General features: G+C 40.8%; 41 protein-coding genes and 2 pseudogenes (1 of these 43 running past the window's edge). 26 read left to right on the top strand and 17 right to left on the bottom strand.

Annotation, left to right across the window (positions count from 1 at the left end):
- Positions 1-62, bottom strand: the beginning of a protein-coding gene (locus tag VB775_RS13175) for an ABC transporter permease (RefSeq protein ID WP_281007384.1). It extends 1,672 nt beyond the left edge of the window; the window shows 62 of its 1,734 coding nt (coding positions 1-62); its start codon is at positions 60-62; its stop codon lies off the left edge, out of view.
- A 235-nt stretch (positions 63-297) separates the two neighbouring features.
- The gene (locus VB775_RS13170) at positions 298-1,644 is read right to left on the bottom strand and encodes a nitrate/sulfonate/bicarbonate ABC transporter ATP-binding protein (RefSeq protein WP_281007385.1); all 1,347 of its coding nucleotides are present in this window, start codon (positions 1,642-1,644) and stop codon (positions 298-300) included.
- Between the two features lie 277 nt (positions 1,645-1,921).
- Here VB775_RS13170 and VB775_RS13165 point away from each other — a divergent pair, with 277 nt between their 5' ends.
- From VB775_RS13165 to VB775_RS13070, 21 genes and pseudogenes are all read left to right on the top strand, one after another.
- Complete coding sequence (locus VB775_RS13165) at positions 1,922-3,190, top strand: glycosyltransferase (RefSeq protein WP_281007386.1); 1,269 nt, start codon at positions 1,922-1,924, stop codon at positions 3,188-3,190.
- Between the two features lie 33 nt (positions 3,191-3,223).
- Positions 3,224-4,816 (top strand): glycosyltransferase family 39 protein, encoded by a 1,593-nt coding sequence (locus VB775_RS13160; protein WP_281007387.1) that lies wholly within the window; start codon positions 3,224-3,226, stop codon positions 4,814-4,816.
- Between the two features lie 60 nt (positions 4,817-4,876).
- Positions 4,877-5,428: a CDP-diacylglycerol--glycerol-3-phosphate 3-phosphatidyltransferase gene (gene pgsA, locus VB775_RS13155; protein WP_281007388.1), complete on the top strand. Its 552-nt coding sequence runs from the start codon at positions 4,877-4,879 to the stop codon at positions 5,426-5,428.
- 84 nt (positions 5,429-5,512) lie between these two features.
- Entirely contained in the window at positions 5,513-7,471 is a 1,959-nt protein-coding gene (locus VB775_RS13150; RefSeq protein WP_281007389.1) for a WD40 repeat domain-containing serine/threonine-protein kinase, read from the top strand.
- Between the two features lie 300 nt (positions 7,472-7,771).
- Entirely contained in the window at positions 7,772-8,548 is a 777-nt protein-coding gene (locus VB775_RS13145) for an alpha/beta fold hydrolase (protein ID WP_281007390.1), read from the top strand.
- Between the two features lie 280 nt (positions 8,549-8,828).
- Positions 8,829-10,040: a tetratricopeptide repeat protein gene (locus VB775_RS13140; protein WP_281007391.1), complete on the top strand. Its 1,212-nt coding sequence runs from the start codon at positions 8,829-8,831 to the stop codon at positions 10,038-10,040.
- 78 nt (positions 10,041-10,118) lie between these two features.
- Positions 10,119-10,775: pseudogene (locus tag VB775_RS13135) on the top strand (DNA methyltransferase); the annotation flags it as partial.
- A gap of 123 nt (positions 10,776-10,898) precedes the next feature.
- Positions 10,899-12,044 carry a DUF262 domain-containing protein gene (locus VB775_RS13130; RefSeq protein WP_281007393.1) on the top strand — a complete coding sequence of 382 codons (1,146 nt, stop codon included), beginning with the start codon at positions 10,899-10,901 and terminating at the stop codon, positions 12,042-12,044.
- A gap of 7 nt (positions 12,045-12,051) precedes the next feature.
- Positions 12,052-12,723, top strand: a complete 672-nt coding sequence (locus tag VB775_RS13125) for an MAE_28990/MAE_18760 family HEPN-like nuclease (RefSeq protein ID WP_281007394.1) — start codon at positions 12,052-12,054, stop codon at positions 12,721-12,723.
- A 19-nt stretch (positions 12,724-12,742) separates the two neighbouring features.
- Positions 12,743-12,979, top strand: a pseudogene (locus VB775_RS26475) (type ISP restriction/modification enzyme); the annotation flags it as partial.
- Positions 12,980-13,069: 90 nt separating this feature from the next.
- Positions 13,070-13,285, top strand: coding sequence for a hypothetical protein (locus VB775_RS13120; RefSeq protein WP_281007395.1), 216 nt, complete (start codon positions 13,070-13,072; stop codon positions 13,283-13,285).
- A 14-nt stretch (positions 13,286-13,299) separates the two neighbouring features.
- Positions 13,300-13,569: a type II toxin-antitoxin system RelE family toxin gene (locus tag VB775_RS13115; protein ID WP_281007396.1), complete on the top strand. Its 270-nt coding sequence runs from the start codon at positions 13,300-13,302 to the stop codon at positions 13,567-13,569.
- 3 nt (positions 13,570-13,572) lie between these two features.
- Entirely contained in the window at positions 13,573-13,902 is a 330-nt protein-coding gene (locus tag VB775_RS13110) for a nucleotidyltransferase domain-containing protein (RefSeq protein ID WP_281007397.1), read from the top strand.
- A complete protein-coding gene (locus VB775_RS13105) occupies positions 13,899-14,273 on the top strand; it encodes a HEPN domain-containing protein (RefSeq protein ID WP_281007398.1) in 375 nt (124 codons plus the stop codon). Before VB775_RS13110 ends, VB775_RS13105 begins: the two co-directional genes overlap by 4 nt.
- Positions 14,274-14,518: 245 nt before the next feature.
- Entirely contained in the window at positions 14,519-15,118 is a 600-nt protein-coding gene (locus VB775_RS13100; RefSeq protein WP_281007399.1) for a Uma2 family endonuclease, read from the top strand.
- A gap of 8 nt (positions 15,119-15,126) precedes the next feature.
- Complete coding sequence (locus VB775_RS13095; RefSeq protein WP_281007400.1) at positions 15,127-15,693, top strand: Uma2 family endonuclease; 567 nt, start codon at positions 15,127-15,129, stop codon at positions 15,691-15,693.
- A gap of 77 nt (positions 15,694-15,770) precedes the next feature.
- Entirely contained in the window at positions 15,771-16,460 is a 690-nt protein-coding gene (locus tag VB775_RS13090; protein WP_281007401.1) for a response regulator, read from the top strand.
- Positions 16,461-16,675: 215 nt separating this feature from the next.
- Entirely contained in the window at positions 16,676-18,553 is a 1,878-nt protein-coding gene (locus VB775_RS13085) for a lipoxygenase family protein (protein WP_281007402.1), read from the top strand.
- A 244-nt stretch (positions 18,554-18,797) separates the two neighbouring features.
- Positions 18,798-18,932 (top strand): hypothetical protein, encoded by a 135-nt coding sequence (locus tag VB775_RS13080; protein WP_281007403.1) that lies wholly within the window; start codon positions 18,798-18,800, stop codon positions 18,930-18,932.
- Complete coding sequence (locus VB775_RS13075; protein WP_281007404.1) at positions 18,922-20,622, top strand: TPM domain-containing protein; 1,701 nt, start codon at positions 18,922-18,924, stop codon at positions 20,620-20,622. The genes VB775_RS13080 and VB775_RS13075 overlap by 11 nt, the downstream gene beginning before the upstream one ends.
- Positions 20,546-20,752, top strand: a complete 207-nt coding sequence (locus VB775_RS13070) for a hypothetical protein (RefSeq protein ID WP_323216822.1) — start codon at positions 20,546-20,548, stop codon at positions 20,750-20,752. The genes VB775_RS13075 and VB775_RS13070 overlap by 77 nt, the downstream gene beginning before the upstream one ends.
- Before the next feature lie 20 nt (positions 20,753-20,772).
- On the opposite strand, the gene VB775_RS13065 is transcribed toward VB775_RS13070, so the two are convergent.
- Positions 20,773-24,993: a DEAD/DEAH box helicase gene (locus tag VB775_RS13065; RefSeq protein ID WP_281007405.1), complete on the bottom strand. Its 4,221-nt coding sequence runs from the start codon at positions 24,991-24,993 to the stop codon at positions 20,773-20,775.
- Between the two features lie 719 nt (positions 24,994-25,712).
- Between VB775_RS13065 and gcvP the strand changes: the two genes are divergently transcribed.
- Positions 25,713-28,691, top strand: coding sequence for an aminomethyl-transferring glycine dehydrogenase (gene gcvP / locus VB775_RS13055; RefSeq protein WP_281007406.1), 2,979 nt, complete (start codon positions 25,713-25,715; stop codon positions 28,689-28,691).
- Between the two features lie 103 nt (positions 28,692-28,794).
- Here gcvP and VB775_RS13050 read toward each other — a convergent pair whose 3' ends face one another.
- From VB775_RS13050 to VB775_RS12990, 13 genes are all read right to left on the bottom strand, one after another.
- Positions 28,795-30,960: a hypothetical protein gene (locus VB775_RS13050; protein WP_281007407.1), complete on the bottom strand. Its 2,166-nt coding sequence runs from the start codon at positions 30,958-30,960 to the stop codon at positions 28,795-28,797.
- Between the two features lie 48 nt (positions 30,961-31,008).
- Complete coding sequence (locus VB775_RS13045) at positions 31,009-32,397, bottom strand: cache domain-containing protein (protein ID WP_281007408.1); 1,389 nt, start codon at positions 32,395-32,397, stop codon at positions 31,009-31,011.
- Between the two features lie 49 nt (positions 32,398-32,446).
- Positions 32,447-33,883 carry a hypothetical protein gene (locus VB775_RS13040; RefSeq protein WP_281007409.1) on the bottom strand — a complete coding sequence of 479 codons (1,437 nt, stop codon included), beginning with the start codon at positions 33,881-33,883 and terminating at the stop codon, positions 32,447-32,449.
- Positions 33,884-33,965: 82 nt separating this feature from the next.
- A complete protein-coding gene (locus VB775_RS13035) occupies positions 33,966-35,039 on the bottom strand; it encodes a phage tail protein (RefSeq protein ID WP_281007410.1) in 1,074 nt (357 codons plus the stop codon).
- Positions 35,040-35,071: 32 nt separating this feature from the next.
- A complete protein-coding gene (locus VB775_RS13030; RefSeq protein ID WP_281007411.1) occupies positions 35,072-37,285 on the bottom strand; it encodes a putative baseplate assembly protein in 2,214 nt (737 codons plus the stop codon).
- Positions 37,286-37,429: 144 nt separating this feature from the next.
- Positions 37,430-37,834: a GPW/gp25 family protein gene (locus VB775_RS13025; RefSeq protein WP_281007412.1), complete on the bottom strand. Its 405-nt coding sequence runs from the start codon at positions 37,832-37,834 to the stop codon at positions 37,430-37,432.
- Positions 37,835-37,850: 16 nt separating this feature from the next.
- A complete protein-coding gene (locus VB775_RS13020; protein WP_281007413.1) occupies positions 37,851-38,243 on the bottom strand; it encodes a DUF4280 domain-containing protein in 393 nt (130 codons plus the stop codon).
- Positions 38,244-38,419: 176 nt separating this feature from the next.
- Positions 38,420-40,357, bottom strand: a complete 1,938-nt coding sequence (locus VB775_RS13015; RefSeq protein ID WP_281007414.1) for a VgrG-related protein — start codon at positions 40,355-40,357, stop codon at positions 38,420-38,422.
- Between the two features lie 63 nt (positions 40,358-40,420).
- The gene (locus VB775_RS13010) at positions 40,421-40,858 is read right to left on the bottom strand and encodes a hypothetical protein (protein WP_281007415.1); all 438 of its coding nucleotides are present in this window, start codon (positions 40,856-40,858) and stop codon (positions 40,421-40,423) included.
- 59 nt (positions 40,859-40,917) lie between these two features.
- Positions 40,918-47,682, bottom strand: coding sequence for a hypothetical protein (locus VB775_RS13005; protein ID WP_281007416.1), 6,765 nt, complete (start codon positions 47,680-47,682; stop codon positions 40,918-40,920).
- 3 nt (positions 47,683-47,685) lie between these two features.
- Positions 47,686-48,195: a phage tail protein gene (locus VB775_RS13000; RefSeq protein ID WP_281007417.1), complete on the bottom strand. Its 510-nt coding sequence runs from the start codon at positions 48,193-48,195 to the stop codon at positions 47,686-47,688.
- Positions 48,192-48,368: a hypothetical protein gene (locus VB775_RS12995; RefSeq protein ID WP_323216821.1), complete on the bottom strand. Its 177-nt coding sequence runs from the start codon at positions 48,366-48,368 to the stop codon at positions 48,192-48,194. Before VB775_RS12995 ends, VB775_RS13000 begins: the two co-directional genes overlap by 4 nt.
- 347 nt (positions 48,369-48,715) lie before the next feature.
- Positions 48,716-51,145, bottom strand: a complete 2,430-nt coding sequence (locus VB775_RS12990; protein ID WP_281007419.1) for a PstS family phosphate ABC transporter substrate-binding protein — start codon at positions 51,143-51,145, stop codon at positions 48,716-48,718.
- 124 nt (positions 51,146-51,269) lie between these two features.
- Between VB775_RS12990 and VB775_RS12985 the strand changes: the two genes are divergently transcribed.
- Positions 51,270-51,479 carry a Nif11-like leader peptide family natural product precursor gene (locus VB775_RS12985; RefSeq protein ID WP_281007420.1) on the top strand — a complete coding sequence of 70 codons (210 nt, stop codon included), beginning with the start codon at positions 51,270-51,272 and terminating at the stop codon, positions 51,477-51,479.
- 57 nt (positions 51,480-51,536) lie between these two features.
- On the opposite strand, the gene VB775_RS12980 is transcribed toward VB775_RS12985, so the two are convergent.
- Positions 51,537-53,234, bottom strand: a complete 1,698-nt coding sequence (locus VB775_RS12980; RefSeq protein WP_281007421.1) for a tetratricopeptide repeat protein — start codon at positions 53,232-53,234, stop codon at positions 51,537-51,539.
- 116 nt (positions 53,235-53,350) lie between these two features.
- Here VB775_RS12980 and VB775_RS12975 point away from each other — a divergent pair, with 116 nt between their 5' ends.
- From VB775_RS12975 to VB775_RS12965, 3 genes are all read left to right on the top strand, one after another.
- Positions 53,351-54,031: a pentapeptide repeat-containing protein gene (locus VB775_RS12975; protein ID WP_281007422.1), complete on the top strand. Its 681-nt coding sequence runs from the start codon at positions 53,351-53,353 to the stop codon at positions 54,029-54,031.
- 87 nt (positions 54,032-54,118) lie between these two features.
- The gene (locus VB775_RS12970; protein ID WP_281007423.1) at positions 54,119-56,020 is read left to right on the top strand and encodes a DUF4157 domain-containing protein; all 1,902 of its coding nucleotides are present in this window, start codon (positions 54,119-54,121) and stop codon (positions 56,018-56,020) included.
- Between the two features lie 145 nt (positions 56,021-56,165).
- On the top strand, positions 56,166-57,515 hold the full coding sequence (locus VB775_RS12965; protein WP_281007424.1) for a hypothetical protein: 1,350 nt from the start codon (positions 56,166-56,168) through the stop codon (positions 57,513-57,515).
- Positions 57,516-57,671 lie beyond the last annotated feature (156 nt).

Raw genomic sequence — 57,671 nt, 5'->3', positions numbered from 1 at the left:
ACATCACCAAGGCTCCAACGTGCGCTAAATTTTGATTTGGGATCGATCGTGGGCTGATACATAAGCAATCCAGACTAATCATGAATTAGGTGATTTACATTTAGGGTTCTGCGATTTAATAAAGAACCAATTTTTTTAGTGGCGTGGCGAAGCTGCGCCACTAAAAATCGGTTCTTTATTTTACTGCACATCCTTATTACAGAAATTAACGAACCAATAAATTGGGGAAAGTGTTGCGAAGCAACACTTTCCCCAATTTATTGGTTCAAAGCGGCCCTTTGCACAGTTTATCTTAATCTATTCAGACTCTTCAGTTTCTGGAGTACTCTCTTCAATAAAAATTTCGCCTGAAGGTTCATCATAGCTAAATAATTCAGCATAGCGTCCCCAATCCATTGCAGTTCGGAGTTGACGTTGCGCTTCTTTGGTAGTGAAATAGTTTTCTAAAATATCGAGAACTAGTTCTTCAGAAATCCGATGATTGCGCTTAGCCTGTAAAAGCTGACAAATCTGCTGGACTAAACGAATATTCTTCTGTAATAGCTCCCGAATAATTGCTTTGCGCTCATCGATATTACTGTTGATGAAATTCTCTCCGATCGCTGACAGTTGAATATCACCCTCAGTAATGGCAACTAGTTCCATTAGTTTGCTAGCATCGACAATTGGCAATATATCATCAACCTCCAAGAGAAGTTCTTGAGCTATTCGATATAGGTCTTTGTCTTGGCGACCTTCAAGCAGTTCGAGTAACCCAGCTACAGAGCCAATGCGGACATGGGGGAGAGATTGGTATTTGGGTTGAGCTTTAGGTTCTGAAGTAGAAGTCGTAGTCGTGGCGGTCTGAGTTGATAAATCTGGTAGATCAGGATTTGTCAGGATTTTGTAAACTTGATCAACTAGAGCTTGAAATTCGGGACTCTTGCGATCGCGATAATGGGGGAGTGTAATCGGCAAATCAGCACGAATCCGCCCAGGGTTACGACCTAACACAATCACGCGATCGGCTAGAGTTACAGCCTCTTCGATCCCATGGGTCACAATCAAAATTGACTTAGTGGGAATGCGTTTTTCTAACCACAGATCCAGCAACTCAAAGCGTAAGTTTTCTGCTGTTAATACATCTAACGCCGAAAATGGCTCATCCATACATAACAGTTCTGGCTCCACCGCCAAAGCTCTAGCAAAACCAACACGCTGACGCATCCCCCCTGATAGTTCCTTAGGGTAAGCATTCTCAAATCCATCTAAACCAATCACATCGATCATCCGCAGGGCTTTCTGCTCTCTGGTATCCTTTGCTTCTCCCTTCGCTTTTAGTCCAAGTTCTACATTTTCTAGAACAGTTAACCAAGGATACAGCGCAAAATTTTGAAAAACGATCGCTACTCCCGGATTTAGTCCCACGAGCGGACGATTGTAATACAACACTTTTCCAGTAGAAGGTGGGATTAAACCTGCAATCATTCGCATTAACGTTGACTTGCCAGAACCTGAAGGTCCTAACAAAGCAATAATTTCACCTACTTGCAACTGACAATTAATATTTTCAATAATCGAAATAGTCTGACCATTGGGCTGTAAGTAAGACTTACCAACACCTTCTAAGGTAACAAAGCTATTTTTTGCGGCATTTTGAACCATAATGTTATCTGTGCAGGTGTTTTGAGCTACATAGATAGGGAAGTTTTCGCTACCCAACCCCATACATTATCAGCTAAGTGCGCTCAGAAATTATTGTGCATTTGTTTTTAATGAATTTATCCCGATTGTTTTGAGTTACCTCTAAATTTCTAGTTGAAGAAAAGTGTAGAAAATTTAAGTCTTAAGTTAATCTAAAGTCTATTGTAGATCTTACAAAATATCATTTATTCTTTAGACTTAGAGCAATACAGCTAATTTCCTTTGAATTTCTAAATTAATGTCTTATACCCTTCTTTCTGTTCCTTTGGGATCATTTCAAGTAAATGAACTTCTCTTGTCTGAAGATATTTCCGAGACGAAGTTAGCTCAAGGTTCTCAACATCAGGAGAAATTAGTCAAGTTTTCTCTAATTGTACCTACTTACAATGAGAGTAAGAACTTAGCTAAGTTAGTGGAAATTCTGACTCAACTATTAAATAGTTATTTTAACGACTCTAAAGATAATTATGAATTAATTATTGTTGATGATGATAGCCCTGATCTGACTTGGCAAGTTGGATTAGATTTGACGACACATTATCCGCAATTGCGAATAATGCGTCGTCAGGGAGAAAAAGGACTCTCAACGGCTGTGATTCGGGGATGGCAAGCATCGCAGGGAGAGATTCTGGGGGTGATTGATGGAGATTTGCAACATCCGCCAGAAACGCTGTTGAATATGCTCGATGAAATGGTTAAGGGAGCAGACTTAGTAGTGGCAAGTCGCCATGTCGAGGGTGGTGGGGTAAGTGATTGGGGATTTATAAGGCGATTTTTATCACGGGGAGCGCAGATGCTGGGCTTGCTGATTTTGCCTAATGTCATTGGTCGAGTTTCTGATCCAATGAGTGGCTATTTTATGGTCAGACGTAGTGCGATCGCTAACTGTCAGATGAATCCACTGGGTTACAAAATATTAATTGAAGTACTTGGTCGGGGCAATATTGCGAAAGTTGCTGAGGTTGGCTATGTATTTCAAGAACGTCAAGAGGGTGAAAGCAAAGTAACTTGGCGGCAATATGTAGATTATATTTTGCATTTACTAAGATTGCGATCGCGTGGTCGAATTACTAAACTACGTGAAAAATTACGAGTTCCTGTCAAACGATTTCTCAAATTTGGACTTGTTGGCTTTAGTGGAGTGTTTGTCGATATGGCTATCTTCTATTTACTTAGTGATGCCTCTACTCTGGGATGGGGACTAACACGCAGTAAGATAATTGCGGCTGAAGTGGCAGTTCTCAATAATTTTCTTTGGAATGATCTTTGGACATTTCGAGATCTGGCTGATCAACAATCTGGATGGAGAAAATTAATCAAGCGATTTGTGAAGTTCAATCTAATTTGTTTAATGGGGATTGGATTGAACTTGCTCATTCTCAATCTCCTTTACAATTATTTTGGTGTCAATAAATATGTTGCTAACCTAATCGCGATCGCGATCGTCACAATTTGGAACTTCTGGTTTAATCTTAAACTTAGCTGGAGAGTCACCCAAACCAAATAAGGTAAACACAAAAAATATAGGATACAAATTTTCATGCTAAACACTAAACTTGGAAAGCTGAAGTATTCAGAAAATAATTGGCTTTATATTTTTCTGATCGTTGTCATTATTTTAGGTATTGTAATTCGATGTATTCATATTGATCATCGTGTGTACTGGGGCGATGAAATTGTTACATCTCTGCGCATGGCAGGTTCTAGTTATGTAGAAGCTATCCAAAACCTTACCAACAAATCAATACTAAGTATTTCGGATCTTTTGGTTTATCAACAACCCAGATCCACTTCGGATATGTTTGCCACTGTACAAGGATTGATATCTGAAGAACCACAGCACGTTCCTGTATATTTTGTATTAGCACGTCTTTGGATACAATTTTTTGGCAGTTTTGGAAATAGTGTTGTAGTCATTAGAAGCTTTTCTGTTTTTGTAAGTCTACTATCTTTAGTTTGTTTATACTGTTTATGTATTGAGTTATTTAGATCAAAGTATATAGGATTAATTGCATTAGCAATGGTAGCAGTTTCCCCCTTTCATTTAGTCTATGCTCAAGAAGCTAGACCTCCTGCCTTGTGGATTCTTAGTATTACTTTATCTAGTACTTTGCTTCTAAGAGCGGCGAGACTAAATACAAAACTTAGTTGGTCTGCTTATGCTATCTCTGTTGTTCTTAGCCTCTACACCTTTTTATTCTCAATATTAGTTTTTGTTAGTCATGGAATTTATATTCTTTTAATGCAAAGATTTCAACTGAATAAAGTTACAAAGTTCTACTTGGTTTCAATGCTTGTTGGTATACTGTTATTTATTCCTTGGCTATTGGTAATAATATCCAAATTAAAGGTAATTAACAATGCAACTGGATGGTCTTCAGAAAAAATTGGTTCTTTAAATTTACTTAAAGGTATTTTTAATAATTTTAGAGATGTATTTTTTGATATTGGGAAAGGCTATAGTTATTTAACCTTCTTTTTGATAATTATTACAATATTTTCTCTGTATTTTTTGTGGGTTAAAGCCCCTAAATCGATTTCTATATTTGTGTTTAGTATTATAGGTGTCACTATTGCCTCGATACTTTTGCCAGACCTTCTTAATGGTGGTGCAGCACGTTCTGGAGCCTCTCGATATTTTATAGCCCCTTACCTAGGAATTCATCTATCCCTAACATATTTATTTTACAGATGTACAAATTATTTATCTAAACGGATTAGAATATCTGGGCAAATAGTTATTACTTTATTAATATTACTTGGTCTATTATCTTGTATTTCTATTTCCCAATCTGAGCAGTCCTTCAACCAAGCAACCTATAGAAATGGAATAGCCCTAGCCAATATGATTAATAAATATGACAATCCTCTTGTTATTACGAATGCCAAATATTCAAACAATCTCATTGGAATTATTAATCTTAGTTATAGGCTAAAGCCTGATTCTCAATTTCAAATGGTTGGTGATGCTAGAGAAAGACTTTCAGAAAGTTCTAAATCAATTTTTATATATGGTGGTGATTCCGATTCGTTAATAGATACCGAAAAAACAAAGTATGAACCACAACTAATCTTCGATGATCGTGACAATGAATGCTGTTCTGAAAATCTTTGGTATTTGAAGCCAAGATAGAAAAAATTAAAATTGGTTGATTGAGAGTAATAATAGTAGGGTTTACTAAATTTATAACTAATGTTCTCATCAAACATTACATTGCCTACTTGGGTAACTCTATCGAGATTAATTGCTGTCCCGATTATTTTTGGACTATTTCTTTGGCAAGATAGCGAACTTAGCCGATTAATTGCTTTAAGTGTATTTATCATCGCCGCAATTACTGATTGGCTGGATGGGTATTTAGCAAGAAAACTTAATCAAATAACTGAACTTGGCAAATTCCTTGATCCCCTTGTGGATAAAGTCCTGACGATCGCCTTATTCTTATTATTTATCGAACTTGGTCAAGTTCCCGCTTGGGCAGTGTTTTTAATTATTACGCGAGAGCTATTGATTACGGCTTGGCGTGGTGCGCCGAGTGCATCTAGTCAGGAGACTTCTGGCGAAGTTGGTAAACCGCAAATTATTGGCGCTAATTTTTGGGGAAAGGCGAAAACTGTGATGCAAATCGTGGCGATCGCCGCTTTATTGGTCAAAATTCCCTATGCGATCGCCTTTTTCTGGATTGCAGTCGCACTTACGTTAATTTCTGGCATTCTCTATGTTGTGCCAGCATCAAAGGACTAGTTATAATCCAATGCGCGGTCTTGCTGTTGGCAAGACCGCGCATTGGATTATAATTAAATGAGTTGCGGTTGGAGTAAGGTTCTCATGGCGACATCACCAACAATGGGTAAGGCGTTTGGTAATCTGTTAGGCGGACGCTTTCGAGTTGTGCAGACGATCGCCGATGACACCTATGGGCAAACCTACTTAGTCGAAGATACCGTGGCTGAGGAAATGCCCCGATGGATCGCTAAAAGTTTTTGTCTGATTAATAAAACTAATCTGCAACTTGACTGGGCGCGATCGCTATTTCGCAATCAAGTTCCTAAATTACAGCAACTTAGCGATCGCAGTGCCGACTTCCCCAAAATCACAACCTATTTTGAACAAGAGGAGGAATTTTATATCGTAGAAGAAGCGATCGATGGAATTCGTCTCAGTGATGAAATTTCTACAGGTAAGCTCTACAGTGAGTCAGAGCTAGTTCAATTCCTCAGACAATTGTTAACCAGTCTGCATATTGCCCATAGTTCCAATATGGTGCATGGAGATATCTGTCCTCGAAATTTAATTCGGCGGAAAGATCGTCAGGGTAGTTATCAAGGAGGGAATAGTAGTGATCAACATTTTGTGCTGACTAATTTTGCCGTTCTCAAAGGCATTTATGCAACGGCTGCTCAAAATGGAGTCGTTCTTGGTACACCGAGCTATATGCCCTTTGAGCAAGCTCTTGGACACTTTACACCTAGTTGTGATATCTATGCCCTTGGTTTAACAGCAATTCAATTACTTACAGGTTTACATCCTAGTCAACTAGTTCGCCGTGAAGACCTAAATTTATTAGACTGGCAAATGGGTTCAGCAATTCGTCCTGAACTAATGCTCATTCTCAATCGCATGGTTAAGCACCATCCTGAAGATCGATATCAGACTGCACAGGAAGTTCTCTATGAACTCGATAATTTACCTATGCAGCAAGGGTCTGATGATTTCCAGATGCCCACTTTTACCCTCAATCAGAATACTAATCGTTGGGCGATCGCTCTAGTTTGCTTAGCAGGAATTAGTTGGGGTGCGATTCACTTCTCTCAATACTTGCCTAAGTTTTCCTCCACTCCCAAACCGACCCCTACGGTTACCGTACCGACTCCAACCATCACTTCTAATTATCAATTACGGCTGAGCCTGACAGGGCATAAAGGTTGGGTTAGAGCCGTCGCCTTCTTTCCCAATGGATTCAGTTTTGCGAGTGGTAGTTACGATCGCACTTTACGCCTATGGAATGTAAGAGATAATCAGTCCTTTGGAACTTTATCCAATCACCTCGGCTCAGTCTCTGGAATTAATGCGATCGCCGTGCATCCTAACGGCAATACCTTCGCAATTGCCTGTATTGATAAATCGATAAAGTTATGGAACTTCCGCAGTGGCAAACCAGTTCGGAACATTGAAGCCCATGATGGACAGGTCTTCAGTGTTGACTATAGCCCGAATGGCAACACCTTAATTAGCGCCAGTGCTGATAGAACGATCAAGCTTTGGGATTGGCGTAGAGGTGAGCTATTGCAAACTTTTGAGGGACATCAAGACAAAGTTGTATCTGTAGCTTTTGCTCCTGATGGCAAGCAATTCGCTAGTGCTAGTTTTGATAAAACTATTAAACTTTGGGATGTGAAGACAGGCCGGCGAGTTCTAAATATTGCGGGACATAATGCACCTGTAAATGCGATCGCCTATAGTCCCGATGGTAAGCTGCTGGCTAGTAGCAGCCAAGACCAAACTGTAAAAATCTGGGATGCAAGCACGGGCAAACTCCTGCGTACTCTATCAGGTCATACAGGTGGTGTCTTAACGATAGCCTTTAACCGAGATGGCAGTGCGATCGCCTCTGGCGGTGTAGATAAAACAATTCAGATCTGGGATGTGAAGACGGGTAAAACCATGCAAATTCTCAGTCAGCATGAAGCTCCTGTTTTATCCCTCAGTTTTAGCCCTAAGGATGCCACTTTAGTCAGTGGTGGCGCTGATCGCCTCGTCAAGGTTTGGCAATTGCAAGCTAAGTAAAACCAAAAAAATAAAAACGGTGCGTCGCACCGTTTTTATTTTTTTGGTTTTACTATTGATAATTATATTCAATAGTGTTACAGTGCCAATTAAGTTCTGATGCGGCTTGACTCAGCACGCTTCATTACACATAGTTCAAATGCGTTGGTAGGATTGGGTGATAGAATGCGTTTTTTACAGGGATTGCTGAAACAGATTTTAGTAAGAGCGAGAACTATCACTCAATTCTTTCTTATTTACATCCTTAGAAATTATTTATAGGCTGACTCTAATTTAATAAAAATTAATATCAATAAAAATATGACCTTTAGACAGTCCACCTCGCCTCAAGTTGTCGGCATTTGCACCAGTCAATCCTTACGTCGTTTCGATTTACAGCTACTCCGATCGCTGTCGCGTCAATATACGCTCGCCCAATGGGAATATTGCCAAAATCCTGACGAACCCATCGATCTCAATTTGGCGATCGCATCTCTCCATGAATACTTACAAACCTGCGAAGAAAAAGTGCATTTGGTTGGGCATGGCATAGCGGGCTTAGTCGGTTGGCTCTATGCCAAGCAATATCCTGAACAGGTGCGATCGCTTACTTTATTGTCAGTGGGGGTTAACTTAGCAACTAGCTGGCATAGTCACTACTACGAGCAGCGCCAGTTAATAAGTTGTAGTCGGGAAACAATGCTGATGCGGACAGCCTTTTATCTATTTGGTTATCGTGACCAAGAGATGTTGCAGTGGTTGGCTAACCTACTCAAGCAAGATCTTGATAATTCCCTAATCCCCCATTCTCTCTATGCACCCACCTATATTGCTCCCATGCCGATTACTGTCCCAATGTTGGTTTGTGGCGCATTAGATGACTATGTGATTGGTGGCGGTGGTGCAAATGCCTACCAAAAATGGAGATTGCATCTTAAAGATAGCGATCGCCTTTGGTTGAGCGAGCAGGGCAAACATTTTTTTCATTACTCACAGTGGCAATCCGTCAGCAATCAAATTCGTTCTTTCTGGAATTCTTTAGCTCTCAGTCAGGTTGTTTCCACTAAACAGCAAATTGAACTTAGTAGAAACTCATAATGAACTGAATTTTATCCGTATAAAGCACTGACTTAAAAAACATAAATATCTTTAAAAGCCTTGCATTGCAAGGCTTTTAAAGATATTTATGTACTACTTAAACCTCAATAACCTGTATCAATTCTCATTATTTGTTGTTCCCATCGCTGAAGGTGCTGAGAACAAATTGATTTTCTGAGCTGATGGGTGATTTTGGAATAGATGATTTTGGGTACGATATTATTTATGGAGTGTGAAGCCTAGAAGTAGGTGACTTACACGCATAATTTTGGAGTTTCTCATGAAATTAGCTGAATTTCTGATTCAAGGTCAGCATCTGCGTCAACAGGATCGCACCCTAGCGATCGCCTATTTTGAACAATGTCTTCAAAATACGACCACTGGCGAAAATGTGGAGAGAGACTCTAGCACAACCATAAGGGTTTTACTAGATCTTGCTGTAGAGCTAATAGCCACAAAACAATTAGAATCATTGCAGAGAGCGCAAGTTCTTGTGCAACAAGCGGGGGAAGCATTAACTCAGCATCCAGATCGCGATCCCGAACAGGAAGCTTACTTACTGTATGTGCGTTCAGTTCTGGCGCTTGAAATGGGGGAATTGAGCGATGTTTTACATATTCTACAAACGGCTCATCAATCTTATCGCAGTAGTCAGCAAGGGCAGGCTCTCATTGATGACGCAATCGGACAATATTATTTACGTGTAAATGATCTGCAATCGGCTCTTATGAGTTTTGAGCGATCGCTATCTGTACGCCTAGAAATAGAAGATGAATGTGCGATTGCTAAAAGCTACACCTACTTAGGACAATTGTATTTAACATCGGGGGATATCAATCAAGCCGCTAATCTTTTTCAAAGTACGCTCGATATTGCATTGGCTAATTCCGATAACTTTTTGCGTTTACAAGCGCTTAAAGGTCTAGCGAAAGTGGCGATCGCCGAATCTCAGTGGCAAACGGCAATTGAAATGATCAAAGATGGCATCTCTTTACTCAAAGAGCCTGTTGATACCATTGAAATTGGTTATTTATACTGTGATTTAGCCGAAGCTTTGCTGGGCGATCGCCAAATTGAAGAAAGTCTAATCTGCATTAGAGTAAATGTATTACCTCGTTTCCGAGATTATCAATATCTGAGGGGAATTGCGATCGCCAAACATCTCCGAGGACGTATTTATGTATATCGACTTCTCGATGGTTTAGATAGTCTCGATGAAGATGCGATCGAAACGGCGGAAGACTCATTAATTGATGCTTCTATCGCTTTTGAGCAATTCGGAATGATGCTTGATTATGCTAGATCTCTATACGATTTGGCTTGTCTCTACCAGCTATGCAGTAATTCGCAGTTTCAATATCAATATCAAGGCAAGTCTTTGCGATCGCTAGAATTATCCCTCAGTGTCTTAGATCAATTGGGGATGAGTCATACTCAGCTTGCTTCACAGGTTGAATCTATGCTCAATCAGGTCATGCGGGGTAGTTTTTAACTATCGTTCTGGTAGTATATCAACTAAAAATATCAGAATTTTATCTGGTATCCTGAGATTAGCCAATCCCAAAAGACGATGACTAATCAAATTCAAGCTTATTTGCAAGAAGTGACGCAAATTTATCAAAAGGGGAATGCGACAGAGCATACCTATCGTCCTGCGTTGAAGAGATTGTTAGAGTCTTTTGGTAGTGACATTTTGGCGGTGAATGAGCCGAAACGGATTGCTTGCGGTGCGCCAGATTTTTGGATTGGACAGGGGGCGTTAGAGGTTGGACATCTTGAGGCTAAGGATGTTGGAATTTCGCTGAAGAGTTTGGAAAAGAAGAACCAAATGCAGCGTTATTTTAATGCATTAGGGAATTTGATTTTAACGGATCATTTAGAATTTCGGTGGTATGTGGGTGGGGAGTTACGGCTATCGGCGGCGATCGCTACTTTTGATAAGCAAAAGAAAATTAAGCCTGATCATGATTGGATTGCACAGGTTGATCAACTTTTGCGACAGTTTTTATTAACTAAGGTTGTGCAAGTCACGACTCCCAGAGCTTTAGCGAAAAGGATGGCGGCTTTGGCACAATTGATTAGGGATGCGATTAATACGGCTTTGAATGATAGCGATCGCGGTGGGATGTTGCGACAGCAGTTAGAGTCTTTTCGTGCGGTGTTGATTCGCGATTTGACGGGGGAGCAGTTTGCGGATATGTATGCTCAGACGATTTGCTATGGTTTGTTGTAGTTTTGAAGAGAGTAGATGAGAAATGTTGGAGTCAATCATCCTTAAGTAAGCGAAAGTACTTTTAACCAGATTTAGATAGGATGCTATAAGATAATACAAAAATACCTAAAATAAAAAATGGAAAATATTGAAGATAAAATTGCATTGCTCGAAAAAGCAGTTTCGGATGAAAGAAAAAGACTTTCATCCGATAGGCTTGATATATCTTTTGGAGAATTAATTAACCTTTACAAAAATAAAGAACTTATTATTAGACCTGAATATCAAAGGCTATTTCGATGGAGTCACAAACAAAAGACTGCTCTTATAGAGTCTATTTTGCTATCAATTCCTATTCCTCCAATCTTTGTTGCTGAAGATAAAGATGGTGTTTGGGAATTAGTTGATGGATTGCAGCGTGTTTCTACTTTCATCAGCTTTTTTGGTGACTTGGATATCAAAGTTTCAGAGATTCACTATAACCAAGAAAATAATGAAGTAGAGGATGAGGTTGAAGAAGAATCTGAGAAAGCTGCTGATATAAGTAATAAGTGGACATTGGCAGAGGGAGGACTGATAAAGAGCTTAGACGGTTTCAACATTGATAATCTTCCAGTAAATCTCAAGATCAATTTAAAAAGAGCGGTCTGTAGAGTTGAGATACTAAGAGGAGAAAGTAATACTTCTATGAAGTATGAGTTGTTTAAGCGTCTTAACTCTGGTGGTTCAAAACTAACTCCACAAGAAATTAGAAACGCTATATATAGAGGCATAAATCCTAAGCTTAATGAGCTTTTACTAAGCATTAGTCAGAAACAAGTTTTCAAAAATTTAACGCAGTTAAGTCGCGGCAAACTGAATGAATTGTACGATCAGGAGTTAATCCTAAGATTTTTTGCATTTTATAACAATGTAGACAATATCAATGAAAACACAGAAAACTTTCTAAATAATTTTATGAAGAAAACTGTAGAAAACGATCATTTTGACTATGATTTGTACGAGTCTACCTTTATGCAATGCTTAGAACTGATTAGTAGGTTAGAAGATGACAAAGTATTTAGAAATGAGGGTGGACTTTTTGTTCCAGCAAATTTTGAAGGTGTATTAATTGGACTTGCACAAAATCTAGAAAAGTATGCATCTAATCTAGATTCATTAAAATCAAAAATTGATGCATTAAAGCGAGATGAAAGTTTTAAAAGATACTCTGGCTCTGCATCTAATAGCAGGAGTAGGATAAGAAATCGTCTTAAAAGGGCTAATGAAATTTTTGGATCATAAATCTACTATGGACGATTTTGATGTAGCAGTACAAGAAGCAATTGAAGAGAGATTAACTGTTCTTTTTGAAATTGAAAGAGCCATTTTTACTAAACGATATTCCTTGTCTATAAAACATCAAGAAATATTCGCAACACAATCTATATCAATGATATATGCCATATGGGAAGGATTTGTACAAACAGCTTTTAACCTTTATATTGATGAACTTAATAAAATTGATATTGAATTTTATGATTTCTCTGATGACATAGTAATTCATCATATGGAAAGTTCATTTAAGCAATTCAGAGAATATCCAAATAAAGACAAGCAAAAAATAAGATTCTTTAGAGATATTAAGACATTTCATAATGAAAGAAGTCAACCTATCTCAAGGGTTGTCAATACTCAGAGTAACGTTAGTTTTAGTGTATTGAATAAATTGCTTAAAACGTTCTCCCTTGAACAGTTTCCCGAACATTGGAAAGATTACAAACATCCAAATCCTAACTTAAAAAGCTCAATGGATTCATTTTTGAGATTAAGAAATACTGTAGCGCACGGAGGTGATTTAGTTTCTGAAGGAAAAGTTAATCAAAGTGTATACATGCGCTTCAGAAATCTTGTAGTAGACTTAATGTACGAGATTAGGGTAAAAATGCTAGATGGTTTAGAAAGAAAAACATTTTTGCAGTAAACAATATTTCTGTAGGCTAAAAATTTGGATTCACTCTGAGCAGTATTTCGCCAACATCCCCAACCACATTTGGAACTTCTACACCGGCGGCTATCAAGTCTGTCAGAAATGGCTAAAAGACCGCAAAGGAAGAGAACTCAGCTTTGACGATCTCGTTCATTATCAAAATATCATCTCCATCTTGGGTGAAACCATCGAGATCATGAGCGATATTGATCAAATCATTACCAAACATGGAGGCTTTCCATTCTCATGACTATGTAGATATATGACTAAGCGATCGCCCATAGCTAAAGTTATAAAATAAAAGAAAGTTTACACAAAACCATCAACAAGAGAGTTAATCATGCTAGACCTTGAATATCTGACTAACAAAGAAGGACAGCCCACCGCCGTTGTCATCCCCATCGCAATTTGGCGGCAACTCCTACCCATCGATAACGCCTCTCTAGAAGACCTTAGCGAAGCTATAGAAGATTATTGCCTCAATAAAGCAATGGATGAAGATAAAAATACCCCTCTTTACTCCCGTACCGAAGCTCTAGCCTTTTTAGATGATTAGATTGGAAGACTAAAATGGAAGTAAAGTATCGCCAGTCATTTTTAAAAGATCTCAAAAACCTGAAAGGCTCATCAGTATATCAACGCATCTATGAAATTGCCTTTACAACTTTGCCTGAAGCTCAGAACTTACAGGAACTCCCGAACATTAAAGCCATGCAAGGATATTCAACACGTTATCGTATTCGAGTAGGTGACTATCGCATTGGCATAGAAATTTCAGATAACACAGTAGAAGTCATTCGCACATTACACCGCAAAGAATTTTATCGCTACTTCCCTTAGAAAATGACTACTACTTTAACGAGCATTACTCCAATACTTAACGAACTCAAGCGAGAGTTGCAAGAGCTTTATGGCGATCGCCTTGTTAAGTTAATTCTATTTGGTTCCCACGCCAGAGGCGAAGCAAATCCCGACTCAGATATTGACTTACTAGCCGTTCTTAAAAGCCCCGTTTCCCAGTTCCAAGAAATTTTAAATATGTCAGAACTGCGCGTAAAAATGCTATTAGAACAGGATGAACTTGTTTCTATTATTCCCATGTCCGAAGAAGATTTCCATACAAGAAATGTTGCTTTGTTACGAAACATCCGAAAAGAAGGAATCGAATTATGAGTGAATTCAAAAAGCTACTCTCCTTAGCCTTAGAAGAACTAGACATAGCGAAACTGTTGCTCGAACGAGGACATTATCGCACCTGTCTGTCTCGTTCCTATTACTCTATGTACTATGCAATTCAAGCCTTATTGCTATCTAAAGATTTAGATGTTTCGACCCATAAAGGAACAATTCGCCTGTTTAGTCAGCACTTTGTGAAAACAGGTCAATTCTCTTCAGTTTGGTCAAAAATCTTAAGCGATGCCTATGAGCTAAGACAATTGAGCGACTATAACGCAGACTTTACTGGCACATTAGCAGAAGCAGAAACAATTTTAGAAAAAGCAAAAGATTTCATAGTTGAAGTAGAGAAAGTATTGAAACAGTAATAACGCTAAATTAATCAATACCTAACGAACTCAAACGAAAGCTATAGCAATGCAAGAGACAGCTAGGACAAATCAAAACCCAAAAGATTAGTGGCGGCGCGAAGCGCCGCCACTAATCTTTTGGGTTTTATGTCCTAAGCAAACCTTACATTGCTAGACAAGAAAAGTATGGCGATCGCCCTTCACTATAAAGGTATAAAAAGTATAAAATAAGAGATGTTAAATACTACTGACTGTCTACGATCATGACTAGTGCAAGCGTCCCCCAAGCAGTCATCACCTTAGAACCAAAAAATCTCAAGCGTTGGACAGTACAGGACTACCATCGCATCAGTGAGTTAGGACTTCTCATTGACGAACGCACCGAACTAATTGCTGGGCAAATCACCATAATGGCAGCCAAAGGAACGCCCCACGTCACATCATTACATTTACTTGCCAATGTTTTGCGAGATCGCCTCGGCACTTCAGCATTAGTTCGCACCCAAGACCCTATTCATTTAGATGATTTTTCAGAACCAGAACCAGATTTAGCGATCGCCCAAGGGACAGTTCTAGATTATGTGGAACAACATCCAAGTCCTGAGCAAATTTATCTTGTCGTAGAAGTTGCCGACTCCACACTAAAACAGGATTGTGAAATCAAAGATAAACTCTATGCTAAGGCTGGTATCGCTGACTACTGGGTTCTAGCTCCCCAAAAACGTCAACTGCATATCTTTCGTAAACCAACACCTACGGGCTACACCGAGCATCTTATTCTTACTGAGCCAAGCCAAGCTTCTCTTTTAGCATTTCCTGATTTTGCGATCGCTTTAACTTCGATCCTCCCTCCCATTTCATGAGGTAAATTATGATCGCCATACCCAAGTTTGATTACATAACTCCAGACGAATATCTCGCAATGGAGGAGCAGAGCGAAATTAAGCACGAATATATCGATGGATATGTTTATGCCATGGCTGACGCAAACGATCCTCACGTTACGATCGCCTTAAACATGGCTTTTGTAATCCGCAATCATTTGCGCGGCAAGAATTGTCGAGTCTATATGTCTGACATGAAAACGAGAATAGATTCGTTAAATCGTTTTTATTATCCAGATGTCATGGTAACTTGCGATCCTAGAGATACCCAATCGCAAAATCAAAAGAGATTTCCCAAGCTAATTATCGAAGTTCTATCAAAGTCTACCGAGGGATTTGATAGAGGTGATAAATTTGCAGATTACCAACAGCTAGAGAGCCTCGAAGAATATGTCCTAGTCAACACAAAACGTCAGCGCCTTGATTGCTTTCGCCGCAATGAAGAAGGAATTTGGTTTTTAAAATCATATTCTGGAGAGCAAGACAAATTCCAGCTATCGAGCATCAACTTTGAAGGCAAATTTCTAGATCTGTATGAAGATGTTGCTTTTTAGGGGGTTTTTGATTTTATTGCCCCTTTCTGTGAGATTCTTGTATCAATACAGACCATGCATAACCTGCACAAGTGCTTATGAGTTCGATTCGTGTTGTCCTAATAGAAGACCATGACCTAACCCGCATGGGCATGAAGATCGCTTTGCAACAGCAAGTCGATCTTGTGTTTGTTGGTGAAGCTGCCACAGGCGCAGAAGGCGTGTCAATGGTAAACAGCCAACAACCTGATGTAGCGATCGTCGATTTGGGCTTGCCTGATATGGATGGCGTGGAAGTAACCCGCCAAATTAAGGCGGCGGCTACCGACGCAGGTCGCGCCACTAAAGTTTTGATTCTTACCCTCACCGATAGCCAAGAAACAGTATTAGCCGCCTTTGCCGCAGGTGCAGATTCCTATTGCATCAAAGATATTAGTTCTGAAAATCTAGTGCAAGCGCTGAAGCTAACTGCCGAGGGTAACTCATGGATTGACCCTGCGATCGCTAGTATTGTCTTGCAGCAGGTACGTCGCCGCGAGGCAACTGTGGAAATTGATGCAGCAGAGGCTGATTACAAACAAGTTTTGCAAGCAACACCCCTGACTGAGCGGGAGCTAGAAGTACTGTCTGAGATCGTAAATGGTAATAGCAATGCTGAAATTGCCGAGCGACTTTATATTACGGTTGGCACGGTGAAAACCCATGTGCGGAATATTTTGAATAAGCTATGTGCTGACGATCGCACCCAAGCAGCAGTTCGCGCTCTGAGAGCAGGGCTAGTTAAATAAATTTTTTGAGATCGCGATAAAGCTCAACTTACAGCAATTATCGATCAAACGAACCACAAGAAAATTTTTGAAAGCGTTGCTTTGCAACGCTTTCAAAAATTTTCTTGGTTTGGTTTTGAGCGCAAAGCGCTGTAAAAAATTTATCTTAGCAAAACTTCACTTTATTTCAAGCTGACAGGTTTTATATATGGATGTACAGATTTTTAGGTGCATCCATGATCTTCTCGCTTTTGAATGGTGTTGCCAGAATATTAAATTTCCTCTCGGCTAAGTTAGCAGACTTAGCCAATTTAATATCAAGGCGATCGAAGTCGAGTAAATATCCTCTGCTGCCTCAGAATGATCCCGAAATTTCTCAACGGCAAGCATCACTAAATCAAGCTAGGCAGCTTTATCAGTACAACTACACCTACATTGACTCCTTGCCAATGGTAGAAAAAGTGCCTACTAATGAGCGGTTCTCCTTATCTTGGGGATTGCTCGTTGGTAAAGTTGTGGTCAGAGTTTTATTAAATGATCGAGCAAATCCCCTGCTCTTAGAGAAGAGCAAGGATGTTTGCAAAGTCAAGCAACTGGACTTCTCTAAGCGTTTGCTTGCAGCAAGCATGGCTCATTCAGATTCTGCAATAGTAGAGCTACTTTCAGAAATACCAACGTTTTTAGAGACTGAGCCGACCAACATTGAAGGCTCAAATATTAAGGAGTACAACAATCTTTTTTGGGTTATTTCGTTACCCGCCATCAGCCAAAATTTCACGAGCAATTCAGAATTTGCCAGACTGCGCGTTGCTGGGTTCAACCCTCTGATGATTCAACAGGTTAAAACTTTAGATGCAAAATTCCCTTTAACTGAAGAGCAATTTAAGACAGTTTTAGCAGATGATTCGCTTGCCGAAGCAGGATCGTCTGGACGTTTATATCTAGCTGATTATGCAGAGCTAACGGCGATCGCAGGTGGGACATTCCCCAAGGGAGAGCAGAAATACATTAATGCTCCCTTAGCTCTGTTTGCGGTTCCTAAAGGTAAAAATAGCCTTACGCCGATCGCCATTCAACTAGGACAAGACCCCAACACCAATCCCATCTTTTTACGTCAAGCTGGGGATGAACCCAACTGGCTATTAGCGAAAACCGTTGTCCAGATCGCTGATGCTAATTACCATCAATTAATTAGCCATTTGGGTAGAACCCATTTATTTATTGAGCCTTTTGCGATCGCCACTAATCGTCAACTTGCTAGCAATCATCCTTTGTATATCTTGCTGAAACCTCACTTCCAAGGTACTCTAGCAATCAATGATGCCGCCCAATCGGGACTAGTTAGTGCGGGCGGAACAGTTGATAGTCTTTTGGCAGGCAGTATTGCCACATCCCGCGCTGTGTCAGTGCGTGGAGTCAAAACCTACAACTTTGACGAAGCCATGTTGCCTGTAGCGCTGAAGAAGAGGGGCGTTGATGATCCGAACTTGTTGCCAGACTATCCCTATCGCGATGATGCTTTATTAGTTTGGGAAGCAATCGCTACTTGGGTGAAGAATTATCTATCCATCTATTACTTCAAGGATGATGATGTGATCAGAGATTCTGAACTGCAAGCTTGGGTACAAGAAATTATCTCTGACAATGGTGGTCGCGTGACTAGTTTTGGGCAGGGTGGACAGATTCGCACCATAGATTATTTAGTTAGTGCCGTGACTATGTTGATCTTTACTGCAAGCGCTCAACATGCGGCGGTGAATTTCCCTCAAAGCGACTTGATGACTTACGCTCCTGCCATACCTCTAGCGAGCTATGCTCCTGCTCCGACCACAACCACAGGCGCAAAGGAGGCGGATTTCTTTGCGATGTTGCCGCCAATCGATCAAGCTAAGAGTCAACTGACGATGACTTATATTCTTGGTTCAGTTTATTACACGACTTTAGGCGAGTATGGTACTGATTACTTCAGCGACGATCGCATTCAGCAGCCCTTACGCGATTTTCAAGATCAGTTAAAAGCGATCGAATCTACGATCAAGTCTCGCAATGAACAACGGGTTGCAGATTATAACTATTTGAGACCATCACGGATTCCCCAAAGCATTAATATCTAAAATATCTATTGAGCCGAGCTTGGCTCAAATAGATATTCACCTAAGAGCGTGTTTGAGAAGTTTTTACCCCCTCTAACTCCCCCTTGCAAAGGAGGAGAATCTGAGTTTTCCCCCTTTGCAAGGGGGGATTAAGGGGGGTAAAAGCAGAAATTTTCGCAAAATAAGAGACTTCTCAAACACGCTCTAACCTGAGTAAGCCGAAAGATCGAAAAACTCAACAAAAAACGTTAGTGCCTCTACCATTATGTCCACACTCCTAACGATTCAATTTGGTAAGTTATATCTAAGTGCTACGATGCGAGATGTGGTTGATGTAAGAGGATTTAACGAGATTAAGTACAACGGTTCTGGAGTCGAGATAACAACCTATGAAGGTTAAATTAACTGGGATTATCTGTTTAATATTCTTGCTATGGGTAGTTCTATTACCCACAGTACCTTTACACGCAATTCCCATTAGTGACATTCCTAATCCTAGAAAATTGAATGGAACTTGGGTGAGTGATGTCGCGAATATTTTAAGTGCTGATACTGAATCTCGACTCAATCGCCGAATTTCTCAACTAGCGGCTAACAACAGTTCAGAAATCGCAGTAGTGACATTGCCAGATACCATCCCATCGGTAACGGTTAAAGCCTATGCAACGGAATTATTTAATACTTGGGGCATTGGTAAACGGGGTATTGATAATGGCGTATTGTTTCTGATCTCAGTAAACGATCGCAGGATTGAAATCGAAACTGGGCGAGGGGTTTCTCCATATATTAGCGATCGCCAAGTAAAGCAAATTATCGAAGATCTGATTACTCCTGAGTTTAAGCGTCAAAACTACGATCTCGGCATCATTAATGGTGTAGAGGAAATAGCGGGTCGTTTAGAGAAAATCAATTTTTATCCTTTTCCCTTTATGCCCATTTACAGCAGTATCGGACTTATTGGCATAGCGATCGCTCTGAGTGGTGTGATATTGATCGTTATCAAAATTCGAGAATGGCGACAAACATTACCAACTGTTAGTAAAGAACTTCAAAATCCTGTTGTTTTTCAGTTACGTATTCCTCAATTGACGGAATTTACTAGTTTAGGAATGTTGTTAATGGTACTTGGGCTAGCTGCGATCGCCGTTAGCATCAATGCATGGGTACTATCTCAAGAACTGTTAACTAGCTTATTTATTCAGCCCATTAATCAACTTTTAGTTACAGTACTGATTAACTTGATAGTTGCCTTTACTTCTCTACAGTTGTGGTTGAGTATTGAAAAATTTTGGTTGGCTCAGTTAACTGTCATTTTCCAAACTCCAATACAGCGCTACGGAGGAACTCGATTTGGATTTGAACGTTCTAGCTTGATCATTGTTTTGCATTTACCTGCTTTAGTTGTGCTATGGCTAATTACAAGTACTTCAATTTTGTTGACAATTCCTAGTCACTTGTTATTTGCAGGGACAAACTTAGTTATGGCGATGGGATATCAATTTATATGGCTGCATATAGTCAATAACCTATACCTTGACATGCGTTTAGCGAAGGAACAGCGTTTTTGTCAAAACTGTCGAAATCTCGTTCAGCATGTAGCTTCAGATGTAACTAATCAGTACTTAACCAAGCCAGAGTTAAAAGCTATTGAGCTAGGAAATACCACTTACACAGTATATTCTTGCGATCGCTGCTATCCTCCAACTAATCAATCTGCTAAAAGCGATCGTCAGCATGTTTATTGCCAGCCTAATATTTTAAAAGAAGAAACAATTTGCCCTGTATGTAGCTATGCGACAATGATTCCAGCAGACCTTAAGCAATCTCGTAAGCCCAAGAAATTCCCCAAAAAAGCTTCTAAAGATGCCATTAGTATGCGTCAATGTCAAAACTGTTTTCATGAAGAACCTGTCTATCCTTTCATCCCTGCACCTGTGCGTTATTCCAGTAGTAACGACTATAGCAGTTCGAGCGATAGTTCCAGTAGTTCTAGTAGCCATGATTCCTACGATTATGGAAGTTATTCTGGTAGTGATTTTGGCGGTGGCGGTGGCGGTAGCGATGGCGGCGGTGCGGGTGGAGACTGGTGATTATCATATTTCGTCATCTTCAGACTCTTCTCCTATAGCAATGCAAGAGATAGCTAGGACAAATCAAAACCCAAAAGATGAGTGGCGGCGCGAAGCGCCGCCACTCATCTTTTGGGTTTTATGTCCTTAGCAAAACTTACATTGCTATATCTAAATCTCATTAATCAATTGCAGCAATGCATCAGTCGTCACCTTGCCACTCATATCTGTACCTTCCAGCAAGCTATCCGCCAGATCTCGTTTATGAGCGTGCAGATCGACAATCTTCTCTTCGATTGTGCCCTTAGCCACAAGGCGATAAATCGTGACGGGGCGCTTTTGACCAATGCGATGGGCGCGATCGCTTGCTTGATCTTCCACCGCAGGATTCCACCAAGGGTCCATGTGAATCACATAATCGGCGGCTGTGAGATTTAAACCCGTACCGCCAGCCTTGAGACTAATTAGGAAAACATCACCTTCACCCCCTTGGAAAGCCTCCACACGCTTTTTGCGATCTTTAGCAGGAGTACTGCCATCAAGATATTGATAGCTGATCTTTTGTGAATCTAGATAATCGCGAATGATGTGCAGATGATCGACAAATTGGCTAAATACTAGCGCCTTGTGTTTATTGTCCAGTAACTCATTGACCACTTCGCCAAAAAGCTGAAGCTTAGAACTAGGTAAAGGAATATCGGGTCTCACCAGCTTGGTATTACAGCAGGCACGGCGCAATTTCATGATTTCCGCAAGAACTTGTAAATGCTTCTGACCTGCATTAGCATCAGTATTGCTTAATTTTGCAACTGCCTCACGACGTAATGCTTCATAAAAAGCGAGTTCTTCTTTGGTGAGTTCCACCTGTAGAGTGACTTCGGTGCGCGATGGTAACTCTTGCAATACTTGGTTTTTGGTACGTCGAAGAATAAAGGGCTGAATTAATTTTTTGAGTTGATTGCGAGCTTCTCGATCCTGCGATCGCTCGATTGGATTGGCATAATTCGTATTGAAACTATCGAGGGAACCCAATAGCCCAGGATTAATAAACCGAAATAGATTCCACAGTTCGCCGAGATGGTTCTCGATTGGTGTGCCAGTCGTGATCAGTTTGAAGCCACTTTGAAGATTCATGGCAGCTTGTGATCTCTTAGTCGCCGTGTTCTTAATCGCTTGGGCTTCATCCAGCACAACTGTTTGCCATTGCACTTTAGCGAGTTTTTCGGCGACATCTTCCTGTTGCAGTAATCCATAGCTACAAATCACCATGTCAAAGGGTTGAAGATTGTCAAGCACCTTTTGGCGATCGCCTGTGCCAAACACAATTACATTCAGCGTTGGCGCAAATTTTGCAGCTTCACTAATCCAGTTCATGCAGACTGAAGTTGGCGCAACGATCAGGGTGGAACCTTGGGAAGCGCGAGTCAAAATCAACGCCAAAGACTGTAAGGTTTTGCCTAAGCCCATGTCGTCGGCTAGGCAAGCACCAACTCCCCAATGGGCAAGACGTGCCAACCATTCAAAGCCCTCAATCTGATAGTCACGGAGATCGGCTTGCAATGTGGAGGGAAGTTGCGGCACAAAATTTCGCATTTCCTTAATTCTTTTAACATGTGCTTTCCAATGTTTATCGGCTTTGAGATCGTCGATTTCATCGACAAAATCTTCTAGAGCTAAAGCAGCTAATGGATGAAATCTTGTGCCTTTGCCATGTTTTTCTGATAGGCGACGGAACTCATCTAGGCGATTGCGAAACTGTTGGGTCAAAGCAATAAACTGCCCATCACCAAGGGGAATAAAACGACTAGGAGTTTTATCAAGTAATTCTAATAAGCGCTGCATATCTAGTACCTTGTCATCACCTAGGCGTAATTCGCCTTCCGCAGCGAACCAATCACGGCTTTGATTGATCGACATTCTGAAATCACCAAAGCCAGCGCGATGGCTGATTTTCATCTTCTCACCCTCTGGCCATTCCAAGACAATGCGATCGCCTAATGCTTGCAGTTCCAGTAATAATTCCAAACAAAATTCGGGATCATCAATCGTCCATTCGCTCTCATGTTCTTCATAATTACCTAGGGTTAGACAAGCAGCGATCGCCTCATTTGCTAGCTTTTTCTCTTCCTTTAAATTACGAGTTGCTTGCAAACGCTTACCATCTATTTCTGCTAGCACCGTCGCCCCGCCTGTCCCCGGACGATAGTAGGCTCCCGCATTGGCAAAGGGTCGAGCTAACACAGCGACTTTCAAGCCACTTCCTGCAGGTAAAACATGTACATGGGGTTTGCTATCCGACGGTACTTCTTCGGCATCACTGACACCGCCGCCAATATCTGAATGCACAGTCACAATCGAAGAGATGCCATGAATCGCCGCAAGAACTTTTTCTTTCGCGGCTACAGGAATTTCGAGGCGGTTCTTTCTGCCAATAATCTCAGTGATACGACGATGGGATTCGGTCACCTGTGTCACCTTAAGGCGCGTGGGGCTTTCCTTCGTGACCACAAAGTTTTGTCCATCCTTCAATTGTGGCGAAAATTCTAAGACTAAGCGATCGCCCTTACTTGCTTTGACGAGCAGTTCTGGTTCCCCTTTGACAATATCAACACGAGTAGTTGGCGAATCTTCCCAGAATACCAAGGGATGTCCAACTAAGGCACAGATCGTATCTTCATCAAATTCATATTGGCTTTGACCGTAATAGCCATGATAGGAATATACTTGCACATGGGAACATACAAGAATATCCTGTGGAGTCATGTAGGGAAACTCATGCACCGACTCCTTCAGTCGCTTGACTGCAATGTTACGCCCTGCACTCCACACACCTTTAGCATTAACCTTCTGTTCACGCGGCTGGATCGTACAGATTCCCTTATTAAAAGTAATAAACCAAACCAAACGTTGGGGTGAATTACTAGCTGATTTTGACTGTTCCTGTGGCGATTTGCTAAGATTTAGCAATGCATTCAGACTTAGTTCCCAAGTTTCTTGAGGACGGATCAGATTGACAATAGTGGGAATTTGGTTGCTTTGGCGCAATTTGTGAGCATGTTTTTGATGAATAGAGTTAGGGGCAAGTTCTCCCAATAATTCGGCTGCTTCCATCGATATCCAATGATATCCTGCATTTACCGATTGTTTGAGCAATGGTTCGAGGATTTTGGGTAATTCGATTCTAGATTTTTCAGGATTTGCCCAATAAAGACAGAGCGCACTAATAAGTGCTTCAAGGCAATGGCTCTCTGTGTGATTGTGGATATATTCACTGCTGAGCAAATCCTTTTGGGGGATATCTCCCAATTGGAACTTCAAAACTTTTTGCAATCTGCTATAAGAAACCTGTAGCCAATGATTTGTCTGCTTTACCATGATTGCCGTATAGCCTTCGGCTTCGCGCATACTTTCAGCAGTGCCTTCCTGAATCAGCGCTAATATGAAAAATAGCCCCGGTTCACCACTGAAGTAAACTTGACGCTTACCTGTAGCTTTTCTGATCATCTTTAGGGATTGGCGAAACTGCGCGATCGCCAATTCGCGATCGCCTTTCAGAAAATATAACCAAGCCAATAGAGCATCCCCAGCATCTTTATAGGCAATCGATAGGCGATTGTAGGCTTCTTGGACAGTTTGCAAATCAGCACGTAATAGACTCTGCTCGATCAAAATTAGTAGTAACTGATCGGTACAGCGATCGCCTTCTTCTTGAAATTCCTTTTGTAGAAGTGTCAAAGCTGCATCAGTTGGCTTCAACTTTAGCATTCCATTGGTTAAAATTGTTGCTAAAGCGATTTCATAGAATTCTAGTTGTAAGGTCTGGAACCATTCAGGATCGAAGGGGTTGCTACAGACTTGATATAAAATTGCATCTAAGGTAATTTTTTGTTGGGAATAGCCATAGCGATAGAAGTCTTCAAACTGCTTAGTGACAAACTTAATATCTTGGCGGTAAATACCAATCCTGACTTCACGGATAAATTGCGATTCACTCCTGAAAGTCCGTGAATCAGTTCTACCGTAAGATGGCACAGGAATTTGTAACTCGATCACAGTGGCAATCTTCTCAAATTGTCCTGATTTCACGGCATCACGCGCGGCAATATCGATCAAAGAAGTATGGCATTGTAAGCCTTGAGAACGATCTTGGGTGAGTAAGTTTAATTTTAAAAATCGATCAGTATATGTCTTTAAACTAATCCCCGTAAAGTGCTTATTATCTTTGTCCTTGAGTCCAAGCTGAAGTAGAGAGTCAAAATATACGCTGCGATTAACTGGTTCATAAGCGATCGCAAATACTTGGATCATCTGTTTCTCTAGTGGCAACAATTTGTTGTAACTAGCTGTCATGGCTTCATAAAGCTTCGCAGAATCAACTTGAGAATCAGGCATATCAGGGTTTGTATTGTGACTAGATAATTAGAAGGATTTGCGATCAGCAGCAACACAATCAAATTAAATTTTGTATTGTATTTGTTGCCAATTACTAATCTTAGCAAAAATCTGGTTTTCAATATAGATTTGCAGCAACTTTCGCTCAGCCTATTGACTGATGTAGTACCAAAACACAAAATGGCGTAGCCATTTTGTGTTTTTAAAACCCTTATTGGGTTTGATTTTTAATTCCTGAAAGTGTGGCAACACTTTCAGGAATTGGTTTAACGGAAAAGCAGAGACTTGGGCTGGGAGACTAAGCCCAAGCCTATCCAAAAAATGTAAGGGTTTGGTCTCCAAACCCTCTGTCAATATCCTATTGAAAGATCAGAGTGATTTCATGTCATTCATGGGAGTGTGGATTGAATGAATATACAAATGGATTGTTTAGAGAGTTCTATCCTAAAAGTACCAATCTCAAAATCTTCAAAGAAGAAGACTCTCAGTGAGTCGTGGATTTGAGCAATCATAGACTGAGAGAACCTTTTGACTACTCCTTGCGAAGTCTACTCTGCTCCATCGGAACCAGTTGCATCGCATAATTGCATTGGCGAACATTTCATTATGAATATATATACAAGGCCAGCCCAACCATTTAATTAACAAATCTCTTTTATACTTAACACTTTGTAATGAATTTGTAATAGCATAGGGGATGACTCTAAACAACAAATTCTATGTTAGAACCTTCTCTAGCCGTGACAAATCAAGATTCGACTATTACCGAAACCACCGAAACACCATCATTGAAGGTTCCAGCTTTTTCTCGACCTCAGACAGGTCAAGACTATCTAAGCTATACCCTGAGCAATGCAGAATTTGCACCAACTGATAGTTTTGTAAGCCGCCACATAGGCGCGAGTTCTTCAGAAATTCAGCAAATGCTCACGGCTATTGGTTGTGACTCTCTAGAGGACATGATCGAAAAGACTGTGCCTGAGGCAATCAGAATTAGCCAGCCCTTGCGGTTAGGCGTAGCACGAGGGGAATATGAATTATTGCAGGAGTTAAAGGCGATCGCCTCGAAAAACCAAGTTTGGCGATCGTATATCGGGACTGGCTATTACAACTGCATTACACCGCCAATTATTCAGCGTAATATTTTAGAAAATCCGGGGTGGTACACACAGTACACCCCCTACCAAGCCGAGATTGCTCAAGGACGATTGGAAGCCTTGCTCAATTTCCAAACCATGATTATTGATTTGACAGGCTTAGAGATTGCCAATGCTTCTCTCTTAGATGAAGGAACTGCTGCTGCCGAAGCGATGACAATGGCGGCAGGACTAGCCAAGAACAAGGGGAACAAGTTCTTTGTATCCAGTGATTGTCATCCACAGACGATCGCAGTTGTCAAAACCCGTGCGATTCCTTTAGGAATTGAAGTAGTAATTGCTAAACATGACGAATTTGAATTTGACAAAAATTACTTTGGCGCTCTGTTGCAATATCCTGCTAGCGATGGTGCAATTTATGACTACACCGATGTAATTGCTCAAATTCATGCTCAAGGTGGTTTAGCGATCGTCGCCGCAGATTTATTAGCACTCACATTGATTAAATCACCTGCTGAATTTGGAGCGGATATTGCGATCGGTAGCGCCCAAAGATTTGGAGTTCCCTTTGGTTATGGTGGACCACATGCCGCTTACATGGCAACCAAGGAAGCTTACAAGCGCCAAATGCCGGGACGCATGATCGGTGTTTCTAAGGATGTGCATGGTCGTCCTGCTCTACGTTTAGCCCTCCAAACCCGTGAGCAACATATCCGTCGAGATAAAGCAACTAGTAACATTTGTACGGCTCAAGTTTTGCTAGCAATTATGGCGAGTATGTATGCCGTTTATCACGGTGCAGAAGGATTAAAGCGCATTGCTCAGCGAGTAAATCTCCTAACCGCAACGCTTGCCAAATCCCTAGAGAATTTAGGGCATACAGTCACACATCAATCTTTCTTTGACACAATTCGCATTGAGTTAAAGGGAATCTCTAGTGATGAAATCAAAGCTAGAGCCGCTGTCAAACAAATTAATTTGCGGTACTTAGCAGATAATGCGATCGCAATTAGTCTCGATGAAACCGTCTCTAAACAAGATCTAATCGACCTAATCGAAATCTTTGCTGGTGAAGCCCCCAATCTCCAATCCCCAATCTCCAATCCCCAATTCCCAATTCCCAATCACCTAACCCGTACTTCCCCCTATCTCACCCATCCAGTATTTAATTCCTACCACTCCGAATCAGAACTACTGCGCTATATCTACCGACTCCAAGCTAAAGATTTATCGCTGACTACATCGATGATCCCCCTTGGTTCCTGCACCATGAAGCTCAACGCAACTTCGGAAATGCTTCCTGTTACATGGGCAGAATTTGGCAATATTCATCCCTTTGTGCCATTAGAACAAACCCAAGGCTATCAAATTCTATTTGAACAATTGGAGAATTGGCTTGCCGAAATTACTGGTTTTGCTGGTGTATCGCTACAACCAAACGCTGGTTCTCAAGGCGAATACGCAGGTTTATTAACAATTCGCGAATATCATCTACATCGCGGTCAAACTAATCGTCATATTTGTCTGATTCCCACTTCGGCACATGGTACAAATCCCGCGAGTGCAGTCATGGCTGGAATGAAAGTCGTCACCGTAAATTGTGACAATGAGGGAAATATTGATGTGAATGACCTCAAATCGAAAGCTGAAAAACATCAGCATGAACTTGCTGCCCTGATGGTTACCTATCCTTCTACACATGGAGTGTTTGAAGAATCGATTAAGGATATTTGTGACATCATTCATTATTACGGTGGACAGGTGTATATGGATGGTGCAAATATGAATGCCCAAGTTGGACTCTGTCGCCCAGGGGATATCGGCGCAGATGTATGTCATCTCAATCTGCACAAAACATTCTGCATTCCCCATGGTGGTGGTGGGCCTGGGATGGGACCAATTTGTGTTGCACCGCAGTTAGTTCCCTTTTTACCTAAACATCCTTTTAATGGACAGCCTGAACAAACTACAATTTCGGCAGCTCCTTGGGGAAGTGCCAGTATTCTCACGATTTCATGGGTTTATATCGCCTTAATGGGAGCAAAGGGTTTAAAACTTGCGACGGAAGTTGCTATTTTAAACGCCAACTATATGGCTCAACGTCTTGCACCGCATTATCCAATTCTTTATACAGGCAAAAATGGCTTAGTTGCCCATGAATGTATTATCGATTTACATGACTGCAAAGCGATCGCAGGTATTGAGGTGGATGATGTCGCTAAGCGCTTAATGGATTATGGATTTCATGCGCCCACAATGTCATGGCCAGTAGCAGGAACGATGATGATCGAGCCAACGGAGAGCGAATCGAAAGTAGAACTCGATCGCTTCTGTGATGCGATGATCTCCATTAAGCAAGAAGTCAATGCGATCGCCTCTGGTGCGATGGACAAGCTCGATAATCCACTCAAAAATGCTCCTCACACTGCGGAGACTCTATTAGCTGATGATTGGTCTCATACCTATACCCGCAATCAAGCCGCTTATCCTGCACCTTGGCTCAAGGAGCATAAGTTCTGGACAAGTGTGGGACGCATCGATAATGCGTTTGGCGATCGCAATTTCGTCTGTTCTTGTTTGCCGATAGAAGCTTACGAATAAGGCTCCATAGGTGTTTCCAGTTTGAGATAGGGTTTGCATAGCAAACCCTATAGCCATTTGCGGCGTGCGAAGCACGCCGCAAATGGCTATATCGAACTCACGTTTACTTAACATCACATCCTAGGTTAAAAAGTCGGTCTGTTTTTTGACCTAGTACTCTTCCCTCCGTTGTACCACTGATGGTCACAATATCCTTGCCAACCAAATTGATATCGACAGCACTAACTGGAGAACGGGCTGTTTCTAAGGTTTTTCCGTTAGTGTTACTGGTACGTTTGCCGTTAGCAGTTAAAGCCCACAGCTTAGTTTGACCATCATCACCACCACTAACCAAATAGCAACCTTGAGAACTAAAGGCAACTGATCGCACAGGTTTAGAATTATGAGCATCCTTCCAGCCATCGATCAATTGACAAGGGCGATCGCCTTGCAAACAGGTACTGAGATCCCAAACTGACATATAGCCTTGATTATCGGCTGTAGCCAGTAAATTGCGTTTGAGATCGGGTACAGCAATGCTTTGGATATAGTCATCCTGTCCACCGACATTGGGATAGGGGATTTGCTTAACTGTATTGTTGACCCAGTTCCAAAGAACAAGCTGGTTATAACGACCAGCGATCGCCAAGGTGCTGTCATCTTGACCAACCAGAGCGATCGCAATGATTGCAAAATCAAATTTCTTAATCTGACTCGGTTGAGTGGGCGGATTAGTGAACAGATTTTGGAGATCCCATCGCAATACTGTGCCACTCCCATGACCACTAAATAAAGTTCGCGCATCGAGGGTATACTCTAAGCCAAATACGCGATCGTCTGCTTGGTTTGTAAATGTGGCGATCGGGCGTTTATTGTCGGCTTGACTATCCAAAATCTGGATTTCCCCATTTTCGAGTCCAGCCGCTACAAAATTATTATTAACAGGTCGATAGCGAACTGTGCGAATAGCTTTTTGAGCTTCCGTCAAAGTACCTAGATCAAAACCGCCAAAGGGTCGATAAAATCCTGATACATTCCACTTACGGATTGTGCGATCATTAGAACTACTAATCGCATTACCACCAATGCCATCATACTGAACAGATGTAACTGCTCCCTGATGCGGTGGAAATGGATTGTTAGGATTAAATCCAGACAACCAACCCATGATAAAGAAAAGGATTGCTAAAATCAGGATTATTAAGAGAAGTGGAACTACTGGTTTAACAACAACTTCAATCGCTTGGACTTCATCTATGGTGTTAACCCTTGTATCTTGCCAGTTTGCCTTGATTAACAGATTTAATTTTTGAGATATTCCTAGCCAAGGTCGGGATTTATCCACTTGAAGTTGAAGATCATTTTTACGGAATGGTTCAATTTCCGCATCATTGGGGGACACCTCAAAGGAAAAGTCTTCATAATCACTGGAGTTAACATTCTCTAGATCAAAACTAATTTTTTGAGGAAGGTTGCTAGCATTGTCGGCTGTGAGCGTAAATATCGCGGGTGAAGATTGCCAAAACTTCCACCATAACTTCCACGATCGCTTAGCGGGAATTGTTTGTAACCTTGGTGAACAGACTACGGCTAACTCACCTTTTGGCAATACTTCTAAGCTCGATGTTAATTGCGAAGGTAAGCCATTGGTGTGGGAAATATCGATGGTAAAGGGATAGGATTTGGCGATCGCATCATGATCAAAGGGCAAACTACATACAAAGGCTGCCCGAAACTGCGCCCCAGCCTTGACCGTGAACTGTTGAGTATTGCCCCTAGGAAACCATGAATCTGGCAGATCACGGCAGGTTAAGGTTACATTTGTATTTTGCTGACTGGGATTGCTAATTAAGATGGGAATTTCGAGATCGTCAAGGGGCATAGCCTGAAGCTTTTGAGCAGGTATGTCAGCTTTTAAAATTGATCGCCCTGCGCCTTCTTGGAGATTGATGCGTAATACTTCACGATTTTCTTCACGTAACTCGATTGAAAAAGCCCGAACTGTAATATTCATAATCCCCGTAAATCCTGAGATCGGGGTTTCAATAATCGAAACCACAAACTCGACTAGATCTCCTGGGGGGATCTTCACACTCACATCGGGGGAAATCGTATACCACTCATAGCCAACTTCTTGAATATCCGCACCTGCTGCTATCAGTTCAATTTGGAAACTAGAAAACTGATTGCTATCATTAACGACAACTACAGGAAAAGAATTTTTTGCCGAACCAATTTTAAAATTTAGTTCTTTTTGGGGTATCTCTAAGCCGATTTGATTTGCGGACATCGCCGTATTCTCCTAGGTTTCTCTGAAAATCGCAATAATTTGGGGTGGCTAGGAACGACGTGAAGCATCGCCTATCCTTAATGCTCTAGAACGGCTCAGAAGTGATTCTACTGAATTAGTCTGTCCCATTTGGGATGCGATCGCCGCTTTTTTAGCCTCATCTTTTTCGGCTCGCAGTTTACTAAGTTGACTCTTCATGCCATTTTGTCGTTCGGCAATGGTACTTCCCATCTCTTGAAATACTCGCGCCATTTGTCCCAGTTCATCTTGGCGCTGAGCCACTGAAGCTAATTCTTCAGGATTAAAAGATTCCTCTTCGATTTCCTTTGCCGCTGTCATCAGATTTTTAATAGGACGTAAAAGCCATGATGCGATCGCCAAACCGATCAAAATATTTACCCCCAACATAATCACAATAATAACTAAAGTGACTCGGTTATTGGTATCAATCTCCTGCATGAAAATTGACTTTGGCACAATAATTCCAACTGACCAATCTAATTCCAAATCTTCATCCAAATTTTGCATACTTAAAATATATTTTTCGCCATTAGAATTAAATTCAACTACCTGAAGATTTTCCACGCTTTGAGGCGATCCTAGCTGTTCTCGCAATGCTAATCCAGCATCTTGTAGTCGAGGATCTTTACTTTGAGCAAGTTCAAAACGCTTAATCGCATTGCCATTTCTCTCAAATACAGGCACGTCAGAAGTGGTGGCGACTAGATTGCCATTACCTTCAATCAAAAATACATTCCACTTATCGCTGGGGCGAGTTTGTAACATAAACTGTTTAATTTGTTTCAGAGAAATATTAATGCCTGCTACGCCCTGAAGCCCGCCATTAGCATTGTAGATTGGTGTAGCTTTGGTGGTAGTCAATTCCCCATCGGTTGTACTCACAAAAATCGAACTCCAAATAGCCTTGCCAGAGCGTTTAGCGTCAATATACCAAGGGCGCGTGCGATGGTCATAAACTTCATTCATAATCACTTTGCCGCGTATCCCATTATTGCTCAGTTCAAAAGTAGGGCGATTAGGATTGACATTATCTTCGCGAATGCGTAACAAAAAGTTGGAATCATTCTGGCGCTCAATGCCAACCATTGTGCCACTTTCATTACCATAAAACAGAATGTTTTGACTGTTTAGCTCTCTTGATTTATTAAATATCTCTCTTTGAACTTCCCCGATATTGTTTGGATTGACACTGCCGTTGAGAAGAGCGGTTGTCAATGCTTGATTAATTCGCACCGACTCTTTCAGGTAGGTATTGATTTTTAGCTCAACGCGATAGTTTAGATTACTACAAAGCTCACGGGTTAATTTTTGAACGGCGCGTTCACTACTATTAAATGAAATCCAACCCGTGATACCAACTGCTACGGTAATCTGAATGCTTAGAACAATGGGAAAAATTTGGCGAATCGAAGACATAATATTGATGACCTTGGATAAGTGTGAGCTTTTAGATGGGTTAAGGGTTTTATGGGGTTGTATCAACCATATTAGTGATGCGGCGCTGATCGGATTCTGGTTGAAGATTAAGGTTGTTTTGGTATTGAGGATTTACCTGCATAGATTGATACATTCCATAACGTTGAGCAGCGTAGTGGAGAATATTAATCCCCAATTCTTGGCTATTGCGAATGGTTTCTCTTGTCAGGGCTTGATCGGATTGACCACTCCAGATCGGTGACAGCTTGCCTAGTATGACAATTAACCCTCCATTCGTGAGAATCTGCATTGGTTGATCAGCGATCGCTGATAAATTGGGGAATAGAAATGGCTGACTACGGAGAGGATGAGTTCGCTCTAAATCGGAAAATGCTTGCATCGGTGTTTCCATGGGAACTCGACTGCGAAGGGAATCAAGAAAATCTTGGGTAGAGGAATTGATTTCAATGGCGATCGCTTCTAACTCAGACAGTAGTTCTGATTGAATACTCGACTGATCAGCTTGTTGAGCCATTGATTGCGATTGGCTAGTTTTTTTGAGCTTATTACTTGCATTTTGGAGTTCATTATAAATTCCTACTAGATTTTCTAACTGGCTATTACGAATTGATGCTTCGATTAGTACGACCCCACCCATAGCAATGTATTCTCGTAGAGCTAATTGTGTAGCATCATTGATAGTTAAGACTTGAGCATGGGTTAGACAAATGAGATGGTAGGAACTGAGATAACTGAGTGTCAGTTCGGCATTAAGATCCAGCATTCCAATTGGTTCAATCAGACTAAGGCTAGGTGCAAGACTGGATAACGATTGTCCGAGAAAATGAAGATTTTCTTGGATTGGGCCTTGTTGATTGTCGCTAAAAGTTGCTACCCGAACCAAATTTTGAGGACGAATTTGCGCTTGTAAACGGTAGCGCATATCTAATTGCGATACTTGGGGAGAAAATATATCTGTTGGTTTCTGGATTTCCAACTTCCCTTCAGCGATCGCAATCCGACAGATTTCTATATCCGTTTCAAGGGGCAAATCCGTCTTCTCATTGACTCGAAAGGTTTCCACCAATACCTCATTGCCATTGACTCGCTTGAGTTTAGCGGGATCGACATAGCTGAGAACTAGGTAAACGATCGCTATCTCAGCATCGTAAGCCGTCGTGGAAATCCGAAAATCGAGGGGCGTTGGTACAACAATAAAATTACCTTGCAGATCGATCGCCAGCCCTGGTTGAATTTGTACCCAACGCCCATCCCGAAATTTGGCGGGTAAATCCTCAGGCGCAGCGATCGGGGCAACTCCTAAACCACAAATTATCCCTGGTAAAAATAGAGACTGATACTGCACATTTTGGCGATGCTGATGATATTCGTGAGCGAGTCGCCATCGTTCACTATTGATCATCAATCCATCTGATACCTGTAACCTTTCAAAGGATTTAATTATGGGATAGGGAAAGTCATTCATAGGTTCTTAGTGATTTTTTCTCAATTATTTTTATCAGTACATTTTTAGGATTTAAAGATATCGGCGCTTCGTGACGACATCTTTAAATAACTTCTAGATCGTAGGTACAAAAAACAGGCTTTTCTCGTTCGATAATTCGATGGATAAGCGGCAGGTCAAGACTATTTTGTAAATCGTTACGAATTCGCACCACAAAATGAAAGGGTCTACCACCACCTGTGGAGGCGCTTTGTCCGAGGATTGCTTCACTAAGCACAAAACCCCGTCCTGTGATTTCAAAAATACTAATGTGTTTTTCTGCTTCAGGTAAATGTTCGTCGAGGGGTAATCCTGTAAACAAATGGATATAAAAGCGTAGCCCCCGACGAGTTCCCCGCCAGCGATAAATCTGCATGGCTTGCTTAATTAAGTAACGTTGCCGCTCAACATCAAGATTCGGTGATGTTTCCCAGCCCACCCAATGGGCGAGAAATGGCAACATAGTTTGAGGAGCTAACATCGGGTCGAGATAAGCCCAGAGTGTATCTAAGATCTGCACATCAGGTTCTAGAGCTTCTTCAAAGATCTTCAGCAAACGTCCTACAAAGTCTACTTCACGGTAAGTATCAGGTAAGAAGTCCAGATATAAACTAGGCGGACGCACATACAGCCGAAATGGCTCAACATCGAATAATTCTAGTCTAGGAGAGAATCCTGCTTCTGAATTGGAACTCGCATAACCTCCATAAACTTGTAACTGCCCATGATAATTAATCGTGAGCGGCTGTCCTTGCACGATCGCCTCTTGTTTCTCAAAAAAGTCCGCAGGAACTTGGAAATAAAGTACAGCTTCCATCTCTGCATAGGGTGGTAACTCATTCCCTTCCATCCCAATTTGCAGCCAATCCGTTGGAAAGTCCCCTTCGACACGTAAGTTGGTTAGAAGCGATCGATTACTAGAATTCTTGAGCTTGACTACAATTTCGCTCGGTTCATGGGGATTAACCAGTAGCTTGCATTTAGTAGGCGATCGCGCACTATCACTATTAGCTCGTAACAGATTGTCCTGCGGATTTCCCAAATTATCAGCACTGGCTAAAGTCTCTTCGTTGGCATCAGGAGACTTCATCGAAATTAGGCGAATGCTTAGTGCTTGGAGCTTACTTTTTTGAGTCATAGGAGGTGGTATTTAGATGCTGTCATGCGGGCTTAACTGACAATATTAATCACATGGCTAGAGCGTAATCTAGGACTGCGCCAAGAGCAGATCAATCCAACTGAACCGGGGTCAATCATTGGTTGTGGCGCAAGTCTTCTCATCCATTCGCCGTTTTCATAGCGCAACTCAAATAGTTGTACTGTACCTAAAAAGCGCACACCTTGAAAGTTTTGTAACAGTTTGACAATATCAGACGGATAAACAGGACGACCAAACTCCCAACCTTGTCCGCTAACTCCACCCGTAATCGGATTAAGAAACCGATAGAGCATCACCTTAAGTTGTCGCACAATATCTTGCTGCACCTGTGGATTGCTGTAGGAAGATTCTAGGGCTATCTCAGTCTGTACACAGACCCCCACATATTCGGGTTGGTCTAGTTGAATTTGGATGCCTAGCATCTTCCGTTCATCAAGATAGCCTAAGACTCGGTCAATGAGGGGCTTGGTTAAAATGAACTGATCAGGAGCAATTCCTTGACCTTGCTCAATGCTTTCGGTGCGGACTCTAGGGACAACTAGTAACTTCACAGTTCCCGCCTCTTGTTTCCTCCGAGTGGGCGCACACATGACGCGAGCTACAGCACCATCCCCCGCAATCAGAGTCAAATATTCAAAATCAGTTTGGGTAATGGCGCGATCGCGAGTTCGGAGCATCTTAGGAACGCGCACCGCCACATCATCAAGGGATTCTGCATCAACACCATTGCTCGCCGAAATGTGATTGGTTAAACTGGCTACATAGGGAATAGCATTTTTGGCTATTCGCAAACTGCCGCGCTGCACATTACCGCGAAAGCCTCCACCTGTGCGATATTTCACCATTTGAATGATTGAGCCTTTGGGGGGAACTGCGCCATATTGAGTACCAGTTGACTTCGTATTCATGGCGATCGCTTTGGTCTGATCCGCCACCACTCTTTGCATCGGTTCCCCTTGAATCCGTAGACGTTGCAATGTATGCTGACTCTGATAATTGGGCGTTTGTACAAAGGGACCAAATTGAACTTGCCCTGAAGTAGAATCGATAATATAGTGCAGATCACTTTCCGTAGACTCAGAAAAGTCGGTAACCTCATGCCATATTTGTGGCAGTCCAATGGGGGGCGTAATTAGGAGATATTCATCAGCTTGACGAGGCAATACTGGTTGGTGCATTAGTTGAAATACTTGTCCTGATTTGCCATTGCTCTCCCCCAAAATCTCGTTTACTAAGGCATGACATTGAGTTGCCTTAATCGTTCCACCGATCGCTCTCGCACCCATACCAATAATATGTGGCGATCGGTTATAGGCTGACTGATTAGCGGTTGGTTCGACGTAGCTACAGCGTAGCCACCGTCCTCGATAAGTTGAAAACTGTGTTACATCCCATGTAAGTGGTAAATGAAAGATTACTTCTGCACCCTGCAAAGGATTTGTCCCTTCATTGGCTAATTCGCTAAAACTAAATCCTTTCGTGCGATCGTCACTCTCTTTTTGGAGTACAGGTTGCCATGCATTACCATTCCATGCTTCCCAAAATCGAGGTGGATTATTAGGGTTAATCCCTGTCGTTGTTGCTGATTCTCCCTTCAAGTTGAGAGCTATTACATTGCCATTGATCGGTTGCTCTCCATCAAACACTACATAGAAACAATTGTTTGGTTGAGGCGGTTCACTAAATAGAGCTATTTCCTGACCTGACCATCCCTCTTCACGATCCTCTGTCCATACATCTAAGAGTAAATCACGTAAAAACTCAGGATTTTCTTCGGCTCTAGGTGCAGCTAGTAAATGTAAAATTCGAGGATTCCCAATTACTAAAGGTTGATCGGTACTAAAGATGATCGCCTCTTCAGTTTCAGTTCGCAGTGTAGCAACCTCAATCCCCGCAGGAATTGTGTAGGGTTCTGGCAAAGAGGCACTCAGATAAAAAGTTACCTCTGTTTGAGCAGGTGCAGGTGGCTGTAAGCGAATCCCCAGTAATTCTAAAAAAGCAACATAATTACGTCGCGGGACTTGGTTAAACCGCATCAACATCTGATCGGTCAACCAAGCAAATAGTTCGATCAGGGTTACCCCTGGATCGCTAGGGTTATAATTTGTCCATTCTGGACAGTAGCGCGGGATTCTGAGAAGACACTCATTCACCAATTCTGCAAAGGTGCGATCGTCAAGATCTGATTTGGGCAAATTGGGAAGAAAATCAAACTCTTTCGTCATTACACAATGCTCTTAGGTGAATTTGGCGATGATTAGATTTTACTAGCTATGTTTACCCTTCGCGATTAAATACCAAATTATTTTAAAAAGTCGAAACCTATTTTTGTGGCACGGCTAAGCTGCTCTACAAAAATTGGCTCTTTACTAGCCATTTGGGGGCAGTAAATAAAACGGATAAACCAAGCTACGTCTATCATGACTTTCCTTTATTTCATAGAGGATTTTTAGATCTAAACGTCCTCTAATGGGATCTGGCTCTGCATAAACTCCCGTAACTTTAATCCTAGGTTCCCATCTATTCAATGCTTCTTCAACATAGATTCTGGCTAGCAAAATTGTCTGTGGATTCATCGGCGCAAAAGTGAGATGTGATAAGCGACTGCCAAAATTAGGGCGATATACTCGCTCTCCTAATTTAGTATTCAAAATTGTAGCGATCGACTCCTCTAGATTGCGATCGCCGCCATCAGTTTTTAGTTCACCTTGAACATTAATCCGCAAAGGGAACGAAAGCCCTCTACCAAGATAATCGCGATCTAAGTTACTCATAGTTAGTAATACATACTTATGGAATTTGTCCCGTTACTTGTCCAGCAAAATTAATGGAAATTACACCGCCCCAAGTACACATACATTTTGAGGAGTTGTTAAGCGCAGGAAAGTTGTTAATTAATACAGTTGGAGAGCCTGGAACCCAAGGAGCGACAGTCACAGGTATACAAGGCATAGGCGTAAATACTCCTAAAGCTGCTGCTGTGGCGGCGATTACCATTGGATTAGCAGGCGAGTTACACATCCCAAATGGAGGGATATTGGCGATCGGAGCAAAATCCATAATTGACGCGGCGAGAAGTCCTCCTGTCATTACAGGCATCCCCTTAGGGATCACAATCAACGAACTTGGTGCAACTCCAAAACTACATTGAAGCATTGCTCCCATAACAACTTGCTGTCCCATATCTTAATCTCCTCGACTTTTTAATGTTATACCAAAACACAAAAACGACTGCGCCATGTTTGTGTTTTTAAAAACCTCTCTGGGTTTGGTTTTCAATCAAAAGTATCGTCACAGTTTTGTGAATTGGTATTAAAGCGTCTTGCGATGGAGGAAACAACTAATTATTCACTAGGAAATTAATTAATCTTAACTAAACTACCTTTAATCACAGCTATCCCACTTGCATCCACATTAACTATCCCGCCTTTAATTGTATTCGCTCCAGTTGCCTCAACATTGATCACGGGTGCTTCCATTTTAGCTGTAGTCGTACCTTTAATCTGTACTTGCGCTCCTTCAATTACTACACCTGTGTTAGAAATCACTATTTTGTTACTACCCACTTTAAGCGTAATGTTGGTTGTTGCGGTTAAGGTCATATTAGCCGCATTAATCGTTAAATCTTTAGATGTCCCAGATGTACCAGTTTTAACTGTTATATCTCCCGTTGAAGTGAGACTAATTACCTTACTGTTATCATCAGCCCGAAATTTGTGACCACCAGTAGTTTCGAGTTCAACAAATTTATCGCTATCATTTAATCGCAGATTATGACCACCGATTGTATTTAGGTAAACGCCTTTTTTAGTAGGGGATTTATCTTCTTCGACAAATTGCAATTGATGACCAACGCGAGTTTTAAAAGTCCGTAAGCGTACTTTTCCACCTACAACACTGTCAGTGACTACGGCTGGAGGAGCATCAGTCCCATTCCATACTCCACCAATCACGTAGGGTCGATGGATATCACCATGCTCAAAAGCTACTAAAACTTCATCATTAACTTCTGGCAAACAATCAAGCCCTCTATTAGCTCCTGCGCCTACGCCCACGACCCTAGCCCAGTTGCTTTCGTGTTCCTCGGTAAGCGTCGGAAATTTAACTTTGACCCTTCCGCATTGGTCAGGATCATTATTGTTTGTAACTATACCAACCAACATGGTTTGACCTGGTTGCAAATGAGTCTTGGATGACAAAATGGAATACAAATCGCCACCACGTAGACCGCGCACGCTGAAATGGGTAGTGTACGTTCGATTCTGAAATAAATGATGAGTTTCGGTAACATAATAACTACCGCTATAGTTGCCCATGTCAGTTAGCTTTATGACCTTACCCGCCCTGATCAAAGGATTACCAGTGCCTTTTGCATCAGCATTGACAAATTCTCCCCCCAATTCATCACATAGAGATTGAGCGATTTTTTGAGCTTCAGCAGCGCTAAAAATTGGCTGATCGACAACAATCATTTTCGGACCAGTGGGCTTACCAGAAAATGCACTACTAGTTGAACTGCCTTTACCGCTAGTATTGCTGGTAATTACTGACTCAGTGGATGCTGTAGAAACGATCGCTCTTTTTGTCTTGTAGTCCCAGCCTCTTACTTCAACCGAGTTAACTTGCTCTGCCCCCGTAACACGGACGCGAAAGCTAGATAGATCTTTTAACCATTTAAGAGATATCTCTGCACCTTTTGTAGATTTACGAAAATTTAATTTCCCATCTTGCATATATAGCTCAAAACCATTGCGGGCTGCTCGTTCCTGCAAAAATTCCATATTCGTTTGATTCTCTTGGAATACATATTTATGGATTGGGGTAGTTTCGGTGATCGTCCCAGTTGCAATGCCAGATTCACCAGCTAGTTTTTTGACAATATCGCTATCACTCATTTCTAAGAAAGAACGATTGTGCCGACCTCTATGTAAGCGATGAGCAACGTCATAGCCACGAATGATAATCGGAGCCTTGGCTTCTGCCGTAAAATCTGTTTCTATGGCAGTAATTTCACCTTCTAAGACATATGCAGACGATGCATCGTCAAAGTCAGGGTCTTCTGTGGTGCTGGCGGTGAATCCAATCTTGACTTTTTTACCGATCGCAAATTTGCTCATATGCTTCCAAGGTGCTGTGCTATCACCATAGAAGTAATTATTACTAATGATCAGTGTAAACATGCCGAGTTGATGCAGGCTTTCTTCGGCAGATACTTGCAAAATATCGGCAATCAAGTCTTCGGAAGCAGGAGTTCCATCAATTGTAAGGGAGAACTGAGATCTATATGTTGCTGGCATTGGTAATTTTAGTTAGTAATAAAAAAGTGTTGTTGGGAATATTTCTAAATGTCATCAACTAACTTAAATGTCATCAACTTCTTGGAGATCAATGCTTACCTTTGCTCTGACAGGAGTACCGTCGGCGAGAAACATGGTTAGATCATAGCTAATGCTGGTGACAACACATTTAAGATATTGTTCTCCCCAAGCAAATATATATACGGGTGGACGTTTTAATGACCCTGCAATTTCTGTGGATTTGATGATCGGCGAGATGAGATCGAGAACGCTTGTCTTGGTTGGGTATTCATAAGTATCAAACCATAAATTTGATAACTTCAAAGTTTCCGCACCTCGATTGGAGTAAGAAACTTTTGGAAAACCTGCTGCGGTATATGCACCATCCTCTACTTTCCAAGTAACCGTTCTCGCAAACGACAAACTTTCGGGGTTAAATTGGAAATTGATGGCTACAGCACCTGCATCGGTGGTGGTGAGCATTGCTTTAACGAGTGTCATAATCTGTTTACCTAAAAGTTTCTGAAAAAGTCTCTAAAATAACTGATTAAAGCTTTGAATTACCAAGGTAATCTTCCTTGATATCTCGTTCCCTGTCGTTCCCTTTCTGTTTCTAAGCGATGCTTTAATAAAATATATATCTCTTGAGCAAGGGTTTCAAGATTTTCGGCAAAGTTCTCGGCATTATAACTATGATTGTTTTGACTGGTATTAACTGAAACTTGAGCTTCTGGCAAAGTATCAGATGTAAGTTCGCGTTGAATTGTATTAGATCGAGTATTTGTAATTTTGTTGGGATTTCCTTTTTGTAATCCTGTTGGGGTTAAGTATAAGTCTTGATCATTATCGCTAGGAGGACTATCAGCCGATCGCTGAATGGTTGTTTGATTGCTAGTAGAACTTGTGGAAGGACTTGAGGGACTTGCGAGTGGACTGCGATCGCTAGTACTAGACGTTTGTTTGTTAAGTGAGCTTGTGGATGAACTAGCCTTTGGTGGTGGTGGTAAGTTCGCTAACAATTCTGATATGTTTGCCCAACCCGTAGAATTTGTCTGACTATTGCTACTGTCAGCGTTTTTGTCTTGCATAGGTTGGATCGTTTTAGCAAAGTTGTTTAAACTATTGGGCAAGCTATTTTGAGTAGATCGATCTTGTCGATCTGTTGGCGATCGCTGTACTGTTTGTGATGTTATGGGGCTAGGAATCTGGAGTGATGGCAGTAACGAAAAGTTACCTAGGTAATCAGTATGAGCAAGATTTTCAATGGTTTTGGGAAGCTGCAAATCTTTGGTATTACTAGGATCGGCTAACATTTGAAGGATTGTTTGATTGGTGTTTTGCTCTACAGAAGTTTGGTTATTGGTGGTATTTTCTTTTTCCTGATCGTTTTTTTTCTGGATTTGTTGTTGGTTCTCATGGTCTAGGTTCTCAGATGTCTGAGAACTTACTTCAGTCTCTAGGGCAACTAAATCAGTATCTCTTTGGATGATATTAGGACGATCAACTGTTAAGGTGCTGTCTACATTACTTGATTCTGAATAATCTAAATTTCTTTGAACTGGTTGAATACGATCAACTTGAGAGATATTATCTATTGTAGAATCAACAATTTCTCTTTGCAATTTACTCTGAGCGTCATTAGTTATAGAAGATTGTGTAGTATCAATAACTGATAAATCAGATTCTCTTTGGATAACGGAATTGTTTTGATAAACGTTATCTACTGTTGAAATATCAGGGTCAAATTGTCTTTGGATTGCTTCGTTTTGAGGAGAACTTGTAATATCATTTTTAATAACAGTTGCCCCATTAGATTCTCGTTGAGGAGTGTAATTGCTCTGAGAAATATCTGTCATTGAAACATCAGATTGTCTCTGTATTGCATCAACAGATGAATCAGTAGATGAATCAGTTTTTTGTGTTTGTTGAGTAAGATCTCCTTGAGTAATATCATCTACTGCAATGCTTGATAGTCTCTGTATTTCATTGGTTGGGGACGACTGTGTAATATCAACAGGCGATAGATCGGAAGCAATATCTATATCTACGGGAATGTCAGCATCACCAAATCTCTGAATTTGTTGTGATTCTCTATTTATAGAAATATTAGATGTTGATAAATCAGGCTTTGTTTGAATTTGTTGCGGGTGATCTCTCTCAGCTCGACTATCTAAAACAGGAGATTCATCAGATTGTCTCTGGATACCATCAACTTGAGGTGGTTGTGTACTATCAGCAGGTGGTAAATCAGAGTTGTTTTGAATTGTTAGGCGATCGCTTTGAGCAATCCTATCTACATCTGAAATGTTAGGTTGTCTCTGTATTTCACTAGCCTGTGAGTCTTGCTTAACATCTAACGCAGATATAGCTGGTTCACTTGAAATATTGCGATCGCTTTGGGAAGTATTATCTACTAAAGATTCTCTTTGAATTGATTGAGCAGAATTACTTGTAAGAGTTCTATCAGCAATAGATAAATTAGTTGGCTGTGTTTGTGGAGCAAGATTTCCTTGAGAAATTATTTCAGCAGCATCTACTGGAAGATTAGATGTTTCTTGGTTGTCAGTAGTTTGAGATGATTGGGGACTATCAATATTATTGAATAGGTCAGCCTCTCTCTGGATATTTTGCTCAGTTGGGCAAGTATTATCTGCCAACACAATATCAGGCTGTCTCTGGGGTATATCAGATTGGAATTGTGTAAGCTCAACTGGAGATGAGTTGGTTTTTCTATGGATGTTTTCAGAATTAATGTCTACATCAGAAATGTCAGCATCAACAAATCTTTGGATTTGTTGTGATTCTCTATTTATAGAAATATCAGCAGTTGATAAATCAGATTTTGTTTGTTGTCTGCTGTTATCTTCTGAAAGGCTATTTAAAGGTGATTCAATAGCTGTGGCAATTTGCTGGGTGTTACTAGAAGCATCACTATTCGAGTTAGATAAATCAGATGTTCGTTGAATTTGTTGAGTGTGATTATCTCCAACAATATTATTGTCTACTGTAGAAATATCAGATTGTCTCTGTAGTTCATCAGACCGAGTGTTTTGCTGAATGTCCAAATTAGAGTCCACATTAGAAAAATTAATCTGAAGTGGCTGAACAATATTTTCGCCAGCGTTACTATCAGAAATAGACGGATCAGTTTGCTTTATTTGTTGAGAAATATCTCCCTCAGTAAGACCATTTAATGACACATCAGATTGTCTCTGTATATCATTACTTTGTGGCGATTGTGTAATATCAACATTATTGAATAAGTCAGATTCTCTCTGAACAGTGCGATCGCCTTGAGAAATAGTATCTACAGCAGAAATATCAGATTCTTGTTGTAGGGTATCAGAGATACTACCTACAGGAGAAATGTCAGCATCAACAAATCTTTGAATTTGTTGTGAATCTCTGTTTGTGGAAATATCAGAGTTAGATAAATCAGATTTTGTTTGAATTTGTTGTGTGCGATTGTCTCCAGAACTACTATTGTCTACTGTAGAAATATCAGGTGTAGAAATATCAGGTTGTCTCTGGATATTCTCAACTTGAGAAATTTGTGTACTATCAGCAGATGACAAATCAGACTCTCTTTGAATAGGGCGATCGCTTTCGGCAATACTATTCACCTCTAAAGTGTCAGGTTGTCTCTGTATTTCATCAGTATGGAGAATCTGCATACTGTCAATAGGAGATAATTCTGATGCTTTTTGAATGGTGCGATCGCTTTGAATAGGACTATCTAGTAAATTAAGATCAGGTTGTCTCTGGACTTCATTGATTTGAGCATCTTCGCTAATATAAGGAGGAGACAAATCAACTTCTCTCTGAATTTGTTGGATATCGTTACTTGCAGTAGCATTATCAGTAATCAATGCATCAGTTTGTTGTATTTGTTGAGCAGGAGATTCTTGATTAATGCCATTGACCGAGGCATCAGCTTTCCTCTGTATATAATCAGTTTGGGCAGATCGAGGAACATCATCATCTGATATATTAAATTCTTTCTGAATAGTATGATTGCCTTGAGAAATGTTGTCTACTGTCGAAACATCATCAGTTCGTGGAGTTTGGGTAAGATCAGGAGACAAATTAGATTTTCGTTGAATATCTCCAGAGATACTATCTACTGTAGAAATATCAGCATCACCAAATCTTTGTTGTGGTGAATTTCTGTTGCTAGAACTATCAGAAGTGGATATATCAGGTTTTGTTTGAATTAGTTGAGGGCGATCGCTTTCAGAAAGACTATCTAAAACGGGAGATTCAGATTGTTGCTGTAAAGGATCGGGTTGAGAAACTTGTGTAATATCTTTAGCTAATGAATTAGATGCTTGCTGAATAGTGCGATCGCCTTGAAAAGGACTATCTATTGGGTTAAGCTCAGTTTGTTTTTGGACTTCATTCATCTGAGCATTTCGCTTAATATCAACAGGAGTTAAATCTGGTTCTCGTTGAATAGTATTGCTTTGAGAAGTACTTTCTATGGCTGCAACATCAAATTGTTGTAGGTGATCAGTTTGGGGTGCTTGTGCAATATCAACGTTATTGAATAGATCAGGCTCTCTCTGAATAGTGCGATCATCTTGATCAATATTATCTAAAACAGGAGATTCAGAAATTTTTGAAATTGCTTGAATATTGTTATTTGTAGAAGTGCTATCAGGAACAGATAGAGCAGGTTGTCTTTGAATTGGTTGAGTGCGATCGCTTTCAGAGATATTATTGTCCACTGAAACATCAGGCTGTCTCTGGATTTCATCAGTCGGTGGCATTGCTCTATCAACAGGAGAGAAGTCAGAAGGAGCCAAGTCAGATTTCCGTTGAATGGGGAGAACGCCTTCAGGGGCATTTTTTAAGATCCTAGATTCCAAAGGGCTTTGAATTTGCTGAGAGTTATTGCTTGTAGAAGAACTATCCGAGATAGATAAATCCGCAATATTAGTCTGATCAGCTTGTCTCTGGACACTAGTAGTCGGAGGTAATTGACTAATATCAATATTTGACAGAGTAGATGATTGCTGAATAGAGCGATCGCTTTCAGACGCTATTGGAGTTTCAGAGGACTTTTGAATTGATTGATTGCTGTCGATTGCAGCCGTACTATCTACCGTAGAAATGTCAGTTTGTCTTTGGATTTCATCAGTCTGAGCAAGCTGTGTAGGATCAATAGTAGTTAATTCAAATTCTCGTTGAATAGGGCGATCGCTTTCGATAAAATTATTCGTAATAGAAGATTCAGAAGATCTTTGAATTGGCTGAATATTGCTGGTTGTAGAATTGCTGCTATCTATGGAACTATCAGCATTAGCAAGATCAGACTGTCTTTGAATTTGTGGAGTGTAGCCTCCTTGAGAAATACGATCAACATCAGTTTGTCTATGTACTTCATCAGATTGTGTAATATCGTTAACTGTTCCTAAAGGTTCTCTTTGAAGAGTGCGATCGCCTTGAGAAATATCATCCACTGAAATATTAGATTGTGTTCTTATCGCGTCAGTTTGAAGAGATTGGGTAATATCAGTAGCTGATAAATTAGGTTTTCGCTGAATAGCAGGATTAATTTCAGGAAGAGTATTCTCATTAGAGATACTAGATTGTTTCTGTAAAGGATCTGATTGAGAAGATTGTGTATTATCGACACTAGATAAACTAGGTTCTCGCTGAATAGTGCGATCGCTTTCAGAAACACGATCTAAAACAGGAGATTCAGCAAATCTTTGAACCTGTTGAGTGTTATTACTTACAACAGTATTCTCAGAGTTAGACAAATCAGTTTGTCCTTGAATTTGTTGAGTGAGATCAACTTGAGAAATACTATCTACTGAAGAAATATCAGGTTGTCTCTGTATTTCATCTGTTGGTGGATTCTGTATTCTATCGACAGAAGATAAATCAGGTTCTCGCTGAATAGTGCGATCGCTTTCAGCAATATTTTCTAAAATACCAGATTCAGAAGATCTTTGAATTGGCTGAGTATTTTTGCCTGTAGAAATTCTACTATCAGAGATAGACAAGTCAGGCTGTCTTTGGATTGGCTGAGTAAGATCTACTTGAGAAATATTATTTACAGGATTATTTATAGGCGCAGTATTAGTTTGTTGCTGTAAAGCATCAGCTTGAGGAACTTGTGAAGCTTGAGGAATATTATCGTTATCAATAAGATTAGATGCTCTTTGAATAGTGCGATCGCCTGCCAAAGAATCACTAACTTTGTTAATGCCTGTATCTGGTAAATTAGAATTTAATTGAATTTGTGGATTTTGAATATTGGTTGTAGAACTATCAGAAGTTCTTGGGATTTTCTCAAAGTGATCGCCCTGAGAAATATTATCTGCGACAGGAGATCTTTGTATTTGTTGGAAATTATCACTGGTTAAATTGACAACAGGATTAGGCAAATCAATTTCCGAATAGTTTTGCTGAAGGTCTTCGCTCTGAGTAATATTGTCTACATTAGAAATCTCAGACTGTCTTTGTAATACATCAGTTTGAGGAGATTGAGTAGTATCAACCGCAAATAAATTAGATTCTGTTTGATTAGAGCGATCGCCTTCTAAAAGATTATTATTTGCAAAAGCTAAATTAGCTTTATCTGTCTGCCTTTGAACTGACTTATTTGGATTACTTTGATTACTTTGCTCAATACTTGTTTCTAAAACAGGCGAATTAGAATTTAATGGTAGTTGTGAATTTTGGGTATTTGCTGAAGAACGATCAGAAGTTCTTTGAATTTGCTCAGGGCGATCGCTGTTTGAATTAGTACTGTCAATAATCGACAAATCATCAGATCTTTGAATATCTATATTTTCTGATGTGTCAGCATCTAAACTTGGCTGAAAATCATAATTGGGAGAGGGATTTGCACTCAATTCTTGACTGGATAAATTCAGTGGAGAACTAAGAGGCTGCGCTTGAGAAGAACCAACAGTTTTCCTTTGAATTGAAGTGCTTTTAGGAGAATCAATTGGCGATCGCTCAGTTTGTACTTGCCTCTGTGGATTATTTTTAGAAGCAATAGTTTTTGTTTGGATATTAGGTTGATTTGTAGCTTGACTATCAACCCTACTTAGAGAATCTGATTGTAAAGGTTGATCAAAAAAAGGAGAATCATTAAAGGTATTATTCAGTTGCTCAAAATCATTTTCAGCCGCCAAATTATCAGGATTGACTAAAGAGATTGCCCCCAAAGGATAGATAAATTTTAGTTGTAAAAACGACTGCCCAAGAGATGGCGGCACAAGCAGAGGCGTATAATTGCCTAATGGAAGATCTTCAGGTATATCTCCATCTTTATTTGCCTCAAAAGGGATTTCGATATTTTCAGTCATGGTCTAAGAACTAGGGAAAGAACCACTTGCAGAATTTCTTGTAACTACTGTCGCCGCTCCACCGCCCTCAAAAGATACGGTTAAACCTTCGATCGCCAACTTTAGTTCTTCAATAGCAACAGAATTGCCGTCCGCCTGAAGTGATGGAGCAGTCCAGCCAACAGGAACTGCACCAATCAATGTCCAGCATTGTCTTGTCTCACCAGCTTGATTGAAAAGTAAAATTCGGATATTTCTTCTACGGTTAGTTGTTGCCGTAAACCATCTCCAGAAACTTAAGTCATTTGTTACTCCATGCTTAAGTGTTACTTCCGTAAAAGAAGTCTGTTTTAGCAATATTCTCTTTTGATCGTTGACTCCTCCTTCAAAAAATTTATCTGTATCAACGCTTGCGCTTAATCCAGAACATTCCGTGAACCCTGCAACAATTGTTGCGGTTGGCAACATTTCCACATAAAAATGATTGGTTGTAACGTATGATTCGGCTCTAGCAAACCTACTACTGTTCGTCATAATCTTCCCTCATAATTTCTACCAACGCGTTCTTTTTGTTGTCGTAATTCATTTGTGAGCAGTTCATAAACCCGATCGCTAAGTAGTCTGATTTGCAAGGGTTCATTTAAAACTTTGGCAGCAAACTTAGCAAGTTCGGCTTCTTCTTTGGGCTGGTCAGAATGTTGTCCCATCAACGACTTACCATGTATATGTAAACGTATAACCAAGCGTATATCACATCCAGTTTACATTATACATTGGTTGCCAACTGTACTAAGTAGCTAGGCATAAGTAAACTAAAAACATAGAAAGCTGTCCCGCCCTCGTAGCGGGCGGGACAGCTTTCTATGTTTTTAGTTTACGGTGATCAACTTACAGCGCTTTGCGCTCAAACCCAAACCAAGAAAAAATTTGAAAGCGTTGCGAAGCAACGCTTTCAAATTTTTTCTTGTGGCTCATGATACTTCTGGGCTTTGGTGCTAATACAAAATAAAAAAGCGAGTGACGATGATTCGTGTCATCACTTGCTTTTTTATTTTTATTTGATTGGAAATTTTAGAGGGATTAGCCCAGTTTGCTTCAGTAAATTTTGGGCTTCCTCGGTTCGCATGATCGAGACAAAACGCTCAGCGATCGGTAGTCGGCGGTTATCGCGGGTATAAACTACCGAAATGGGATAGGTAAGGGGATAGCTTTGATTGATAAAAGCATTGTAGTTTTGAGTATAACTACCTTTTTCATTGCAAAGATCAGCATTGGGTGTAATAGCCGAACCATTTGTCCAGACTAAAGGTGCGACGAATGAGCGATAGTCATCAGCGATCGCAAGGGGATAGACCGAGCATTGCCCAAAAACCTGACTAATTGAGCCAAAGGAAATACTGCCAATATTGCGATCCTCAAAGTCTTGAATTACCTGTCGCAGTGAATCAAAAATAGACAAAGAAGTAATACCGTTATTTCCATCTTGGACAAGCTGTCGAAAAGCTGCGATCGCAGCTTCATCCTTTAGTACGCGTTTCTCAAAAATTCTGATTGATTCATTATCTAGGGGCATGTAGAGTTTTACTGGCAAGTTAGGTCCTCCCAACTGTCGCCAATTAATGATTTCCCCAGTGTAAAGTTGACGTAATTGGGCGAAGGTGATTTTACCTTGCAGAGCAGTTGGTAAGCTGTTATTGCGTTGGGCATAACTAAAAGCGACAAACACCGTTAAGCCATCGTAAGCAATATCTTGAGTTATAAAGCTACCACCAAGACTATCAGGCAAACTAGAAATAGCAAAATCAGCTTGGTTAGATTGTAACTGGGCGATCGGAAATCGATTAGAAGTCTTATCGATAATCTTATCAACACTCTTATCAACCGTTACGGGCAGATAGTTAAGCTGTAATTTTGGCTGACGTTTTTGCAATTCCTCTTCGAGAGTGGAACCCTTAGCAATCAAATTATTTTGTAAAAGTGTGTAATTCCAAGTGCCATTCTTATCAGCAGTGTAGGTGAAATTACCTTCAGGAATATCAGATATTTGATTAATACAGCAAGGAAAATTGAGATTGGCGGCTTTGGGTGGTTGAGTCAACCAGAAATATAGCAAGAAAAGCAGTAGAAATAATAGAATTACCCCGATCGCGATCGCAATTACTTTTTTGGTAAGCCACCCCCACCAATTCTTTTTAACTGGCGCAACTTCCTCTTGGTCAATAAATTCTAATAGAGCCTCGCGCTCAATAGGTATCCGCAATAATGCTCGCCTTGCTACTTCTGCACTGTTATAACTAGTTTCGCCAAAACCGATTAAGTTTTGAATAAATTTTTTCAGTCCCAGATTAACCTTATCACCCCAATGATTTATGTCATGGGGATTTAAACAAGTACGATTTTCTAAATCGATGACACCGCCTTTTAAGAGATAGAAAGCGATATAGCCCAAGTCTTCCAAATCGCGATTGATAGAATAGGCAGGTGTTTGCACATCGGGTGGATAAAAGCGATCTTCCCAAAGTGCCATATCATTGAGATAGACTGTAAATCCCTGAAAATCTGGTCGGATTGCAATACTATAAAAAGTTAGATTCCCGTGAGGCAAGTCTGAAGTCACCACCCCCGAACGCAATCGATATTTTTGTGAATGTAATGACTCAAGGGTTTGTAAAGCTTGATTGAGAAAAGATTTGACCTGCCAATTACTCATCGCACCATGGATAGCCAAATATTCCGCTAGGGCGATCGCTTCGTCATTTTTTTGCAGAATCACATAACATCTCTCTTCACGAGCATCCGCGATCGCCTCTATTGGGGCAATCAACCGAGAGTCTTGCCGCCTGCCATCTGAGAGTTTTAACTCTGACGAAGTTTCAAAGTTACGTTTGCAAGCTCTGGTTTCCTGCTCGTTAAAATATTTTTTGGGAATTACATATTCTTTCAATAAAAAGGATTCCCCATCGGTTAGGTTGGTCGCCCTATAGATGCGCCCAGTTCCGCGAATGCCGATATATTCATCGACTTCATAAACCCCACTCCTACCACGAATCTTCACTTGAGGTGGCAAGCTGGCTGGAAACTGACATTTTTTGCAATATTTATTATTAGGATTATCGGTGACGGTTTCGTGAGGATATTCACACCGAAATGGATTTGATTCTTGGCATTGATAGCGCAGAAATTGCGGCTTGATTTGCCAAATCGTTCCTACCCTTTGATCGACGGCAATTTCTTTTAAAACTTCTTTTGCTTCAATTTTTTCAGGTAACCCTATACCTTTAAAAGAAGTAATTGAAGGTGGCTCAATGCCCAAATCATCTTTAAGAAAAGGAATTAGAAATCGTAAGGGTGTAGGAACTGTCTTGTTTAAAAATTCAACAAACTTATTACCAATCAGCCCATCAATGGTGCCAAGAAACTGCCCCCAAACGTCAGTAATGCGTTTCCAGAATTTTTGCCAAATATTTGGAGCTTTCCTTGCCATAGATTGCTTGCCTTATTCTTGCTAGACTATTATCGATTACATAGGTGTGATTTGTGGCAAAGTTTGCATTGTTTATACATTCTTGTCCAAAGCATGTCTCACCACTTTACTCCTAAGCAAGGTTATGGCAAGAGAGCAAGTGGCTCGTCTCTATCGAGCCGCCAAAACAGATTCACTCCTCAAAGCAAAGCTAAATCAAGCGCCTGATCTTGAAAGTTTTGTAGAAATGGCAAAAGCTGAAGGGTATGACTTCACAATCGAAGAATGGCAACAGATGACCAACTTTGAGGTCGAAGAATTAAAATGTGATCTTTCAGAAATCCCCGGTATTTAGCTTATAGCGCGTTGCGATCATAGGTATAGAGGGGGCGCGAAGCTCCCCCTCTATAGGCTATGGCTTTACTGGCTTAGGTTTTAAACGCTCGATCGCGATCGCCTTATTGATCGTGGCTTGAGTTTGACTAGGATTAAGTTTAAGGGCTTGCTCAAAGGCAACCAGCGCATCTGCATTACTATTTAACGCCAGTAAAGCCAATCCTCGACCAGTCCAATAGTCTGAATTTTTGACATCGATCGCGATCGCCCGACTATAGGCATTAGCTGCTTCAGCATTGCGTCCAAGCGACATCAGCGCCAAGCCACGATTAAACCAAGCTGTGTCTGATTTAGGGTTTACCCCTAATGCTTGTTGGCTCGCCATGAGTGACTCTTGGAACCGATTTAGCCGCCATAGTAATGCTGATTTATTTGTCCAGATATCAGCAAGGAAAATTCTATTGCCAATATTGGCATCTCCTTCGATCGCTTTGTCATAGGCTTTTAAGGCTTCTTCGGTGCGTCCTAGTGATGTCAAAATGCGTCCATGATTAAACCAAGCTGTGGATGAATTTTGATTGAGGGCGATCGCTTGATTGGTTGACGAAAGTGCTAATTCAAAACGTCCCAACGACCAAAGAGTGGCGGCTCGATTACCCCAAAAACTAGCTTGGCTGGGCTGAAGCGCGATCGCCCGATTTGCGGAAGCAAGCGCCTCTTCATACTTACCTAAACCATTAAGGGCATTAGCTCGCTGATCCCAAGCCCAAGCAGGACCCAGATAGTCCCACTGTTGATCACCTTCTTGCAGTGCTGAGTTACAGGCTGCTAGAGCCTCTTTGTATTGGCGGAGTTGGTTGAGTGCTGCACAGGAATTTGCCAAGGCGAGGGAATATTTCTCTTTTGCTTTAAGCGCCCACTCTTGAGAAGCTAAAGCCTCGGCATAACGCCCCAATCTCCATAAAATCATCCCCTGCTCAGCCCAAGCCTGAGCATTGGTTGGCTCGATCGCTACAGCTTTATCGTAGGAAAAAAGAGCTTCATCAAAGCGTTTTAACTGATTCTGGACTTTCCCCTTAGTTTTCCATGCGATCGCAGGTGTCGCCTTGCCCCAGTTAGCATTTACCTTAATCGCGCGATCGCAGTCTTGGATCGCATCGGCAGCCCGATCAAGGGATACAAAAATATCGCAACGTTCGGTTAGGGCAAGGGAATAATTAGGATTTGAGCGAATTGCTAGTTCGAGGGATTCCAAAGCCTCGGCAAGTTTTCCCGCCCGTTTTAACAACGCCCCTTGGATATACCACACCATTGCGGGTGAGGCATCAGCCCAGTTTTGATCCAGACGCAGAGCCAACTCACAGGAGGCGATCGCATCTTCATAGCGTTCTAACTCATTCAAAGCGCCACAGCGTTTGGCTAAGGCTCCTGAATTATCTGGTTGCAACTTAATAAAGCGATCGTAGGACACGACTGCTTCGGTATACATCGCTAAACCAACCATCGCATCGCCACGTTCTAGCCAAGCGATCGGCTCATTAGTATTTAGAGTGATCGCCTGATTGCAAGCCTCAACCGCCTCCTTATATTTACGCGACTTGACCAATGAGCTACAAAGTGAAGCCCAATAGTCAAAATCCTGTAACTTTTCTTGGGCGATCGCCATTGGTACAGATACAGAGGCGATCGGCAAGTTTAGCAGCACAATCATGAGCAACCAAAAGCGTTTACCTTGCTTGACTGACTGAAAGAAAGAACGCAAAATCACTGGCACTCCCAAGTTTTCAAGCTAGAAAAAGTTGTCATAATAGGCGTGACAACTTTTCATATCCACATTAATTTATCATCATATTTTCGATGGATGCTACTACTTGATCTGAGTCTAAAAATATGAAAATGAGCATTGTTCCTAAAGCGTTGTTTTCGGTGTTTTTTACAATGATGGCGATCGCGTTGCCCTCGTCTGCTTTGGCTGATCCTAGTAGCGATCGTATCCAAGCAACTAATCGTCAACGTCTGATTGAAACTAATCGCTGTCAGGGTTGCAATTTACAAAATACAGATTTGAATGGGCTGAAATTGATTGGGGCAGATTTAAATAAAGCTAATCTTCAAGGGGCAAACCTGCGTAGTGTTGATCTCAGGGGGGCTAATTTACAGGGCGCAAATCTTACCTATGCTGACCTTAGTTATGCTGATTTGCGGCTTGCTAACTTCGGTCAGGCAAATTTACAGGGTGCAAACCTTAGCAATACACATTTGCTCGAAGCGTCTTTCAGGCAAAGTAACCTTCAAGAGTCGAACCTTACCGATACTTACGCTGATGGCAATGTTGATCCCTTTACTTCAGTCCGTCAATTTGTCGATCTTGAAGGTGCAAATTTACTCAAAGCAAATTTGACAAACGCCAAGCTAGGTTTTGCCAATCTTGAAGGGGCTAATCTCAGCGAAGTAAATTTAGTTGATGCTTATCTCGAAAATGCTTCATTAATCAATACCAATTTAACAAAGGTAAAGTTATGTAACACGACCCTGCAAGATGGGGCAGTAAACAATCAAAATTGTCAGTAAATGAATTAGTAAATTAAAGTTGAAATTTTTTAATTGCGAATATGCATCTCAATCCAAATATGCGAGAATATTTGCAAGTAATTAAATATGGCTTTACAGAAAGCAAATTTTGAGGTTAATGACATGAAGCGCACCTACGAGAAAAAGCCTGCTCAACTTGTAACTTCTGTAAAACCTACAACTCTAAATTTGCAAACTAGAGGCTTTGCAGTATCTCAGCCAGAGTTAGATGAAGCTGTTTTGAGCCAATCCAAAGGAACTTCGTCCGAAAATTTATTAGAAAAACTAATCTCTACACCAACATCTGAATCTGCTGCACCAATCCAGAGAAAGTCTCAGAATCGTTTAAAGGCTTTGAGAATGCCAGTTCAGGCAAAGCTGAGTATTGGTGAGCCAAATGACAAGTATGAAAAGGAAGCAGATGACACAGCATCAAAAGTAGTTCAACAAATTAACTCATCACCGCAGAATAAATCTGTCCAACGAGAGGAATCGATGGAAGAAGAAGACGAAGCACTTCAAATGAAGCCTATCTCTAATATCCAACGAGAGGAATCAATGGAAGAAGAGGATGAGGAACTTCAAATGAAATCTTTGGTGCAGAGACGTGAAAATCTTGGTGGGAGAGAAGCATCACTAGATTTAGAGTCATCAATTCAGAGTGCGCGGGGTAGTGGGCAGTCTCTAGACAATGGTCTACAAGCAAAGATGGGTCAAGCGATGGGAGCAGATTTTAGTGGCGTAAAAGTGCATACAGATTCGCAGTCTGATCAACTCAATAAATCGATACAAGCAAAAGCATTTACAACAGGTCAAGATGTTTTCTTCCGTCAAGGGGCATATGATCCAAGTAGTCAAGGTGGTCAGGAGTTAATTGCCCATGAGTTAACCCACGTGGTACAGCAGAATGCTAATACGGTTCAGCCAAGGCGCAATAAGATCGCTCGTAAATTTCACTCTAGTGGAAGTCAGAATATTCAGCGCTTAACATTTGAGGGTACAGATTGGGACAGCGCAACTAGTGTAAAAGTAAGTGATGGCGGCTCTTTAGGCGTGGTAATAGTTAATGATACAAGCGCCGATCCACCAGTTATTGCAAAGCCTGGAGAAGCTATTAGTTCCGAATTACTAGCTTATACACAGCTACATAACACTATTTTGTCAGGAACAAAAGCTGAAGCTCCAAAAGTTAGAGTTGCAGACGGTAATGAAATGAATCTGCTAGGCCAAAAAATGAAACAGTTGTTGCCTGTTGAAGAAGAGCGTACACCAAGACAAAAGAGGGCAATTAATAACTTGGAAGCAGGTGGGAAGATGGGAGTTTATAGTGCAGCTAAGGGAGAAGATTTTATAAAAATTGTTAGGGAGGGTGTTACAGAGGATCCTACTAAAGGAAAGAAGAAGCATACAAAAACTAAACGTGGTAAGGAGGTAATGCGTAATTCATCCCCAATCAATATGTTTACTGATTCAACAGTTATAAAAACTATGGGTATGGGCGTGGTTGGAGATATTCTTACTGGAAATTTTGATAGATGGCTAGGACTCTATAACCCTGAAAACTTTATGGTAGATGTTGTTAGCAAGTCAATATCCATGATTGATTTGATTCATAATAATGGGTTGTCAGGGATTGACGACCAGTCTCTACAAGGCTGGAAACAAAGTAAACATGTAAAGAATCTAGCGGAGCAAAAGTATAGTGCTATAGCAAATGACGTTTGTGAATCTGTATTTGGTGATATGGCTGGTATGCATACAGATGCTCCTCCAAAAGAGCGAGCAACCATTCTTAAGTATATAAATTCTAAAAAACCTTCTTTCAAGAAATCATTGATTAGTGGATTGAAAGTGGGTAGATCAAGAGCAATTACTGGCCTCAGAAAAATGGATAAAACTTTCCAAAATGTAGATTTTGGAGACCAAAAAGATAATGTTTATGAACATATGCGTGCAAAACTTGCGTTCCTAGAAAATGGGGGGGAATAGTGATGAATAGCTGAAGCTCTACAGATATGCTTAAAATTATTTATGTATTTAGTATGGATTCTTAAAGCTATCTATACAACAACGATCCAGATACATTTCATATTTATGTTTTAACAAACTTGAGTATTGTTGAGCTTATTAGGATATGGATTACAAAAATAAAGTCTTACCTCTCAATCCATCTATAGCAAAACCCGTAGCTATAAATCTGCAAACTAGACCATTTTCTAAATCTGAAGATCAAGAGGAAGATCCATTCCATAATCACAATAATTCGATAATCGAAACCCAGAAATTTTCCGATAATTTAATGGGGAAGCTGATTTCTATGCCTACGACTGAATCCGCTACGCCAATTCAAAGGAAGCCAGAAAATCGCCTTAAAGCGATGAGAGCGCAGAAAATGGCAATCCAAACAAAGCTAAATATTGGTGAACCAGAAAGCAAGTATGAAAAAGAAGCTGATGAAACTGCGGCTAATGTTGTTCAACAAATTAACTCAGCAACTAATTTATCCCTACAACCTCAAGGGGTTCGGCAGAATACAGGAGATGTACAGCAGTTATCCACAATTAACAATTCACAGGATAAAACAATAACAAATCGCCAATACGCAAATATAGAAAAAGTTTCATCTACAGGAGAAGAATCGATCCAAAGATTGGCTCTTCAATATGGAAGTTCACCACCGATTCCAGAAGATGCAAAGAAGCTTGCAGCGCATCAAGACAATACAAGAGTTGCAAAAATAGACGTTCAGCAGATATCTGGAGATGGCAGTATCAACATTTCGGGTCAGGTATACAAAGATATGGCTGATAGTGAAGAGATATTTTTAGTTGCACATGGGCGACCACCTCTTGGCGATCAACCTGCAATGCTGGAGTCTGGTGATGGCTCATCACTCAACGGTTCTAATGTAGCAGGAATTTTTAACACAATCCGAAGCGGACTCAAAGGAGAAAACAAGAGTTTAGGAGAATTTAAGATAGAAGCTTGTATGTCGTCACTAAGTAGGAAAACTAAAGGTGGAAAATTTGGTGGTTATTTCGTTAAAGAAAAACCATCATTACTTGATGACACCAAAAACAGCCTCAAGAAAACATATAAGGTAAAAGACCTCGAACTCAAAGGCAATTTGGGATTCTCTGCTGGATCGGAGCTGGAGGATGGTGTGCAAAATACAACTCCAGAAGGAACAGAAATTGGCTTACTCGATCCTCTAACCGCAGGCATTCGTGATGCGGGGGACAATTCAGATAAGGCGGCTCCTATGATCGCAGATGCATTGAATATAGTATCTAAACAAAAGAATCTACTGAATGAGGCTGATAAAATAAAAAACCTCCAACTCAAAGATCTTCATGGACATAAAAGTACTGTAGATTTTCTATCGAAGTCTTTTGCAGCGTTTAAGACAAATAATCCACCTGATTACACATTGGAAAGTGTTCTTACGATCCTTGTTGGGTACATAAAGAGTCAAGCCCAATAATCATGGAGTTTGTAGGAATAAAACTCTATCTGAGATCTTGCACCATTCCTAAAAGAGTTAAGTGGGAATGGGTTTGAGAATAATTTCAAAGCCATGACGAGCAGCAATATCGGCACTAATTTGAAGATACCTGAGAAGTTTCAACCAAAGGACAGA

Source organism: Pseudanabaena sp. CCNP1317, from assembly GCF_034931345.1.
In the GTDB taxonomy this organism is placed as follows: domain Bacteria; phylum Cyanobacteriota; class Cyanobacteriia; order Pseudanabaenales; family Pseudanabaenaceae; genus Pseudanabaena; species Pseudanabaena galeata.
This window is presented reverse-complemented; position numbering and strand designations above follow the sequence as displayed.

Excerpts from the sequence above, each read along its gene's own strand:
- VB775_RS13100 (WP_281007399.1), top strand. The coding sequence starts at position 14,519 with ATGACTAGTGCAAGCGTCCCCCAAGCAGTCATCACCTTAGAACCAAAA.
- VB775_RS13015 (WP_281007414.1), bottom strand. The coding sequence starts at position 40,357 with ATGCCAGCAACATATAGATCTCAGTTCTCCCTTACAATTGATGGAACT.
- VB775_RS13010 (WP_281007415.1), bottom strand. The coding sequence starts at position 40,858 with ATGACACTCGTTAAAGCAATGCTCACCACCACCGATGCAGGTGCTGTA.
- VB775_RS12970 (WP_281007423.1), top strand. The coding sequence starts at position 54,119 with ATGGCTTTACAGAAAGCAAATTTTGAGGTTAATGACATGAAGCGCACC.
- VB775_RS13145 (WP_281007390.1), top strand. The coding sequence starts at position 7,772 with ATGACCTTTAGACAGTCCACCTCGCCTCAAGTTGTCGGCATTTGCACC.
- VB775_RS13095 (WP_281007400.1), top strand. The coding sequence starts at position 15,127 with ATGATCGCCATACCCAAGTTTGATTACATAACTCCAGACGAATATCTC.
- VB775_RS13130 (WP_281007393.1), top strand. The coding sequence starts at position 10,899 with ATGGAAAATATTGAAGATAAAATTGCATTGCTCGAAAAAGCAGTTTCG.
- VB775_RS13165 (WP_281007386.1), top strand. The coding sequence starts at position 1,922 with ATGTCTTATACCCTTCTTTCTGTTCCTTTGGGATCATTTCAAGTAAAT.
- VB775_RS13070 (WP_323216822.1), top strand. The coding sequence starts at position 20,546 with ATGGAAGTTATTCTGGTAGTGATTTTGGCGGTGGCGGTGGCGGTAGCG.
- VB775_RS12965 (WP_281007424.1), top strand. The coding sequence starts at position 56,166 with ATGGATTACAAAAATAAAGTCTTACCTCTCAATCCATCTATAGCAAAA.
- VB775_RS13025 (WP_281007412.1), bottom strand. The coding sequence starts at position 37,834 with ATGAGTAACTTAGATCGCGATTATCTTGGTAGAGGGCTTTCGTTCCCT.
- VB775_RS13115 (WP_281007396.1), top strand. The coding sequence starts at position 13,300 with ATGGAAGTAAAGTATCGCCAGTCATTTTTAAAAGATCTCAAAAACCTG.
- VB775_RS12990 (WP_281007419.1), bottom strand. The coding sequence starts at position 51,145 with ATGGCAAGGAAAGCTCCAAATATTTGGCAAAAATTCTGGAAACGCATT.
- VB775_RS13000 (WP_281007417.1), bottom strand. The coding sequence starts at position 48,195 with ATGACGAACAGTAGTAGGTTTGCTAGAGCCGAATCATACGTTACAACC.
- VB775_RS13110 (WP_281007397.1), top strand. The coding sequence starts at position 13,573 with ATGACTACTACTTTAACGAGCATTACTCCAATACTTAACGAACTCAAG.
- VB775_RS13125 (WP_281007394.1), top strand. The coding sequence starts at position 12,052 with ATGGACGATTTTGATGTAGCAGTACAAGAAGCAATTGAAGAGAGATTA.
- VB775_RS13020 (WP_281007413.1), bottom strand. The coding sequence starts at position 38,243 with ATGGGACAGCAAGTTGTTATGGGAGCAATGCTTCAATGTAGTTTTGGA.
- VB775_RS12995 (WP_323216821.1), bottom strand. The coding sequence starts at position 48,368 with ATGGGACAACATTCTGACCAGCCCAAAGAAGAAGCCGAACTTGCTAAG.
- VB775_RS13170 (WP_281007385.1), bottom strand. The coding sequence starts at position 1,644 with ATGGTTCAAAATGCCGCAAAAAATAGCTTTGTTACCTTAGAAGGTGTT.
- VB775_RS13035 (WP_281007410.1), bottom strand. The coding sequence starts at position 35,039 with ATGACTCAAAAAAGTAAGCTCCAAGCACTAAGCATTCGCCTAATTTCG.
- VB775_RS13140 (WP_281007391.1), top strand. The coding sequence starts at position 8,829 with ATGAAATTAGCTGAATTTCTGATTCAAGGTCAGCATCTGCGTCAACAG.
- VB775_RS13120 (WP_281007395.1), top strand. The coding sequence starts at position 13,070 with ATGCTAGACCTTGAATATCTGACTAACAAAGAAGGACAGCCCACCGCC.
- VB775_RS13005 (WP_281007416.1), bottom strand. The coding sequence starts at position 47,682 with ATGACTGAAAATATCGAAATCCCTTTTGAGGCAAATAAAGATGGAGAT.
- VB775_RS13050 (WP_281007407.1), bottom strand. The coding sequence starts at position 30,960 with ATGTCCGCAAATCAAATCGGCTTAGAGATACCCCAAAAAGAACTAAAT.
- VB775_RS12985 (WP_281007420.1), top strand. The coding sequence starts at position 51,270 with ATGGCAAGAGAGCAAGTGGCTCGTCTCTATCGAGCCGCCAAAACAGAT.
- VB775_RS13150 (WP_281007389.1), top strand. The coding sequence starts at position 5,513 with ATGGCGACATCACCAACAATGGGTAAGGCGTTTGGTAATCTGTTAGGC.
- pgsA (WP_281007388.1), top strand. The coding sequence starts at position 4,877 with ATGTTCTCATCAAACATTACATTGCCTACTTGGGTAACTCTATCGAGA.
- VB775_RS13160 (WP_281007387.1), top strand. The coding sequence starts at position 3,224 with ATGCTAAACACTAAACTTGGAAAGCTGAAGTATTCAGAAAATAATTGG.
- VB775_RS13030 (WP_281007411.1), bottom strand. The coding sequence starts at position 37,285 with ATGACGAAAGAGTTTGATTTTCTTCCCAATTTGCCCAAATCAGATCTT.
- VB775_RS13105 (WP_281007398.1), top strand. The coding sequence starts at position 13,899 with ATGAGTGAATTCAAAAAGCTACTCTCCTTAGCCTTAGAAGAACTAGAC.
- VB775_RS13065 (WP_281007405.1), bottom strand. The coding sequence starts at position 24,993 with ATGCCTGATTCTCAAGTTGATTCTGCGAAGCTTTATGAAGCCATGACA.
- VB775_RS13040 (WP_281007409.1), bottom strand. The coding sequence starts at position 33,883 with ATGAATGACTTTCCCTATCCCATAATTAAATCCTTTGAAAGGTTACAG.
- VB775_RS13080 (WP_281007403.1), top strand. The coding sequence starts at position 18,798 with ATGTCCACACTCCTAACGATTCAATTTGGTAAGTTATATCTAAGTGCT.
- VB775_RS13075 (WP_281007404.1), top strand. The coding sequence starts at position 18,922 with ATGAAGGTTAAATTAACTGGGATTATCTGTTTAATATTCTTGCTATGG.
- VB775_RS13090 (WP_281007401.1), top strand. The coding sequence starts at position 15,771 with ATGAGTTCGATTCGTGTTGTCCTAATAGAAGACCATGACCTAACCCGC.
- VB775_RS13085 (WP_281007402.1), top strand. The coding sequence starts at position 16,676 with ATGATCTTCTCGCTTTTGAATGGTGTTGCCAGAATATTAAATTTCCTC.
- VB775_RS12975 (WP_281007422.1), top strand. The coding sequence starts at position 53,351 with ATGAAAATGAGCATTGTTCCTAAAGCGTTGTTTTCGGTGTTTTTTACA.
- VB775_RS13045 (WP_281007408.1), bottom strand. The coding sequence starts at position 32,397 with ATGTCTTCGATTCGCCAAATTTTTCCCATTGTTCTAAGCATTCAGATT.
- gcvP (WP_281007406.1), top strand. The coding sequence starts at position 25,713 with ATGTTAGAACCTTCTCTAGCCGTGACAAATCAAGATTCGACTATTACC.